The organism is Nitrosospira sp. Nsp13 (genome assembly GCF_900101945.1).
Classification (GTDB): domain Bacteria; phylum Pseudomonadota; class Gammaproteobacteria; order Burkholderiales; family Nitrosomonadaceae; genus Nitrosospira; species Nitrosospira multiformis_D.
This window is the reverse complement of record NZ_FMVD01000015.1, coordinates 1-57671: the sequence shown is the minus strand read 5'-3', so window position 1 is coordinate 57671 and position 57671 is coordinate 1. Positions and strand designations below refer to the sequence as shown.

General features: G+C 52.9%; 47 protein-coding genes. 21 read left to right on the top strand and 26 right to left on the bottom strand.

Annotated elements, in window-relative coordinates; all coding sequences use genetic code 11:
• Positions 1 to 245 precede the first annotated feature (245 nt).
• Positions 246 to 2207, bottom strand: coding sequence for an AsmA family protein (locus BLO43_RS14250; RefSeq protein ID WP_254773490.1), 1962 nt, complete (start codon positions 2205 to 2207; stop codon positions 246 to 248).
• Between the two features lie 474 nt (positions 2208 to 2681).
• Positions 2682 to 3407, bottom strand: a complete 726-nt coding sequence (locus BLO43_RS14245; protein ID WP_090907633.1) for a Crp/Fnr family transcriptional regulator — start codon at positions 3405 to 3407, stop codon at positions 2682 to 2684.
• Between the two features lie 684 nt (positions 3408 to 4091).
• On the opposite strand from BLO43_RS14245, the gene BLO43_RS14240 reads away from it, so the two are divergent.
• Positions 4092 to 12788 carry a glycoside hydrolase family 94 protein gene (locus BLO43_RS14240; RefSeq protein WP_090907632.1) on the top strand — a complete coding sequence of 2899 codons (8697 nt, stop codon included), beginning with the start codon at positions 4092 to 4094 and terminating at the stop codon, positions 12786 to 12788.
• Between the two features lie 124 nt (positions 12789 to 12912).
• Here BLO43_RS14240 and BLO43_RS14235 read toward each other — a convergent pair whose 3' ends face one another.
• Positions 12913 to 13491: a Crp/Fnr family transcriptional regulator gene (locus tag BLO43_RS14235; RefSeq protein WP_254773489.1), complete on the bottom strand. Its 579-nt coding sequence runs from the start codon at positions 13489 to 13491 to the stop codon at positions 12913 to 12915.
• A 260-nt stretch (positions 13492 to 13751) separates the two neighbouring features.
• Between BLO43_RS14235 and BLO43_RS14230 the strand changes: the two genes are divergently transcribed.
• The 3 genes from BLO43_RS14230 (at position 13752) to BLO43_RS14220 (ending at position 15628) form a co-directional block, all read left to right on the top strand.
• The gene (locus BLO43_RS14230) at positions 13752 to 14069 is read left to right on the top strand and encodes an ElaB/YgaM/YqjD family protein (protein ID WP_081346872.1); all 318 of its coding nucleotides are present in this window, start codon (positions 13752 to 13754) and stop codon (positions 14067 to 14069) included.
• 82 nt (positions 14070 to 14151) lie between these two features.
• Positions 14152 to 15204 carry an SGNH/GDSL hydrolase family protein gene (locus tag BLO43_RS14225; protein WP_090907631.1) on the top strand — a complete coding sequence of 351 codons (1053 nt, stop codon included), beginning with the start codon at positions 14152 to 14154 and terminating at the stop codon, positions 15202 to 15204.
• Positions 15205 to 15307: 103 nt separating this feature from the next.
• On the top strand, positions 15308 to 15628 hold the full coding sequence (locus BLO43_RS14220; RefSeq protein ID WP_090907630.1) for a DUF1840 domain-containing protein: 321 nt from the start codon (positions 15308 to 15310) through the stop codon (positions 15626 to 15628).
• 220 nt (positions 15629 to 15848) lie between these two features.
• Here BLO43_RS14220 and BLO43_RS14215 read toward each other — a convergent pair whose 3' ends face one another.
• The 5 genes from BLO43_RS14215 to BLO43_RS14195 all read right to left on the bottom strand — a co-directional run bounded on the left by BLO43_RS14215 (position 15849) and on the right by BLO43_RS14195 (position 23544).
• Positions 15849 to 17024 (bottom strand): hypothetical protein, encoded by a 1176-nt coding sequence (locus BLO43_RS14215; RefSeq protein ID WP_175443974.1) that lies wholly within the window; start codon positions 17022 to 17024, stop codon positions 15849 to 15851.
• A 218-nt stretch (positions 17025 to 17242) separates the two neighbouring features.
• Positions 17243 to 19312, bottom strand: a complete 2070-nt coding sequence (locus tag BLO43_RS14210) for a TonB-dependent receptor domain-containing protein (protein WP_139149284.1) — start codon at positions 19310 to 19312, stop codon at positions 17243 to 17245.
• 129 nt (positions 19313 to 19441) lie between these two features.
• Complete coding sequence (locus tag BLO43_RS14205; RefSeq protein ID WP_090907627.1) at positions 19442 to 20095, bottom strand: PEP-CTERM sorting domain-containing protein; 654 nt, start codon at positions 20093 to 20095, stop codon at positions 19442 to 19444.
• A gap of 84 nt (positions 20096 to 20179) precedes the next feature.
• Positions 20180 to 20977, bottom strand: a complete 798-nt coding sequence (locus BLO43_RS14200) for a PEP-CTERM sorting domain-containing protein (RefSeq protein ID WP_090907626.1) — start codon at positions 20975 to 20977, stop codon at positions 20180 to 20182.
• A gap of 497 nt (positions 20978 to 21474) precedes the next feature.
• Positions 21475 to 23544 (bottom strand): hybrid sensor histidine kinase/response regulator, encoded by a 2070-nt coding sequence (locus tag BLO43_RS14195; protein WP_090907642.1) that lies wholly within the window; start codon positions 23542 to 23544, stop codon positions 21475 to 21477.
• 246 nt (positions 23545 to 23790) lie between these two features.
• Here BLO43_RS14195 and BLO43_RS14190 point away from each other — a divergent pair, with 246 nt between their 5' ends.
• From BLO43_RS14190 to BLO43_RS16520, 5 genes are all read left to right on the top strand, one after another.
• A complete protein-coding gene (locus tag BLO43_RS14190) occupies positions 23791 to 24783 on the top strand; it encodes a sulfate ABC transporter substrate-binding protein (RefSeq protein WP_090907625.1) in 993 nt (330 codons plus the stop codon).
• Between the two features lie 680 nt (positions 24784 to 25463).
• Positions 25464 to 26051, top strand: a complete 588-nt coding sequence (locus BLO43_RS14185; RefSeq protein ID WP_090907624.1) for a BON domain-containing protein — start codon at positions 25464 to 25466, stop codon at positions 26049 to 26051.
• Between the two features lie 77 nt (positions 26052 to 26128).
• Positions 26129 to 26347, top strand: coding sequence for a CsbD family protein (locus tag BLO43_RS14180; protein WP_041513785.1), 219 nt, complete (start codon positions 26129 to 26131; stop codon positions 26345 to 26347).
• Positions 26348 to 26412: 65 nt separating this feature from the next.
• Positions 26413 to 26817, top strand: coding sequence for a hypothetical protein (locus tag BLO43_RS14175; RefSeq protein WP_090907623.1), 405 nt, complete (start codon positions 26413 to 26415; stop codon positions 26815 to 26817).
• 113 nt (positions 26818 to 26930) lie between these two features.
• Entirely contained in the window at positions 26931 to 27080 is a 150-nt protein-coding gene (locus tag BLO43_RS16520; RefSeq protein ID WP_107730849.1) for a lmo0937 family membrane protein, read from the top strand.
• A gap of 158 nt (positions 27081 to 27238) precedes the next feature.
• Here the strand turns inward: BLO43_RS16520 and BLO43_RS14170 are convergent, their stop codons facing one another.
• The 5 genes from BLO43_RS14170 to BLO43_RS14150 form a co-directional block, all read right to left on the bottom strand.
• Positions 27239 to 27817, bottom strand: coding sequence for an SRPBCC family protein (locus BLO43_RS14170; protein WP_175443973.1), 579 nt, complete (start codon positions 27815 to 27817; stop codon positions 27239 to 27241).
• 142 nt (positions 27818 to 27959) lie between these two features.
• A complete protein-coding gene (gene guaA, locus BLO43_RS14165; RefSeq protein WP_090907621.1) occupies positions 27960 to 29522 on the bottom strand; it encodes a glutamine-hydrolyzing GMP synthase in 1563 nt (520 codons plus the stop codon).
• 157 nt (positions 29523 to 29679) lie between these two features.
• Positions 29680 to 31140: an IMP dehydrogenase gene (gene guaB / locus BLO43_RS14160; RefSeq protein WP_090907620.1), complete on the bottom strand. Its 1461-nt coding sequence runs from the start codon at positions 31138 to 31140 to the stop codon at positions 29680 to 29682.
• Positions 31141 to 31398: 258 nt separating this feature from the next.
• Positions 31399 to 31746 (bottom strand): RnfH family protein, encoded by a 348-nt coding sequence (locus BLO43_RS14155; RefSeq protein ID WP_090907619.1) that lies wholly within the window; start codon positions 31744 to 31746, stop codon positions 31399 to 31401.
• Positions 31733 to 32170 carry a type II toxin-antitoxin system RatA family toxin gene (locus tag BLO43_RS14150; RefSeq protein ID WP_090907618.1) on the bottom strand — a complete coding sequence of 146 codons (438 nt, stop codon included), beginning with the start codon at positions 32168 to 32170 and terminating at the stop codon, positions 31733 to 31735. The genes BLO43_RS14155 and BLO43_RS14150 overlap by 14 nt, the downstream gene beginning before the upstream one ends.
• Positions 32171 to 32385: 215 nt before the next feature.
• Between BLO43_RS14150 and smpB the strand changes: the two genes are divergently transcribed.
• Together smpB and BLO43_RS14140 are read left to right on the top strand one after the other, a co-directional pair.
• Positions 32386 to 32829 carry an SsrA-binding protein SmpB gene (smpB, locus tag BLO43_RS14145; RefSeq protein ID WP_074633087.1) on the top strand — a complete coding sequence of 148 codons (444 nt, stop codon included), beginning with the start codon at positions 32386 to 32388 and terminating at the stop codon, positions 32827 to 32829.
• A gap of 84 nt (positions 32830 to 32913) precedes the next feature.
• Positions 32914 to 33924, top strand: coding sequence for a COX15/CtaA family protein (locus tag BLO43_RS14140; protein WP_090907617.1), 1011 nt, complete (start codon positions 32914 to 32916; stop codon positions 33922 to 33924).
• Positions 33925 to 34423: 499 nt separating this feature from the next.
• Here the strand turns inward: BLO43_RS14140 and ccmI are convergent, their stop codons facing one another.
• The 10 genes from ccmI to BLO43_RS14090 form a co-directional block, all read right to left on the bottom strand.
• The gene (gene ccmI / locus BLO43_RS14135; protein WP_090907616.1) at positions 34424 to 35749 is read right to left on the bottom strand and encodes a c-type cytochrome biogenesis protein CcmI; all 1326 of its coding nucleotides are present in this window, start codon (positions 35747 to 35749) and stop codon (positions 34424 to 34426) included.
• Positions 35746 to 36186 carry a cytochrome c-type biogenesis protein gene (locus tag BLO43_RS14130; RefSeq protein ID WP_074634298.1) on the bottom strand — a complete coding sequence of 147 codons (441 nt, stop codon included), beginning with the start codon at positions 36184 to 36186 and terminating at the stop codon, positions 35746 to 35748. Before BLO43_RS14130 ends, ccmI begins: the two co-directional genes overlap by 4 nt.
• A gap of 110 nt (positions 36187 to 36296) precedes the next feature.
• Entirely contained in the window at positions 36297 to 36821 is a 525-nt protein-coding gene (locus tag BLO43_RS14125; RefSeq protein ID WP_074633079.1) for a DsbE family thiol:disulfide interchange protein, read from the bottom strand.
• Positions 36818 to 38893, bottom strand: a complete 2076-nt coding sequence (locus tag BLO43_RS14120) for a heme lyase CcmF/NrfE family subunit (RefSeq protein ID WP_090907614.1) — start codon at positions 38891 to 38893, stop codon at positions 36818 to 36820. Before BLO43_RS14120 ends, BLO43_RS14125 begins: the two co-directional genes overlap by 4 nt.
• Positions 38894 to 38987: 94 nt before the next feature.
• Entirely contained in the window at positions 38988 to 39437 is a 450-nt protein-coding gene (ccmE, locus tag BLO43_RS14115; protein ID WP_074633075.1) for a cytochrome c maturation protein CcmE, read from the bottom strand.
• The gene (ccmD, locus tag BLO43_RS14110; protein WP_254773491.1) at positions 39421 to 39585 is read right to left on the bottom strand and encodes a heme exporter protein CcmD; all 165 of its coding nucleotides are present in this window, start codon (positions 39583 to 39585) and stop codon (positions 39421 to 39423) included. Before ccmD ends, ccmE begins: the two co-directional genes overlap by 17 nt.
• A 29-nt stretch (positions 39586 to 39614) precedes the next feature.
• Complete coding sequence (gene ccmC, locus BLO43_RS14105) at positions 39615 to 40355, bottom strand: heme ABC transporter permease CcmC (RefSeq protein WP_074633073.1); 741 nt, start codon at positions 40353 to 40355, stop codon at positions 39615 to 39617.
• A gap of 275 nt (positions 40356 to 40630) precedes the next feature.
• Positions 40631 to 41290: a heme exporter protein CcmB gene (ccmB, locus tag BLO43_RS14100; protein ID WP_074633072.1), complete on the bottom strand. Its 660-nt coding sequence runs from the start codon at positions 41288 to 41290 to the stop codon at positions 40631 to 40633.
• Between the two features lies 1 nt (position 41291).
• Positions 41292 to 41906 (bottom strand): cytochrome c biogenesis heme-transporting ATPase CcmA, encoded by a 615-nt coding sequence (ccmA, locus tag BLO43_RS14095; RefSeq protein WP_074633071.1) that lies wholly within the window; start codon positions 41904 to 41906, stop codon positions 41292 to 41294.
• A gap of 356 nt (positions 41907 to 42262) precedes the next feature.
• Positions 42263 to 43204 (bottom strand): DUF5996 family protein, encoded by a 942-nt coding sequence (locus BLO43_RS14090; RefSeq protein WP_090907641.1) that lies wholly within the window; start codon positions 43202 to 43204, stop codon positions 42263 to 42265.
• Positions 43205 to 43417: 213 nt separating this feature from the next.
• On the opposite strand from BLO43_RS14090, the gene tadA reads away from it, so the two are divergent.
• The 6 genes from tadA to BLO43_RS14055 all read left to right on the top strand — a co-directional run bounded on the left by tadA (position 43418) and on the right by BLO43_RS14055 (position 49579).
• Complete coding sequence (gene tadA / locus BLO43_RS14085) at positions 43418 to 43912, top strand: tRNA adenosine(34) deaminase TadA (protein ID WP_090907613.1); 495 nt, start codon at positions 43418 to 43420, stop codon at positions 43910 to 43912.
• On the top strand, positions 43912 to 44391 hold the full coding sequence (locus tag BLO43_RS14080) for a L,D-transpeptidase (protein ID WP_090907612.1): 480 nt from the start codon (positions 43912 to 43914) through the stop codon (positions 44389 to 44391). The genes tadA and BLO43_RS14080 overlap by 1 nt, the downstream gene beginning before the upstream one ends.
• Positions 44392 to 45086: 695 nt before the next feature.
• Entirely contained in the window at positions 45087 to 46766 is a 1680-nt protein-coding gene (locus BLO43_RS14070; protein ID WP_074633065.1) for a CTP synthase, read from the top strand.
• Between the two features lie 282 nt (positions 46767 to 47048).
• A complete protein-coding gene (gene eno, locus BLO43_RS14065; protein ID WP_074633062.1) occupies positions 47049 to 48332 on the top strand; it encodes a phosphopyruvate hydratase in 1284 nt (427 codons plus the stop codon).
• A 158-nt stretch (positions 48333 to 48490) separates the two neighbouring features.
• Positions 48491 to 48811, top strand: coding sequence for a cell division protein FtsB (gene ftsB / locus BLO43_RS14060; RefSeq protein ID WP_254773488.1), 321 nt, complete (start codon positions 48491 to 48493; stop codon positions 48809 to 48811).
• A gap of 381 nt (positions 48812 to 49192) precedes the next feature.
• Positions 49193 to 49579, top strand: a complete 387-nt coding sequence (locus BLO43_RS14055; RefSeq protein WP_090907610.1) for a LapA family protein — start codon at positions 49193 to 49195, stop codon at positions 49577 to 49579.
• Positions 49580 to 49900: 321 nt separating this feature from the next.
• Here the strand turns inward: BLO43_RS14055 and BLO43_RS14050 are convergent, their stop codons facing one another.
• Complete coding sequence (locus tag BLO43_RS14050; RefSeq protein ID WP_074633054.1) at positions 49901 to 50452, bottom strand: YaeQ family protein; 552 nt, start codon at positions 50450 to 50452, stop codon at positions 49901 to 49903.
• 562 nt (positions 50453 to 51014) lie between these two features.
• Between BLO43_RS14050 and nikR the strand changes: the two genes are divergently transcribed.
• The 4 genes from nikR to BLO43_RS14030 all read left to right on the top strand — a co-directional run bounded on the left by nikR (position 51015) and on the right by BLO43_RS14030 (position 56500).
• Complete coding sequence (gene nikR / locus BLO43_RS14045) at positions 51015 to 51476, top strand: nickel-responsive transcriptional regulator NikR (RefSeq protein WP_090907609.1); 462 nt, start codon at positions 51015 to 51017, stop codon at positions 51474 to 51476.
• Between the two features lie 400 nt (positions 51477 to 51876).
• A complete protein-coding gene (locus tag BLO43_RS14040) occupies positions 51877 to 52092 on the top strand; it encodes a hypothetical protein (RefSeq protein WP_090907608.1) in 216 nt (71 codons plus the stop codon).
• Between the two features lie 30 nt (positions 52093 to 52122).
• Positions 52123 to 55305, top strand: a complete 3183-nt coding sequence (locus tag BLO43_RS14035) for an efflux RND transporter permease subunit (protein WP_090907607.1) — start codon at positions 52123 to 52125, stop codon at positions 55303 to 55305.
• A complete protein-coding gene (locus BLO43_RS14030) occupies positions 55295 to 56500 on the top strand; it encodes an efflux RND transporter periplasmic adaptor subunit (RefSeq protein ID WP_090907606.1) in 1206 nt (401 codons plus the stop codon). Before BLO43_RS14035 ends, BLO43_RS14030 begins: the two co-directional genes overlap by 11 nt.
• Before the next feature lie 63 nt (positions 56501 to 56563).
• On the opposite strand, the gene BLO43_RS14025 is transcribed toward BLO43_RS14030, so the two are convergent.
• Positions 56564 to 57199, bottom strand: a complete 636-nt coding sequence (locus BLO43_RS14025) for a response regulator (RefSeq protein ID WP_090907605.1) — start codon at positions 57197 to 57199, stop codon at positions 56564 to 56566.
• Positions 57200 to 57360: 161 nt separating this feature from the next.
• Positions 57361 to 57671: sensor histidine kinase (locus tag BLO43_RS14020; RefSeq protein WP_254773487.1), on the bottom strand; the 311-nt coding region annotated here is incomplete at its 5' end.

Here is a 57671-nt window from a genome sequence, read left to right as displayed (position 1 = left end):
TCCATGGTGGCGGCAAAGCCGCTCACGATTAATTTCCATCAATTGCCGTTATCATTCCGTTCGCTGGCACACATACCAGCGAGCCAATGGATTCAGATAATCCATTAGGCGTCCAATAGGCGGCTCTTCAAGCCTATGCGAGCGCTGCGGTCAGGTTGCGGCCATTTTCGCCGTTTGCCCGGCGACTTCTCCCAACCGTCAAAGCTGTCTCGCCGTCATCTCGCGTCCTAATGGATTATCCGGGCTTATTTTTTCTTCTCAACCTGAGCATTTTGCTTCCCGGGAAGCGGTTTTTTCACCGAGAGAATCAATGCCCTGCAATTGTGATCCTCGCCGGGGCCTGTTTCGATCAACGGAATCAGTGAAGCAACCGGCGTAGCGAAAACACCCAGTAGTACCGCCGCGCCGACGCGTATAGCCAGCATTTTGTCCGGATAAATTGTGGGTTCCTTGAAGGTGCCGGAAATATGAATCGGGGTACGGAAACTTACGATACTGAAGTCTTTAGGCTCGGGAGACAGTTTCATTTTTATGGTTTCCTCGGCAAGACTGATCTGGCCTTCTCCCAGAATATTGGTATCAGTTGTATCAATGACAAAAGCCTCGCTCTTCATCATGCCCTTTTTTATGTCGAAATCGGCCACGGCACAACGCACTTTTACATTTTTATCGCCAATCACCAGGAATTTAAGAATCTCGGCCCCATCGAGTCCTACGATTTCCAGCATCATATTGCTGATTTGACCTCCAGACATTATCAGTCCAAAGCGGCCATCGGCCGACCCCAAAAGCGCGCCTACGGATTTCCCCTGGCTCTTAATACTCGCTCTGCCACCGATCAGGCCCAGACTGTCATGTGTGAGTTCCATCTTGGGAAGCAGTTTTGGCAACTGTAATCTTTTGACATCGACTCTGGCCTCTGCGACGGGGGGATCGTCGCGGGCATTCACTGTTACGTTAGCATTGATACTACCTTCCGCGACCGTGAAATCAGCGTTAAGCCTCATTAGGCCATTGTCGATCCGGGTGTGTGTTGTCAGATGTTTGACCGGCAAGTCTTTGTTGCGAATAGATTGCCCAGTGAACTTAATGTCAGCGTCCATTGCGCGCAGTCGCTCGACGCTGAACTCCTGATCGGGTAGCATACGGTGACGCTGGGCTGCCTTCGAGGCTTTTTTCTCCTGCTTCTCCGCCGGACTGTCTTGCGGTTGAGGACCTTTTCTTGCTCCGATAAATCCGCTCAGATCTTCCAGGTCGAGAAGTTGCGATACGACTTCTCCACGCAGCATCGGACGTTTGCCTCCGGTATCAAAAAGAATATGCCCGCCCAGATCGCTCGTGCCCACCTCTCCGGTGAACTCATTTAGAGACCACTCGGTTTTTTGGTGCTGAAGTCTTCCTGAAATTCGGTATGGGGGCGAAGGGAAAATCACAATTCCCGTTATCGGATAAAGCGCTGATAGATCGTCACCGCACACTTCCAATTTCAAATCCATTGCTGACAATGCTTGGAGTCCGGTAATCGTACCGTCGAACGTGGCATGCGTGGTTCCGATCTGGACATTTCCCTGGACAGGATAGGCGTGGCTCTTGTCCATGAGCGATATCACTTCCCCCCCGTGGACTTGGAAGGTAAATTTCAAACTCGTGAATTTGCCTTCAGCCACTATATTGATGGGTGTTTCCCGTGCATCGGTTGATGCTGAATCAGTCGCTATCCTTGCGGTGATGTCGGTATCGGTCTTCGGATCGCGAAAGATGAGCGTACCTTGATCAACGGTGAGCTTGCCGATTTTTGGCAATTCCGTCTCCTTTTCCTCCTCTTTCAGAACCCAGTTGCGCTTTCCATCCAGGTTTTTTTCCAGGAGGATTTTCGGTTGCGATATCGATAATTCCGGCAGAACGATCTCCCCCCAGAGCAGTTTCCATGGATTAATGCGGAATGAGAGTCTCTCAATATCGAACATTGGCTGCCCGGTGCCCCAATCGGCGTTGGCAAGCGAGAGTCCTTCAACGCTAATTTTCGGGTTGAAGAACAAATTGACGTCGAGATTACCCCTAATTACGAATTCGCGACCGGTTTTTTCGGAAACTTGTCGTTCGATATATGGCTTCAGCATGTTCCAGTCGAACAGGGAAATGGTTATCACAACGATTGCGAATATCGCGGCGAAGGTAACCAATATTTTTTTGGAACGAGTTCTCATGGCCGGCGGGATTTATGACTCAAAGAATGCCGAGGGAGTCATTTGACATATATGTAGAACGACTCCCTGCGAATTTCCTGATTGAATCTTAGTTTTTATCAGCTGGTGCGGTCGGTACGTCAGCGCACACATTCCATTTTTGATTGCAAGTGAATGGGCGCCGGAGGAAGATCAGGAGGCGAATGGAGCACTTCAGTGACAATGTGCCGCGAGAGGCGAAGGGAAGAAGAGATGAAATGGCGGCTTGCCTGGGTATTTCACCAGGCCGGCCGGGAAATTATCGCAAACATCATGAATAATGGCGTCGAGCAATAGCGTCAAGCCGAATTTTTGCCGTCAGCTGCGCAGGCGCTGATGGGTGGTTCAAGCATCTTTCCCTATCTCGTGCCGATAGGTTCAGCATTGGCGTGGTCCAGTAAACGTGAATCTACTTGTAACGAGTCTTCATTCCGCGATCTGGTAAAAATATGTGGGCTAGAATTTCCGCACATCCCAAAATAGACGGTCAAATTTTTTTTTTACCACGTGATAGCACTCGCAAACGTGTTTTTCCAGTCCAGCTCGGTCAAGTACCATGATATGGCCGCGACGATAGCGAATCATTCCGGCGTTTTGCAATTTACCGGCGGCTTCGGTAATTCCCTCGCGCCGCACACCGAGCATGCTGGCAATCAATTCCTGCGTCATGGTCAAATCCTGACACCCTAACCGGTCCAGCGTTAGTAACAACCAGCGGCACAACTGTTGCTCGATCGTATGATGGCGATTGCATACCGCGGTCTGGGAGATCTGCGTCATCAGCGCCTGGGTGTAACGCAGCAGCAAGCGCTGAATAGGCGTTGCCTGATTGAACTCCTGCAGCATTAACCCGGCTTTCATGCGGTAGCCATACCCGGCCGTTTGCACGGTGGCCCAACTAGGTGTGGTTTCGCCTCCCATGAAGAGTGAAACACCGAGCATACCCTCGTTACCCACACCCGCGATCTCGGAAGAGGCTCCGTTTTCCAGGATGTAGTGCAGGGAGACGATAGCCGAAGTTGGAAAGTACACATAATGAAGACGGCCGCCAGATTCACACAGAACGTCCCCAAGCGGCATATGAACCAGCTCCAGATGAGACGCCAAACGTTCGAGCTGAGTCGTCCGCAGCGCAGCGAGGAGCTGGTTCTGGATGGGCTGATGTTGGCAGGAACTGGGCATTTGCTAGCTTACAGTGGACTGTAAAAGTTAAGCGCGGCCGGGGCGGTCCAAAATGGAATCAAGGGATTCCGCATATGCCGATTCCTTATTTCTGCCGCTAGACCGCCTCCCGTGCGAATTATAATAGCACTTCCCCGGCATACTATCTCCTATCGAGTGTCCATTTTGTGCGATAGCGTACATACTATGGATGAGCTAAGCCCTATCATCGTTTTCGTGTTGTAACGGGCTGGGTATCGGGGCTGCGTTCGCAAAACGTGTCAGCGGCGTGAAATCGGTAAAGAATGAAATGCAGGTGAAATAAAAATCCATGGAGGTTAGGCGGTAATCCCCCTATGGAAGATTTGCGGCTTGCAAGAGAGGCCTTGGTAATTATTTCCAGAATAGTATTTTTCTTTTCATCCGCTCCCAGTCAACGACACCTCACACGCCGGCCAAGATTTTACAACCCCTGAATCAAAATAAGGCCGCGACATACGAAATACCCATAGCCATCGCGGCAACCTGGAGAAATTCAATTGAAAGCTGGCAGCCTGTCGAGTTTAAAGGAAATCGGCTGCAAAAATGTCTGGCCGATCCATATTTTGACACTTTTTCAGCTAATAGAATCGCTATTGGCCTTCAAAATCAATTCACATCCAGCCTCCTTGCTTCGGTTTCTTAAATCCGTGGATCAATAGAGACATGACGGTTTCCGAGCTTTTACTCTCCGTTACCGCCAGGTTTCGTAAAATCGGAAAACCAAGCGTGCGGCTTGGCGAGGAATTACCTCTGCGGTCCGAGCTATTCAGCGCCGATCAGATGGAATTGTATGGTGGAATTCTCGCGGCTTCTCACGAATTATCATCGGCGCGTGGTACGGATCAGCTCCTGGCGCGTCTGGATGAGAACGAGAGTACGCTGTTCAATATTTGTAATGTATTGACCGAAGCGGTTACCGCGGATAAGCCGCTTACACCGGCGGGCGAATGGCTTTTCGACAATTTCTATTTGATAGAAGAGCAGATTCGCATCGCCAAGCGTCACCTTCCCAAGAGTTACAGCCGTGAATTGCCTCTCGTCGCGCGCGGGCCATCGGCCAATCTTCCACGCGTATATGATATTGCTCTGCAGGCGATCTCGCATGGAGATGGCAGGGTCGATACGGAGAGCCTCAGGCGCTTTGTCATGGCGTACCAGGCTGTTGCCAATCTGCAATTGGGGGAATTATGGGCGATCCCAATCATGCTGCGGCTGTCACTCCTTGAAAACCTGCGTCGCGTGGGGGTTCATGTGGCGGCCGGGAGGATCGACCGGAATCTTGCGGGCGTCTGGGCTGACGAGATCACTAAGATCGCTGAAAAAGATCCCAAGAGTCTGGTTCTCGTCATTGCGGATATGGCTCGGTCCGATCCGCCAATGACCACGCCATTCATTTCGGAACTGGCGCGGCGGTTGCAGGGACAGGGGCCCGCGCTGGCGCTGCCCCTGAACTGGATTGAACAGCGGCTTGCCGAGTCGAATCAAACGATTGAGCAAATGGTGCACATTGGAAATCAGCAACAGGCGGCTGATCAGGTTTCGATCTCCAACAGCATTAATAGCCTGCGCATGCTGGGCGCTATTGATTGGCGCGAGTTTGTCGAAGCTATCAGTGTTGTCGAACAGACGTTGCGAGAAGATCCGAAGGGCGTCTATGGCGGAATGGATTTTGCCACCCGTGATCACTATCGGCATGCCGTGGAGCGCCTGGCCAAGGCAAGTTCCATTCCGGAAGTGGAAGTGGCGCGCCATGCGCTCCAGTTGGCACGAAACGGCGCGGCGAAGAATGATGGCGATGCCAGGTCGCACGTTGGTTTCTACCTGATTGACATAGGCCTGCCCGACCTCGAACAGGCGGCACAGGTACGCTTGTCAATCCCGGAAAAACTCTCGCGTGCCGGCCGCCGGCATCCGCTTTTCTTTTATGTTGGCGCGATCGTCTTGATAACGGCGAGTATAACGGGTGGGCTTTTGCTCGAGGCGTATGCCGGCGGCGCAAACAAATGGCTACTGGGGGCGGTGGGGGTACTGTCGCTTCTTGCGGCGAGCCAACTGGCCGTAGCGCTGGTAAATTGGGCGACTCAATTACTGGTAGCGCCCCATTCGCTGCCCCGTATGGATTTTTCCGCGAGAATACCCGCGGCGTTTCGTACCCTGGTAGTGGTCCCGACCCTGCTGACGAACAATTCCGACGTTCCGAATCTCGTGGAAGCGCTTGAAGTCAGATTTCTGGCCAATCGCGACGATAATCTTTTTTTTGGTTTATTGACTGATTTCCAGGATGCGGACCGGGAAACGCTGCCTGAAGACGAATCTTTATTGCAGCTTGCACGCGCAAGTATCGAAGAGTTGAATAAAAAATATCCCAGTGTGGCTGAGGATGACATGGCTGCCGCAGCCGGCTTGCCGACCGGCGGCACTAATGGCCCGTTTTTTCTGTTTCATCGCCCCCGCCGCTGGAATCCGCTGGAACGGATCTGGATGGGTCATGAGCGCAAACGCGGGAAACTCGCGGATTTGAATGCTTTGCTGCGTGGTGCGGGAAGCGATGCGTTCTCCCTGGTCGTCGGCAATATAGCCGAACTGTCCGAAGTGAAATATGTCATCACGCTCGATACCGATACCCAATTGCCACGAGAAGCGGCGTATCAGTTTGTCGGCTCAATGGCTCACCCGTTGAATCGCGCACGACTTGACACAACTTGCGCGGATGGAACCTGCAAGCTCGTGACCGAGGGCTATGGAATTCTGCAACCGCGGGTCGCGGTGAGTCTATCGAGTACAAACCGGTCGCGATATGCATGGCTTTTCGGTGGCGAAGCCGGGGTAGATCCGTATACGCGAATTGTCTCCGATGTTTATCAGGATTTATTCTATGAAGGCTCGTTCGTGGGCAAGGGTATCTATGATGTGGATGCATTCGAGCAAGCACTTTGCAATCGTCTTCCCGAGAACCGGATTCTAAGCCACGATCTTCTCGAGGGTTGTTATGCCCGCTCGGGTTTGTTGAGTGATGCCCTGTTGTATGAGGGATTTCCTTCGCGTTACAGCGCGGATGTGAGCCGCCGCCACCGATGGATTCGGGGAGACTGGCAACTCGCCACCTGGCTGTTGTGGCGTGTTCCGGGAATGGATGCGGACCACCATCCGAATCCACTATCGGCGTTGTCGCGGTGGAAGTTGCTGGATAACCTGCGGCGCAGTCTTGTTCCGGCGGCCTTGACACTGCTCCTTCTGCTGGGATGGGTGGCGCTTCCCCACGCATGGTTCTGGACGCTAGCGGTCATAGGCGTGCTCGCTATCCCTGCCGTGATAACCATTATTTCGGATCTGCTGCATAAGCCTTCGGAAATGCCGCTGCGGCAGCATATGATTACCACTGTACGAGCGGCGGGGCGGCATTTCGGGCAAATATTATTTGTACTGGTGTGCCTTCCCTATGAAGCCTATTTCAGCCTCGACGCGATTGTACGAACTCATATAAGGCTTTTGGTCACACACCGCCGGCTTCTCGAATGGAATCCCTCCCGCGAAGTTGAACGCGAATCCGATTCGGTGATCGTTGACAAGGGATCTGTCGGTCTCGGGATGTCTTTTCGAACAATGTGGGTGGGCCCGGCAACTGCCATTGCCGGGATGATTGGAATCGCGATGACGGAACCGCTTGCGTTAATCGTCGCATTGCCGGTGTTATTATTATGGGCAGGTTCTCCCGCCATTGCCTGGTGGATAAGTCAGCCGTTTCCCCCGCGAAGCGCGGAATTGACCATCGGGCAAATCCACTTTTTGCGTCAGGTTGCACGCCGGACATGGTTTTTCTTCGAGACTTTCGTTGGTCCAAAGGATCATTGGCTTCCGCCGGATAATTTCCAGGAGCATCCTGTCGCGACGATCGCGCATCGTACATCACCGACCAACATGGGCCTGGCGCTGCTGGCCAATATCGCCGCCCACGACTTTGGCTACATCGGAGTAGGGCAGCTCATTGATCGTACGGCAAATACGCTTCAGTCGATGGAAGCGCTGGAACGGCACGCCGGTCATTTTTACAACTGGTACGACACGGAAACACGGGCGCCGTTGACGCGCTACATCTCCACAGTGGATAGCGGTAACCTCGCGGGCCATCTGCTGACACTACGCGCAGGATTGCTGGAAGTTGCGGATGCCCCAATTATTGGCGAACAGATATTTCTGGGACTGAACGATACGCTCCGGATTCTGGAGAAAGCCGCCGGCGCTCCCGCGAGTTCGCTGACGCAGTTCAAACAGGCGCTCTTCGCAGCGGCCGGCACTCATCCTCTCACGATCGCAAGTGCAAGAGTCGAGCTTGACCAGTTGGTTGTATGCTCCAGGAGGGTGATCCATGAGATTGCCGAAGGGCAATCCGCTGCTGGCACTGGCGACGCTCATGAATGGGCACAGATTTTGAACAGGCAATGTGAAGATATACTTGCCGAATTTACCGGTCTCATATCGCAAGTCGTGTTGCCCGCTCCGAAGACCGACATGCCAGACGCGGCGCATACGGCGGAAATTCCTTCACTGAGGTTTCTTGCCGCGCAAGGGAATGAGCGTGCGCGCCATCAATTGGATACGCTCGAACATCTTGTGCTGTTAACAGGTGAAATGTCGCGGATGGAATATGGTTTCCTGTTCAACCATGCGCAACGGCAACTTGCCATTGGATACAATGCCGGCGAACGCCGGCTCGATGCAAGCTATTACGACCTGCTCGCCTCGGAGGCCAGACTGTGCAATTTCGTTGCGATCGCGCAGGAGGAGTTGCCCCAGGAAAGCTGGTTCGCTCTGGGTCGCATGCTGACAACCGTCGGAGGAGAGTCCGCTTTGTTGTCCTGGAGCGGTTCGATGTTTGAGTATCTCATGCCATTACTGGTGATGCCCACATTCGACAACACGCTTCTCGACCAAACCTACAAAGCGGCGGTTGACCGGCAAATCGCATATGGCGAGGAACGCGGGGTGCCCTGGGGCATCTCGGAATCGGGCTACAATGCTGTCGACGTCCAATTCAATTATCAATATCGTGCATTCGGCGTTCCCGGACTGGGACTCAAACGGGGTCTGGCTGAAGATCTGGTCATTGCACCCTATGCTTCCATGCTCGCCTTGATGATCGCTCCCGAGGTCGCGTGTAGCAATCTTCAGCAGCTTGCTTCAGAAGATCTTGTCGGGAAATTCGGCTTTTATGAAGCGGTTGACTACACACCGTCACGACTGCGACACGGCGAAGCACGTGCCGTGGTGCGCTCGTTCATGGCTCATCACCAAGGCATGAGCCTGCTTTCCCTCGCATATGTATTGCTGGATCGCCCCATGCAACGGCGATTCGAATCCGAGCCATCGTTTCAGGCAACGATGCTGTTGCTGCAGGAAAGGATCCCGAAGGCGTCGGCTCTCCGTTCACAGGCTGCCGAACTCCCCGATATCCGGGTAGCCAAGGAGCTTCCGGACATGCCAATGCGCATACTTTCGAGCGCGAACACGCCTATTCCCGAAGTGCAACTTCTGTCGAATGGCCGGTATCATGTCATGGTCACCAACAGCGGCGGTGGCAGCAGTCGCTGGAAGGATCTGGCTGTCACCCGTTGGCGGGAAGACAGCACATGCGACAACTGGGGTAACTTCTGTTACCTGCGCGACATGGCGAGTGGGGAGTTCTGGTCGAATACGCACCAGCCTACATCAAAAGAAGCCAAGCGTTATGGCGTGCTCTTTTCTGAAGGACGTGTCGAGTTCCGCCGCCGTGACCTCGATTTCGACACTCACACCGAGATTACGGTATCGCCGGAAGATGATATCGAGTTGCGCCGGGTTCGTGTCACCAATCGTGCCTGGACACACCGGACCATTGAGGTCACTTCCTATGCCGAGGTGGTGCTGTCGACGCCAGCAGCCGACGCTCAGGCGCCGGCATTTGGCAATCTCTTCGTACAGACGGAAATACTGCCCGAGCGGTATGCGATTCTCTGCAGCCGGCGGCCTCGCTCCCAGAGCGACCCGGTACCCTGGATGTTTCATCTAATGACGCTACATGGAATCGGTAGCGAGGCAGTTTCCTATGAGACGGACCGGATGACGTTCATTGGACGCGGGAATAATGTATCCAATCCGCAGGCGATGACAAAAGCGGGACCGCTTTCCGGGAGCGCCGGCTCGGTTCTGGACCCGATCGTAGCCATCCGGCGGCGCGTCACCATAAAACCGGGAGAATCCGTGACGATCGATATCGTTACCGGAGCGGGCGACTCTCGTCATGCCGTCATGAATCTGGTGGACAAGTATCAGGATCCGCGTTTGTCGGACCGTGTCTTTGATCTCGCATGGACCCACAGTCTGGTTGTATTACGGCAGCTCAACGCGACCGAGACCGATGCTCAATTATTTGGCCGCCTGGCAGGTTCGGTGCTCTATGCCAATGCTTGTCTTCGCGCCGATGGCGCCATATTGAGCAAGAATCAGCGCAATCAATCAGGGCTATGGGGGTATGCCATTTCGGGCGATCTGCCGATTGTGCTGCTCCAGATCAGCGATGTGGCCAACATTGATCTGGTGCGGCAGTTGGTGCAGGCGCATGCCTACTGGCGCTTGAAAGGGCTCACTGTCGATTTGATAATCTGGAACGAGGACCATTCGAGTTATCGGCAGCTTCTACACGATCACATCATGGGATTGGTCGCTGGCAGTACCGAAGCCCACGTGCTTGATCGGCCGGGCGGTATTTTCATCCGTCGTGCCGAGCAGATCGCCGCCGAGGATCGTATCCTGCTGCAAACCGTTGCACGCGTGATTATTCTCGACAGTCAAGGCAATTTGTCGGAGCAGATAACGCGCCGGATTCCCGGGGAGTTGCCGATTCCACCCATGAGGTGGGAGCCGGATCGCCAGTCCGATATGGTGCAAAACGCTACACTCCCTCACCGCGAGCTTCTCTTCGACAACGGGTATGGAGGATTCACCGCCGATGGACGCGAATACATCATAACGACCGGACGGGATCAGACGACACCCGTCCCCTGGTCAAATATTCTGGCAAATTCACAATTCGGCACCGTTATCACCGAGAGCGGCCAAGGCTACACTTGGGGCGAGAACGCCCATGAGTTCCGCTTGACGCCATGGAGCAACGATCCGGTTTGCGACGCTGGGGGGGAGGTTTATTACTTGCGCGATGAAGAAAGCGGCTATTTCTGGTCGCCGGCGCCATTACCCAAGCGTGGAGCGACGCCTTATGTTTCGCGCCACGGGTTCGGTTACAGCGTTTTCGAGCATACTGAACGCGGCATTACTTCCGAACTCTGGGTTTATGTGGCGCTCGATGCCCCGGTAAAATTTGCCGTATTGAAAGTTCGCAACGAATCCGGCAGGTTGCGCAAGCTTTCGGCAACCGGATGCGTCGAATGGGTATTGGGTGATTTGCCGGAGAAAAGCAGGATGCATATCGTTACCGAGATCGACGTCGGAAGCGGCGTCTTGCTCGCACGCAATCCCTACAGCAACGAGTTCTCGGGGCGCGTTGCTTTTTTTGATGCCGATGACACGGTACGCAGTGTGACCGGCGATCGAACCGAATTCATTGGCCGCAATGGCGGTTTCAGAAATCCGGCGGCGATGATGTCCACGGACTTACTTTCCGGGCGCGTAGGCCCGGCGCTTGATCCCTGTGGCGCTATCCGGATTCCATTCGATCTGCTGGATGGCCAGTCGCGGGAGATATGCTTTCGTTTGGGCGCCGGATCTGATACCGATGATGCCGTCAAGCTCGCGCAGCGCTTCCGTGGAACAACCGCAGCGCATGACGTTCTGGGAAGCGTGCATCGGTATTGGGGGCATACGCTCGGCGCTATACAGGTGGAAACACCTGATCCCTCGGTCAATGTAATGATCAATGGCTGGCTCGTATATCAGGTTCTTGCGTGCCGCTTGTGGGGCCGTAGCGGTTACTATCAATCCGGGGGAGCCTTCGGATTCCGTGATCAGTTGCAGGACGTGATGTCGCTTGTTCATACCGAGCCCGCGCTTATGCGCGAACACCTGCTCCGGTCAGCGGCGCGCCAGTTTATTGAAGGTGATGTTCAGCACTGGTGGCATCCGCCAGGAGGACGTGGCGTGCGGACCCGCTGTTCGGATGACTATCTCTGGCTACCCTTGGCGGCATGCCGTTATATTGCCACCACTGGCGATATCAATGTGCTGGAGGAGTCCATCCCCTTTCTTGAGGGCCGGCAGGTCGGTGCCGATGAGGAGTCATACTATGACTTGCCGGTTCGCTCTGAACAGGTTGCGAACCTGTATGAACATTGCGTACGTGCCATCGTGCACGGCTTGCGATTCGGAGAGCATGGCCTTCCGTTGATGGGCAGCGGGGATTGGAACGACGGCATGAACCTGGTGGGATTCCACGGGCGTGGCGAGAGTGTCTGGCTGGCTTTTTTTCTGTATGACGTGCTCATACAATTTTCCAGTCTTGCCGAGCAGCGTGGCGATACGGTTTTTACGGCGCGCTGCAAGAAGGAAGCGAATCTGCTGCGCAAGAATATCGAACGCCACGGTTGGGATGGCGATTGGTATCTCCGCGCCTTCTTCGATGACGGCTCCCCGCTGGGCTCATCCAGCAATCCTGAATGCAGGATCGACTCAATTGCGCAGAGTTGGTCGGTATTGACTGGCGCTGGTGCCGGCGAGCGCCAGCGCCAGGCAATGGAGGCGGTGGATCAGCATCTGGTCCGGCGGGACGCGGGATTGATTCAACTGCTCGATCCACCCTTTGATCAATCAGCCCTGAATCCGGGTTATATAAAAGGTTATGTCCCCGGTGTGCGCGAGAATGGCGGCCAATATACGCATGCCGCAATCTGGGCAACGATGGCCTTCGCCGGGTTGGGAGATCACAGACGAGCGTGGGAATTGCTGGCGATGATTAATCCCGTGAATCATGCGCGGACGCCGGAGGCGGCGGCAATCTATAAAACCGAACCATATGTGGTTTCAGCCGACGTTTATGCCGTATCTCCTCATACCGGACGGGGTGGATGGTCGTGGTATACAGGTTCCGCCGGCTGGCTGTATCGCCTGATGCTGGAAACACTGCTGGGTCTTACTCTGGAGGGAAACAAGCTGTATTTCAAGCCCTGCCTGCCCACGGATTGGGAGGCGTTCACGGTGAGCTATCGCTATCGGGAAACAGTCTATCGCATCACTGTCGTACAGATAGCCGACGGGGAGGGGGAGGAGAGCCTCACGATTGATGGGGTGACGCAACATGACCTGGTCGTCGCTCTGGTCGACGACCGCTTGCAGCACACTGCCCAAGTCCGGCTCACAGCCTGTCGGACTTAAAGGAAGTCAGCTGCAAAAAGGCTGGCTAGGCCTATTTCATCACCGCTTCTTTAGCCAATAGAATAATTATTGGCCTTCCTACCCAGTCTCTTTTTCGCTTCGATTCTTCAGGTCAGAAAGGCTGCTAGGCTGCTCGCTGAGGTGAGCGCAGGTTCATGCCTGAACGTGTTGATTCAATCCACTTCGAGGGTTGTAGCGCTTGCGTAACCAGGGTATCCATGTGAGAAGGGGATGGGCCGGTTATGGAAATACCGGTCCCGGAAGCCGAATGCATGGGATGCACTGTGGTTCGTGCAATTCTTGCGGTCAGATTTTGCGTATAACGTTGTAGCAAATAGCGTAACGGACTGCCAAGCTCGAACTCTTTTCTCAGATTAGCTGCCTTAAGGCGGTAACCATAACCACTGTTTTGTACCACTGCACGGTTTGGCGCCGTTTTTCTCCCCATAAGGAGGGCAATGCCGAATACGCCTTCATTACCGATAACGGCAATCTTCTCTGATTCCCCCTCATCCGTTATTGCAAACAGTGAAATAATACTGGTGGTGGGGAAATAAACAAGGTCAATTTCCCCGCCATCCTCGTAGACTGCCCATCCCTGCGGCAGGGAAACAAGTTCAAGACATGATTTCAGACGCTCGTAAACCTCCTCGGGGAGAGCGGCCAGGAAAAGGTTTTGCTTGGGGGTATGCAGGTATGACATTGGCTCCTCGCTGTTTTTGGTTCCAACCGATTTCTATAGATGGTTGACAGAAGTGGGGAATGAACTCGATGATGCAGGCTACACCGAAATTCAGGTGCCGTATGTGCGGTGCCAGACAGACCGGATTTGCGGAAACAAAGAGAGTATGAGACTCTTGGGTGGCGGCTCCGATCTTGTCCGGCTGTATGACAATGGCGCCTGGCCGGGCGTTGGTGGGAAGTTTCGCTGATGCTATACTGTTTTTTTTTATGGAGGATGCAATGGGAAAATATACCGCCAGAGAAAGCAAAGAAAAGCTTATTGAAGATTTTCATTCGGTAATTAACGATACCGAGGAATTGATGAGATCCGTAAGCAGCGAGAGCGGAGGCAAAGCTCAGGTTTTGCGTGACAAAATCGAAGAGAACTTGACCCATGCCAAGGAATATCTGCAGGATTTTGAAGATTCCGTCGTTGATAAATCACGGACTGCGGCACGGATAACCGATGAATACGTACATGAAAATGCCTGGCGGACGGTTGGACTGGCAATCGGACTGGGTGTCTTGATAGGTTTGTTGATCAAAAACCGTGACTAATCGAGTTCCCTATTAGCATGAATCAATAACTGCCATCAGCGGAGCGGGATTTCTGCTATCAAATTAACGAGGGAGATTGATCATGAGCGTAAAAGGGTCTTTTGCCGCGTTTTTTGCCTTGCTATTGGCGGGGGGCAACGCTGGCGCGGCGCCTTTCAGCGGTTTGTATGCATTCGGCGACAGCCTCTCGGACGCGGGAAATAGTCAGTATGCCGAGCTGAGCCTCTATAAAAGATTATTGGACAATTGTTTTTTCCCCTGTCCTCCTTATGCTGACGGACGCGTTTCCAATGGAAAAGTTGCCACGGAGTATCTGGCGGATGCTCTCTTTCCGGGAGCGGTAAGTAGTGGTGCTGCGAATTTTCACAGCTATGCCATCGCAGGGGCCACCTCGGGTATCGGAAACTACGGCGATGGAGGCACTGCAATCGAGAAGGGAAGCTTGCTTCCAGGTCCTATTCCTATTCCTGTTCCAGGCATACTTCCGCTGCCGGGGATGAACCACGAAGTGGGGCAATATATAAGTGATTCGAATCGCAGTGCCGATCCCGACGCGTTGTATTTCTTGTGGGGAGGAGCAAATGACTATCTGTCGCACAAAGGTTTGACCACAGTTGCAGCGTCCCAGCTTGCCGCCCAGAATATTGCGGGATATGTAAGCGTGCTCGCAGAGGCGGGTGCGAGAAATTTTCTAATTCCCAATCTTCCGGACTTGAGCGCCACGCCCTCAGTCGTCGCCGATGGGAACGCGGCAAAGGCGGATGCGCACATGTTTTCCATTGTGTTCAATAATGAACTGGCTAGCCAACTGGGGAACGTAAGCTCGCAATTTCCCGATGCCCATATATTTCAATTCGATACTTATACTTTCGTGAACGGCGTTATCGCGAATCCGTCCAATTACGGCCTCACCGATGTACAAAATGCCTGCTTGACGGATTCCTCGCTTTGTGTCAATCCGGACAGTTTCCTTTATTGGGATACTTTCCATCCTACCACCCGGGCCCATTCTATCCTCGCAGCGACTTTTGCCAGCGCCGTGCCGGAACCTGAAATGATGGCCATGTTCGTGGCTGGCCTGTTTGTTCTGGGTATTGCATGCAACAGGCGACGCAGGCTTGAGTATGCGGTGTGAAAGCCGGGAGGCTGATGCTTTTGTATACCGCGGGCAACATGGCACTTTTCCCATGTAATCTTGATCGCTAGTTCATTTGCCACAATTTTTACCGGGACGTTCTATGCTGACAACATTCAAATGCGACGCCTACGCCGACATCACCCTGTTTGGCGATGTCGCACAGCGCCTGCTGAAGATGATGGGGCACAGTGGGACAGTGCCCGGCGCAATACTGGCCGAGGATATCCCGGTCGCGCTTGATCGCTTGAAAGGCGCAATTGAGGCAGAAAAATCGACGCCCGCCGCTACGCCAGAATCGGCTGACAATGTTCAAGGCGAGGAACGGGACGATCAGGCTGTGCGTTTCGAATACCGGGCGTTGCCTCTGATCGAATTGCTCACCGCGGCGGCAAAGAAAAACTGCAATGTGATGTGGGAATAATAAGCTTATTGCTTATTTGTTTTATTCTATGTGGGACAGCGAACAGAGATTTTTCCGGAATAGAGGAGAATACCTATGGGTATCCCTTCTTGCCCTCCCCTGAAGGATACCCCTGGTCCGGTAGCGATTTATTTCGCACCGGACTTTTTCCTTTGTCCACACGTTTCCGCGTATTTCTGTAGTGTAGCGGCGCGTCTGGGCGGAGGGCGATAAGGGAGAATCAACGGCGCAAAGGAACTGAGCCAGCCGAGCCATCTGGAATAAATGTTGTCTCAATGCCGTGATCTGGCGCTGCCCCCGTCCAGGCCATGACGAAACCCTGCCCGTACGCAGCGAGTTGCGGGACGCCGGTGTCCCGTCCGCCACTGATTGCCCCGAGATGCTGGATCGGATCCGCCGAGCCGTCGGTATGCAGTTTGCGTAGTGCCAGGCCGGGTTTTCTGGTACCTGCGTTCGCCGCAGTGATCCATGAAACGACCGCGGTGCGATCATCGCTCCATGCGACACCCACACGTCCGAATGGATCTGTCTTATCCACCTCAACGGGCTGGCTAAAACTCTGTCCGCCATCCGTGGAGAATGCGGCGCGTATGCGCGGATGATCGTCCGCAGCGGTAAACCAGACCGCCGCGACTTGCATTCCGCGTGCTGCCAGCATCGGGCCATTGACTGGGCACCCGGCAATTTCCCAGCCGTCTCCATGCAGTGGTACCGGTTTTGTCCATTTGCCATGGTGCAAATGCGCTACCCGATGATCGCGGATCTCGTTCTCGGTGCGGCCGCGCCAGGCGGCCACTGGGCCTGCCGGTGTCACAGCCACAGTCGGCCAACAGCAGGTGCAGGTGCTATTATCAATTACCTGTTCCTTATCCATGCCACCATCACGATGAATGCGCGTATAGCGCAAGGCAAAATTACCGGATTTTCCCTTATGCTTGCCGCCATCTTGCTTCGCAAGGCGATCACGTCCGTCCAGCCAGATAATACCGGCATCGCCATGCACCGGAAAAATGACGGCAAAACCATGCTCAGCGGCAGATCCATCGCGATGCGGTGACTTGGGAGTGCTCCAGGTTACGCCGGAATCATTGGAAATGGATGTTGCGATATCGTAGTCGTAAGTACGGCCGCCTTTGTGTTTGACCAGCCAATGCGCTACCCAGAATGACTTGTCGATGGCTACGACAGATGGGAAATCGCTCCAATTGATAAACCAGTCTCCGCCACGCGCGACCTCGCCCTGGCGTATCCATTTTCCATCGCGCAACAAGCCATATTTGAGAATATGATCCTTGCCAGCCGGCTCCACCCAGCTCATCAATATCCCACCATCGGGAAGCGACGCGAGACGAGGAAACTGCGCACCGGTCGCGGCAGGGTTTTCAATGACACGCATTTTGGCAACGGGGGGTTGCGCTGCCTCACACGAAACGGTTGCTATCGCTAACCCGATTAGTGCGGCTGTGACATGCATGCTGTAGATCAACGGTTTCGATCCGGCAAAAATTAGAACGGTGACAGTGATATGGAGTGTAAGGAGGAAAAATCTGTTTGGGAATGTGACATATTGTCGCGCGACAATTTGTCGCACCTCCCAGACGTTATGTTGCTAGCTTACATATTGAAGACTATCCTGAACCACGCCGCGCGTCCCGGTTCATAGACCCGTCCAAGATTCACAAATCCCGGTGGTATGTCCCCCATTCTGCGGCTGAGGTGTTCAAAATAGGTGCGGTTGAAGATATTTTCGACACCCATGCTTAACTGAACGTATTTTTGCGGTTTCCAGGACATCGAGACGTTGGCTGTTTCAAACCCCGGTGTGGTGGTCGGATTGTCAATACCGAGCGAATTTCCGAAACCCGGATCGATACGATCCTGTTTCATTACGACACGTCCTCCTAATGTGAGGGAGAATGTTCCTTGCTGGAATATTGCACCGAATCTGCTATCCAGCGGCGGCGTCTGGGCCAGCGGAACGGACCCGTGGCCGTGACCCGTAAGATTTTCCGCCCTGATCCAGGCAAGATTGCCGAATAATCTCCAGTTAGGTGTAATCTGCTTGACCAGATCGACTTCAGTGCCAACGCGATCAACGTCCACATTTTCTGATATAATACCTTGATTAATAAGAATATAATCATTGATGCGGCTGCCGAACATGGTAACCGACCCTTGCCAGGTAGGGCGATTTACGGTCAAGCCAATATTTAATTCGCGGTTCTTTTCCTTTTTAAGATTAAATCCATTGAAGCTAGCACGTTCGAGATTACTGGCCGGGCGCTCGCCGTTAGCCAACGCGATAAATGCGACCGTAGCGGGCAGCACCTCTTTTTCAAGACGGATGAAAGTGCTGGTAGGCGTATCATCACGTTGGCCATTCGAGGTATCGAGGGGGGCCCCCAGAAAAGTAAACAAGTCTCCCGCCCGCGTATGAAAATACTCCCGGCGCACGCCAAATTTAAGCGTGGTCGTAGCATTAACGAGGTGCGTGGCCTCGGAGAACATCGAATTACTGATCGTATGCAGATCATAAAAAGGAGAAAAAATGTCGTTGGTGGTGCAGGTCGTGATGATGCAGAGGGTTCCGACTGTTTGGTTGTTGCCGGCGTATTTGTTGTCCCTGTGTTCATAACCGATAACAACCTCGGTTGCGGCACTCAAATCAAACGTAGCCGCAACCCTCGCTGAGCGTCCTCGAAACTTCTGCCTCAGGGTTCTGCGATTGGTATTGGTGATTAATGGGCCTGGCGGATCCGGATTAAGTACTTGGACCGTTACCGGCCTGAGAGTGAAATTGTCCATCAGGTGATCGAGGTCCCTGTCGAAGAACTGCACCTCCAGTTTTCGGAATTTATTGGTGATATTTGCTACCGTGAAGCGGCTTCCCAGGATTTGTCGCTTGAAGTGAATACCGTCCCCCATCAGGGAAAAAGCCGGGAATGCGATCTGGGCATCGCCTTGTTCCGCGCTGAGTTCAGCGGTAACGTTTGAAGTCGGCGTGAACGTGGCGATCAGCTTGTTGGAGTCTCGTTTGAAAAAGGAGAAAACTTCCCTGCCTGAACCATCTTTGTAATTGTCGCCCCGGGTAAAGTTGACAACGCCCCGTAACTGAACCAGGGGAGCCCCCACCGTGGCATCCATTGTCAAATCGCGGCGGCCAAAGCTGCCCATCCCCCCAACCGCCCGGACACGTACGCCAGGTTTGTCGAATTTCTTGGGCGTTTCGTTGAATATCACCAAGCCTCCCATGCTGGAGCCATAGAGCACGCTATTCGGTCCCTTCACCACGGTTATGTGATCGTGGGCATCGGGCTGGATATAGGAAGTACCGGGGTCCGTACCGTGATTGGCCCCAGCTTCTTCCAAACTATCATTCATGACAATTCCCAAACGGGGGCCACCGAGGCCACGCAGGAATACGGTCCCCGCCGTGCCGCCGATCCTGGTGGAGGAGAATTCAGGTTTTTGTTGCAGATACTCGCCCGCATCGCTGCTTGGACGCTTGATCCATTTAAGGGATTCGCTCTCTACCAGGGGCTCCTTTATCGCCCGATTGGAGGTTACATTGATTTCGCGCAGGACTTCTTGTCCCGTCGCCTCGCTCGCCAGAATGGCAAGAAACGGCCAGACAAAAGCAAGCGCGTGCCATCTGGGGAATAAATGTGTAAAGAAGTTCGTCAATGGGATGCAGTAACTTGCGGTCAGGCTAACGAGATACAAACAGGCGCATAAAAGTGACAGTACGGCATGACAAACAAAGGCCGCCCGGTTGGGAGCGGCCCCTTGCTGTCAACGATGGTTTATGCCGGTTTATTTGCAGTGACTATCAGAGCTGCGTTGGCGTCTCCTGACGATGGTGCCCATCAGACCCAGGCCTGCCAACAACATGGCATAAGTTTCCGGTTCAGGGATGGGGGGTGCCGATTGAAAGTTCACAGACAATGCGATGTGATCACGTAAGGGATCACCCATACTGGCCATGGGGGCCGCATGCCACATGGAGTTGTTCAGGTTGACATAAATATTATTTGCGTCAAATGTTACATGGGCTTGGTCAAATCCTTCCACCAAGTTGCCATAGGTTGAAGGCGTATAAGTCGTATTCGTGACTGAAGCACCCAGGAAATCGGCTAGGTGGTTGCCGGTATCGGTGATCTTGAAGCCAATAAAGGCGGGGCTGCCGGAATTCATGAATTCGGCAGTCTTGTTCCAGGTGAGCGATAAGGTATTACCCATGGTATCTACGGTCCAGCCAGACGCATTGGCAACCTCAACGGAGCTCGCGCTGCCTGTGGCATCGGCTTGAAAAATCGGAAAGAAGGGATTGCTTCCCCCGTTTGAAACACCGTAAGCCACTCCGAATGTGTTGCCGTCAAAAGTATTGGGTGCCGCGTGAGCCACAGGTGCAAGGGCGAGCAGGGAACCTGCCACTGCCAGCCCGAGGCGTTTCTTGAATCTATTCATGATTAGTTTCTCCTTGGAATGACTCGTAACATCGGGATAGATAGACGAGAGAGGCGGAAATTATTTAGGCACTATGGGCATTGCCTAGGCATTTCCGCCTGATTTACGCCGGCGCACCATAGTGCCCATCAACCCCAGTCCGGCCAGCAGCATGGCGTAGATTTCTGGTTCAGGCACCACACCGGCCACCAAGGTGCCGGTAACACCATATTTATTCAGAAGATTTGGGTTGGAGATATCCTGGGACAGATAGTCCGCTCCCCCCAGGAATACCGAGTAATCACCAGGCGCCAGGTTCATGAAAGTATGCGACACCATGCCGTCCGCCGTGCCATCCGAGCCAAAGCCTGTACCGTCATAGGCATGACCGATATATTTAAAGAAACTCAGGGCGGCGGGTATGCCATTGACGGTATCCGGGGCATTACCGATTTTCCAGTCGTTCAGTGCTCTGAATGAGCCTTCAGAATAATCAGGCCGGTTGGCCTTGGATATGTCGGAGGAATCATAATCCGCCCCCATCGGGGCAACATGTGCAAGTCCCTGAAAGAGTGAAAAACCGGGTATCAGTCCGAGTTGAGAAGTGGAGACGTTGCCGCTATGGTCCGTGACTTGAGAAGTTGCCTGCTGGAATGAGAGGGTTACGTCGGTGGGGTTAAGCAATGTAAACCGGTACGCGAGCGTTTTATGCGCGTCGCCGTAGTCGGCATCTGTTCCATCGATCCAGCCGTAATTGCCGGTCACCGCCTGGTCCGAGCGGGTGGACATGGCATAGGTATCGTCAAAGGTGCCAAAATTGCGGCCGGTATAGCCGATGTGAGCCATCGCGGGCAGGGAAGTCATCCCAGCCACGAAAAGTACGTATTTGAGTGATTTTTTCATACAGAGTCTCTCGATTGATATTGTTGGATAATGGGAAGGCAAACAGCATATCGGGTAGGCTAATTAGCCAAACCGATGTGGCTAAGTATTTATTATTCATATCAATAAATCAATGTGGCATATTGTCACGTGTGTCAAATTGCCGCATGTGACAAATTGACGCATGCGACACTATGTCGCAGAGTCAATACCAGCAAGCTTGTAACGCGAATGGAAAAGAAAAAAGTAAAGATTGCCTACATGTCATAATATGACATAAACTTAATTGATGCAGGAGCTGCGATAGAAATTAGATCTGTATTTATGGTGAAGGCGGGGGCTTGAAATGACTATCAAGCCGGTCTTGGGAGATGTCTCGATAAAGCTTCAGAGAGACTTCCAGCAGGTTACATCCCTATTATTTGTTCAGCATAATTATAAAGCAGGGAATACGCTATGGCGGGGATCAATGGGTTATCGATGAGCCATATTTACGGAATATAAACGGCGGCGGTTTTTCATTGCCGTTCAACCAGGCCGCTTATTGCGGCGACGAGTTCCCGCGGCTCCACCGGTTTGGTGAGGTGGCCTTGATAACCGGCATTTATCGCGCTGATTTTGTCTTCCGGACGGGCGAATGCCGTAAGCGCGATAGCCGGTGTCTCGCCACCGTTTTCACCGGAAAGATTTCTCACGTCTCGAATGAACTGATATCCATTTTTCTCCGGCATGCCAATGTCGCTAATAATCACATCGGGTTTGCCGGTCTGTAAAAGCATGAGTCCTTGTGCTGCGGTCGCGGCGGTGGTCACACTGGCCTGATAGTGAGTGAGTATTCCCTTGATAAGCTCACGTGCGTCCAGTTCATCGTCAATCACCAGCACTTTTACTCCAGAGAGCACGGAATGATCGCCTTCGAAGGAATCCCGTGTCAGCGGCGATGGCTCGTTTTTCCGCTTATCACTAGTCGTTGCCAGCGGCAGGTTTGTGATAAATGATGCTCCTTTACCCATTCCGGCGCTTTCCGCTCGAACCGTTCCACCATGAAGCTCCACCAGTTGCTTGACGATGGCAAGACCCAGACCGAGACCGCCATACTGCCGGGTCAGTGAAGCATCGGCTTGCCGGAAGCGGTCGAACACATAAGGCATAAAATCGGGTGAAATGCCCAGACCTGAATCGTTGATCCTGATTTCGAGATAAGAGCCTATCTGTTCAACCACAACTTCAATCCTTCCTCCCTTAGGCGTAAATTTTATCGCATTGGAAAGAAGGTTCCAGAAGATCTGCTGAAGCCGGTTGGAATCACCCGAGACTGGGCCGATGTGCCGGTCGATGTTTTTTTGAAGAATGATTCCCTTGGCCTGCACCGTCGGATTTACCGACTCGACCGCCGCCTCAACCAGTGCTACGACATCCAATTGCTGCATGTCGAGCCTGACCTTTCCAGAAATTATGCTACTCATTTCGAGGAGGTCCTCGATGAGCTTGTTTTGTGCGCGAGCGTTTCGCTCTATGGTTTCCAAGCCCCGATGAATATCCTCTTTTTTCATGTTTCCGCTCAAAATGAGCTGGGACCATCCTAGAATCGCATTGAGCGGGGTTCTAAGTTCATGGGAGAGCGTTGCCAGAAATTCGTCCTTCAGTTGACTGGCCCGCTCGGCTTCATTCCTGGCTAACCGTTCATTCTCAAGCAGTTGTCTCTTCTCCGCATCCGCCAGAACCAATGCCTCGCCAAGAGCCGCCACCTCATTGCTTGCACTTCCGCCATGACGGCTGGGGCGAATGCCACGTGTGATCCCGGCCACCTGACGGCCGAGCTCAGCCAATGGCTGCAATATCCCGAGGCGGGTATAAAAAATGATCGCCGCCGTAGCAAGCAGCGTAATGAAAATGAGCACCATTTCAAACATGATCTGGCGCTCGAGCCGGGCGGAGCCGACGTTCGATTCAGTCTGCATGCGTTCATTGAACAAATCCAGGAATTTCTGGATCGGCGCCATAATAGCGGCCTTTTTGTCGACATAGCGCTCACCAAACAACAAATTCATGGCGAATTCCCGATCGGGCGCACGATGTAACGTAAAATTACCCTGTCCATCGTCATACAGGCCTTTCATGGCCGCGAATGCCTCTTTTTCGAGAAGAGCCAGGTCGTCCGAGTTTTCCTTGGATTTCCGCAACAGGGTGAATTCCTCGTCGCTGAAACCCTCCCGGTGCATGAGCTCAAGCAATGGAATCTTGTCACCCTCCTCGATAACAGATATTTCGCCCGCAATCAGCAGGTGCGAATAGGGAGCGGAATAATTCAGAGGGCGTGGTCGCCTGCCCTCGCGGATATCGAGGATCTGGAAAAAAAATTGTTCATACTTGGGGTCCCCGGTTACCACGTAATAGCGCGCCATATTAGTGAGATCTTCCGAGCTTTGAAGGAGCTCATCGGCAAGCAGAACCGCGCGGAATCGATGCCGCTCGTTACTATAAATTTCTTGTTGAATGCTCAGCGAATGAAATACCAGCGCCCCGGTTCCAATAAGCAGCAAGGCGAGGGCAACATTGGAAAATTTGGTAAAGCTTTTTATGTTCACCGGGATTCTGCTCCATTCGCTGGTTTCATCAACGCAAAATTCTATACGTAGAGGCATGTGGATTGCCATCTATTTCCAAATTCAATTTCCCGGTGCGTTCCTGGATTGGATTGGGGGACTGCAGGCAGCCGAGTAAAGGGTGACCGATGGGCGACCGATTACTCAATTTCTTCATCTTTATGCAACACCCGTGAAATAAACAAATGCTAGATTTTCTTTCTGGTAATTACTCTGGAGGAAATGAAAATGAGTTTATATCGCTCCCATTTTATTTTTGCGCTCCTCGTAATTCTGCTTAGTTTAGGAGTTGCCGCCGCCGCCCTGCATTCCTATAGCAGCAAGGCTGATCCCGCGTGGGAAATGTACGAGGATTTCAACGAGGCATTTGTCAGGCACTGGAAAGCGCGGTCCGGTGTCGCTGTTACGGTCAAACAGGCACACGGTGGATCCGGCGTGCCCGTACGTGCCGTCATGAATGGGCTTGGTGTCGTTACACTTGCCTTATCTTATGATGCTGAGGCACTCAAAAAGAATACCCGATTCACTTTGCCCGATTGGCAGGGATCTTCGCCGCAAAGCTCGCCCTATACTTCGACCATTGTGTTCCTGGTGCGTAAAGGCAACCCCAAGCAACTAAAAGATTGGGACGATCTCGTACAGCAGGGGATCGAAGTGATTACCCCCAATCCAAAAACTTCAAGCGACGCTCGCTGGAATTATCTGGCGGCATGGGGTTATGCGCTCCAGCAACCCGGTGGCAATGAAGCAAGCGCACTTGAATTTGTCAGGAAATTGTTTGCCAATGTCAAAGCAGAGGACGCCGGGACCCGTAACGCGATGACAAACTTTGTTGAGCGTGGCATCGGCGACGTGCTGCTGGTGTGGGAAAACGAAGCTCATCGGGTTGTCAGGGACCATGGTGGCGACAAGTTTGAGGTAGTCGCTCCGTCCATGTCGATCATGGCCGAACCCACAGTCAGTATTGTGGACAATGCGGCCACCGATGGTGAGCGCGACGTGGCTCGAGCGTATATCGATTATCTCTATACCGCCAAAGCTCAGGATATCGCGGGTAAACACCACTATCGCCCAAGTGATGAAAGGATAGCTGCAAAATACGCGACGCAACTCCCCTCAATAGATCTATTTACCGTTGACGAGGTTTTTGGCGGTTGGAATCTGGCGGAAAGCAGGCATTTTGCCCATGGCGGCGTTTTTGATCAGATACAAGCCAAATAAGGCGGACTTGGGCGGCGTGCCATCATGGAACCGGGTCGAGCGAATAATGAATTCGGCAAAGGCATGGTGACGTGCGCTGATAGCTGGGCGATCCGGAATTCATTTCCATTCCCCTTTAGGCCTTCCAGGCTACCTGCCCCATGAAAAATCCAGCCTGATATTCCAGCAGCTAAGTCTTGCTTTCGCAGAGTCACACATAACACACGCCGGGAAGAGGCATCAGTGCTTCAGACCGGCATCTTCACTTTGTATGTGATTTATCAACCGAATTAATTCCCAACCAATCTAGAGCCCCAAGTCTCGACTCTCAAGTCGCACCATTCCCGTCGTCCTGTGTGCCGTTCTGGCAGTCGTTCCATTGCCCGTTAAGCTCCATTTTTAGTATTTTACTGATTGTGTGTGTCACCGCACTGATCAGTTAGAGTCAAAAAGGGATGATTGCACCCGTGGAGCAGAGTATGCCTGTGGCAGCCTGCCGGACTTGAATGAGATCGGCTGCAAAAAAGTAACTGGCCGGTTCGTATTTCGTCGCTTTTTTGGCTAATAGAATTAACTATCAGCCCGCGGAATCATCAGAATCTGTTTCCATCCGGGCGCTTTCTCGCTTCGATTCCTTAAGTCCGGCAGGCTGAGAGTACTTTTAACAGTTCCAATTTCAATCAACTTTGGAGAAAAAAAGCATGAATACCAAGAATAGATTACTCGTTCTGACCATCACACTCATCGGCGCGCTATCTATTGCCGGATGTGGAAAAAGTGGGGAGAAAGCGGCGCCGCCTGAGGCGCCTAAGCCCGAGGCTAAAACCACAGTAGGGACGGAAATCGATGACAGCACCATCACTACCAAGGTGAAATCGGCGCTACTGGCCAATGAGGATGTCAAGAGTTTTGATATCAAGGTCGAGACACGCAAAGGCGAGGTTCAACTTAGTGGTTTTGTGGATAACCAGACTCAGATGGATCGCGCCATTGCGGTCGCCCGTGGAGTCGAGGGTGTCAAAAACGTGGACAATAAGATGAACTTAAAGACTAGCACGCCGACGATAGGCGACAAAATAGATGATGCCGTCATTACTACCAAGGTAAAAGCCGCGCTGCTTGCCGATGAGAGCATCAAGAGCTTTGATATTGCCACAGTGACGCGCGACGGTGAGGTCCAGCTTAGCGGTTTTGTGGACAATCAGACTCAGATCGATCAGGCAACGGCGATTGCGCGTGGAGTCGAGGGCGTGAAGAATGTGATTAATGAACTGAGCATCAAGAAGTAAACAAGCAGCTGGAAATGAGCATCAAAGAAACTGCAATGAAATTGCATGTCCTATTATCCATATGAAAGGAGTTAAAAATGAACTGGGATCAAGTAGAAGGCAACTGGAAACAATTCAAGGGTAAAGTCAAGGAGCAGTGGGGCAAGCTGACCGACGACCATCTCGACGTGATTGCCGGTAAACGGGATCAGCTCTCGGGGAAGATTCAGGAATCGTATGGGATTACAAAGGAGGAGGCGGAAAAGCAAATTTCCACTTGGGAAAAAAACCAGAAGGACGTTTATCCCCCTAAATAAAGCAGTGCGGCATGTGGCGAAATGCGACATGCCGCATAAGCCCATCAATTTTATTTGAGGAAATAATGAGCAAACTCAATGTCATTGCAATAGCAGCGGGCCTTTTATTCAGTTCCGGCACGATGGCGGGGCAGCATATGTCCAAGGATGTATACAAAAGTGAAAAGGATCGCATAGAACTTGAATATAAGGCTCAAAAGGCGCGTTGCGATTCGCTCGCCGGAAATGCCAAGGATATTTGCCTGGTTGAAGTGAAGGGCGAGGAGAAAACCGCGGAAGCCGATCTTGACGCGCAGTATGAACCTTCCAGGGAAAATCGTTATAAAGCGCGCATCGCCAGGACGGAGGCTGATTATGCGGTAGCTAAAGAACGGTGTGACGATCAGGCCGGCAACGCGAAAGAGGTTTGTCTCAAAGAAGCAAAAGCCGCGGAAGCTGCTGCAAAGGCTAATGCCGAGCGAGAAAAATAAAACTTGGCAGCATTTTCCGCCGGTAAATCATTTTTGAATGGCCAGTACGTCCTTGCAATCCAGATGAGCGCCAGGAACGTTGATAAACAGGTTAAACATGAAAGGAGAATATCATGCTCTATACCATCGCTGTCGTTCTGATCATTTTATGGCTGCTTGGGTTGGTAAGTTCTTACACCATGGGTGGTTTCATCCATATTCTGTTGGTGATCGCCATTGTGGTGGTGTTACTTAGAGTCATTAGTGGACGCAGACCCCTATGAAGGATTAGAGATTACCGCTCTCTCTGGCATGTTCCACTTTTTCGGGGTGAGTCTTGCGACGCTGACTCATAAATTGAGTTAGTGCGTCGACAGATTTATGGTGTGGCTTCATGAGGCAGAGTTTTGGGGTGATCTGAGCGACTTTGCTTAATGGAGCACTATCCGGTAGTGACTGCCAGCTGTTTTCTTCTGATTATCTCGTTGGATATTTCCTGGAATTGCTTTCGCGCTTCGTTCTCGATGAAGTGGGGTCCTATAAACCGCAGAATCCAGACATCAGGAATAATCTCCGCATGATAAACAATACGCGTGTGATTTCCCTCTGGCAATAGTTGTGTCGTTTCTTCCATTTTGCGCATGCTGCCGCTAATCATGCGTTCATGGATTTTCTTGAAAGGGGTTAAATTAATTTTTCGTACTGATTCAAGCGAAATCGTTAGAAAGGCATATTTTTCTATCGCGTGCTGGGAGACATGTATATCATCGCCCGATCTTCCGACCACTTTACTGGACTGGATGCTGGAAATAAAGCTGGATATGTTATCGAAGTCGGTCAGCACCGCCCAGACTTGCTGAGGCGCAGCCGGAACAATAAAAGTTGCCTTCACAATGATTTGTTCACCATCATTCTCAACTTTAACCCTAATGTCAGAATTGTGAGGCTGGACAATCTGCGCGGCTGAATTCACGGTTGCCGCGTTTAACTTCTCTGACTGCTTTCCTCCTTCCGCCAGCACTGGTTCGCCGAGAAGCAGGAGAGGCAGAAAAGCGACAGATGTAGCAATTATCTTCATTGATAGAACCGGTTTACATAAGGTTAAACCATGGGCCTAATATTTTTATCGATAAGCTTGCCGAGAAACCGTGAATGATGCAAATTTATTCCCATTCAATCGTCGCAGGTGGTTTGCCGGAGATATCGTATACGACGCGATTGATGCCGCGAACCTCGTTGACTATACGATTAGAAATCCTGGCCAGCAGGGTATAGGGAAGCTCCACCCAGTGGGCCGTCATAAAGTCTTCTGTTTTGACCGCTCTTAATGCCACCACGTAATCATAGGTGCGTCCATCGCCCATCACCCCGACTGATTTTACCGGCAGGAAGACGGCAAAGGCTTGCGAGGCTTTTTCATACCAGCCCGAAGCACGTAATTCTTCGATAAAAATCGCGTCGGCACGCCGCAGCAACTCGGCATATTCGTACTTGACCTCGCCAAGAATGCGAACGCCCAGGCCAGGGCCCGGAAAAGGGTGACGGTACACCATATCGTGCGGGAGTCCCAGCGCCAAACCAAGTTCACGTACTTCATCCTTAAACAGTTCACGCAGAGGTTCCAGCAACTTCAAATGCAATGTATCGGGCAGGCCGCCGACGTTATGATGGGATTTGATGGTATGAGCTTTTTTTGTCTTACCGCCAGCGGATTCAATCACATCCGGGTAAATTGTTCCTTGGGCAAGCCAGCGGGCGTTGGCGATCCTGGCGGCTTCGCGCTGAAACACTTCGACAAACTCCCGCCCGATAATACGGCGTTTTTGTTCGGGATCGGCAACGCCTTGCAAGTGACCGAGAAATTCTTTGCCGGCGTCGACGTGAATGACTTTGACACCCAGGTTCCTGCTAAAGGTGTCCATTACCTGCTTCGCCTCGTTTAATCGCAGCAAACCATTGTCCACAAATACGCAGGTAAGCTGTTCTCCGATTGCGCGATGAATAAGCGCCGCCGCGACTGATGAATCCACACCGCCGGATAGACCCAGAATCACTTCATCCGTGCCCACTTCCGAGCGAATCCTGCCGATCGCTTCTTCCATGAAATCAGGCATATTCCAGTCGTAACCGGCTCCGCAAATTTCATGTACAAACCGATCGATAATGGCCTTGCCTTGCAGGGTGTGGGTGACCTCGGGATGAAATTGCATGCCATAGAACTTGCGTGCCTCATCCGCTATGGCGGCATTCGGCGTGGCGGCATTGCTGATCATCACCTTGAAACCGGGAGGAAGCGCTGTTACCTTGTCGCCATGACTCATCCACACATCCAGAACCGGTTTGCCTTCCGCATCGGTACGATCGTGAATATCACGCATCAGTGCGGTTTGATTCTCCGCACGTACCTCAGCATAGCCAAATTCCCGTACTTTTGAAGTTTCAACCGCGCCGCCCAGTTGCGCAGCCATCACCTGCATGCCGTAGCAAATTCCCAGTACCGGGATACCCAAGTCGAAGACAGCTTGCGGGGCGCGCGGTGTTTCATCCTCCGCAACGGAATTCGGACCACCGGAAAGAATAATGCCTTGCGCTGCAAAGTCATGGATGAATTGCGAGCTGACGTCGCAGGGATGAACTTCGCAATAAACGTTGGTTTCCCGGACGCGGCGGGCGATCAACTGGGTATATTGGGAACCAAAGTCGAGGATGAGTATTTTTTGATGCATCGGGGTGCGTCAGAAATCCTTAAATCGTAGCTTCAAACAGGCAAAACCACGAGGAAAACGTTAAAAATGACTAAATTGGCGTCAGGCAAGGCGAAGGACGCACGTAGCGATTCCTATGCGATCAACGACTCAGCAACGCGGCATGGCGGTTTTTTAACTATTCCACGTGATAATTTGGCGCCTCCTTGGTGATCTGGACGTTATGAACATGGGATTCGCGGATACCGGCGGAGGTGATTTCAATGAACTCGGCTTTGGCGTGCATTTCGTCAATGGTTCCACAGCCGAGATAACCCATGCCCGAGCGTATACCGCCCATGAGCTGATGGATCACGGCGATTACGCTGCCCTTGAAAGGTACACGGCCTTCCACGCCTTCGGGCACCAGTTTCTCAGTGTCTTGCCCGGCTTCCTGGAAATAGCGGTCACTGGAACCTTGCTGCATGGCGGAAAGCGAGCCCATACCGCGATAGGTTTTATAAGATCGCCCCTGGAAGAGTTCAATTTCTCCGGGAGACTCTTCGGTGCCGGCAAACAATCCACCCAGCATTACGGAACTGGCACCGGCGGCGATGGCCTTAGCGATATCGCCGGAATAGCGGATGCCTCCATCGGCAATCAGCGGCACGCCGGTGTTGTTCAATGCGTCCGATACGTTCTTGATCGCGGTGATTTGCGGTACGCCCACACCGGCGACAATGCGCGTGGTACAAATCGAGCCGGGGCCTATTCCGACTTTTACGCCGTCGGCTCCGTAATCGACCAGCGCCCTGGCCGCGGCGGCGGTGGCAATATTGCCGCCGATAACCTGAATTTGAGGAAAGCGTTTCTTGACCCACTGTACCCGCTCAAGTACGCTCTGGGAATGACCGTGAGCCGTATCCACCACGATCACATCCACGCCTGCTTCAGCCAACGCTTCTGCGCGTTCGTCGCTGCCTTCGCCGACTCCGACCGCAGCCCCCACGCGTAAACGGCCCAGATCATCCTTGCACGCGCTGGGATGTTCCGAAGTTTTGATAATGTCCTTCACGGTAATTAATCCGCACAACTCGAAATCGCCATTCACCACCAGTACTCTCTCCAGCCGGTGTTTATGCAGCAACGCCATTGCTTCTTCACGGGTCGTCCCTTCTTTGACCGTTACCAACCGCTCTTTCAGCGTCATGATGTTCTTGATGGGCTGATCCAGGTTGGTTTCGAAGCGCAGATCCCGGTTGGTGACGATACCCACGACTTTCGAGCCTTCCACTACCGGCAAACCGGATATCTTGTACCGGTGGATGAGATTGAGCACTTCGCGGACGGTCATGTCCGGGGGAATGGTGATCGGTTCCTTCACCACGCCGCTTTCGAAGCGTTTGACTTTGGCTACATGGGCTGCCTGATCTTCCGCAGGCATATTCTTGTGGATGATGCCGATGCCACCTTCCTGAGCGAGGGCAATGGCAAGCCGCGAGTCGGTTACCGTATCCATGGCGGCGGAAACCAGTGGAATGTTGAGGGAAATTGCGCGGGTGAGCCGGGTGGTTAAATTAACATTGCGCGGCAAAACCCCGGAGTGGGCGGGAAGCAGCAAAACATCATCAAAAGTCAGAGCTTTTTCAACCAATCGCATGATATTGATCCTTCACAAAGCGGCATTATAGCGAAACACGGAGGCTGCGGGGACCCTGATCTTGATGGCTCGTGATCGGATTCCTCCTGCAGGAAACTCATCATTGTGGTGAAGTCGAAGAACAGGAAAATTTTTTCGGATCATAGCGCTGAGCTGGAGAATGAATGGTCAACTACTGGATTCAGGATTGTGGAAAGCCATGAGACAGGATAACGCGCTGGAATCGGATGGTTTGCATTGTCTCTGTCTATCCGCCATTCACAGGGGGACGTTCCTGGGCGCGTCTACGCCGGTATCTCTATTTTTCTTCGTTGCCTTGAAATCTTCCTTACGTTTCCTGCGCGCCTCTCCGGGATCGACAGCCAACGGCCGGTAGATTTCCACACGATCGCAATCACGCAGAATTGTATCGGGTTTGACCAATTTGCCAAATACGCCCAGCTTGTTTTGTGAAAGATCAATTTCAGGACACAGGTTGATGATGCCGGAAAGCTCCACCGCCTGCTGCGCGGTAATTCCAACCGGTGGATTCAACCGCCGTACAAATTGATTGTCCGGCAACGCATAAACGACTTCAATCTCTATTGTGCGTTCATGAATGCCCATAAACCACTTCCGCCCGTGCGATGAATGCTTCCACAAAGCTGTTGGCGATAATGAAGAATACCGGTCCTACCAGCTTTTCCAGAAATATGTGCGAGAACGTGTAGTGTAGGCGAAACTCTATCTTGCAAGCATCTTCCGACAGGGGAATGAAACGCCAGTGGCCATCCAGGTTTTGAAAGGGTCCGTCCAGCAGTGTTATGTTAATCAATTCGGGTGGGTACCGGGTATTCTCGGTGGTGAAGCTGTGCTTGATATGGTGATAATTGATCATGATCGTCGCATGGGTAACGGTTTCACTCTGATGCCTCACGGATGAACCGCCGCACCACGGTAGAAAATCGGGATACGCTTCAACCCCGTCCACCAGCGCGAACATCTGGCTCGCGGAATAACCGACCAGAACTGATTTTTCTATGTCAGCCATGGGATAGACCTGAATTCGGCGTTTGACCGCTCATTTCACACTCATTTTTCATCTCGGCGCTATGTCCACAAAGATCGGTTGCATACTTGACCTTCGCCTTTACGGCGAATCCGGCCCGGGATTCAGGATAAACAAACTGCCATGATCCACCGAGACCGCGTTGAAACTGTTAAAATACACGAAACCCGCGTGGAACTCACCCTTTTTCTTGCCACATGAGTATTGTTCAGAATAAGAAAGCTTTTCACGATTATTTTATCGAGGAAAAATATGAAACCGGCGTGGTTTTTGAAGGTTGGGAGGTCAAAGCAATCCGTGCGGGACGGGTGCAGATAAAGGAAGCGTACGTCATAATCCGCAACAGCGAATTGTTTCTCATTGGCTGCCATATCAGTCCTTTACCGACCGCATCTACCCATATCAACCCGGACCCGGTCCGCACTCGCAAGTTGCTGCTGCATGCGGATGAAATCAAGCGGCTCATTGGCAAGGCGGAGCGCGCTGGCTACACTCTGGTGCCGCTGGATATGCACTATAAGGCCGGAAAAATCAAACTCGAAATAGGGTTGGCCAAAGGCAAGAAACAGCATGACAAGCGCGAATCCGAGAAACAGAAAGAATGGATGCGTGACAAACAGCGTCTGATGCGCGCGAAATAATCCTCTCGTAAAGCCGCGATCTGATTTGTTTCAAGTCTGCCATAAATCATCAACCCCCGCTTATAGCGAATTATTTATTTTATCATGCAAAAATCCATTGGCATCTGGCTGTTGACTTGCTGCGCGCTGGTGTTTGCCATGGTGGTTGTCGGCGGTGTGACACGGCTTACCCATTCGGGACTTTCCATTGTTGAATGGCAACCCATCGTCGGTACGATTCCTCCACTCAGCCAAAGTGATTGGGAGGTGCTTTTCGAGAAATATCATCAGACACCTCAGTACAAAAAAATTAATCTCGGCATGAGCCTGGAAGAATTCAAGGGCATTTTCTGGTGGGAGTATTTTCACCGGTTGCTTGGGCGCGTCATCGGACTGGCCTTCTTTATTCCATTCGTATACTTTCTCGCCCGGAAAGGCATTGATCGGCCCTTGGGCCTGAAACTGACGGGAATTTTCGTGCTGGGTGGTCTGCAGGGTGCGATGGGCTGGTATATGGTAAAAAGCGGTCTGGTGGATAACCCGCATGTCAGCCAATACCGGCTGACCGCTCATCTAGGGCTTGCATTCATTATTTATGCCGCGATGTTCCGGGTGGCGTTAGGGCTACTGCTTCCTGCTGATATATCGCATGGAAATATCAGATTGCGAGGTTTACACCGTTTTTCCCTGGGGCTTACCACACTCATCTTCGTCATGGTTTTATCAGGAGGATTCGTTGCGGGCATCCATGCGGGGCGAGCTTACAATACCTTTCCGTTGATGAACGGTCACATCATTCCGCCGGAGATATTCATGCTGGAGCCATGGTATCGCAATTTTTTCGATAACATGGCGACGGTACAATTCGATCATCGCCTGATCGCATGGACGTTGGCGACTCTGATTCCCATTTTCTGGTTTAAATCGAAAAATCTGCCACTTCCCGGTTCGGCCCATCTTGCCTGCAATCTGTTATTGATCATGCTGATAGTGCAGATAAGCCTCGGCATTGCCACTTTGCTGCTGGTTGTTCCGCTACCGCTGGCGGCAGCTCACCAAGCAGGTGCGCTGCTGCTGTTTACCGCCGCCCTCTGGGTCAATCACCAGCTTCGCTAATTAAAAATGACGAGATAGCCGCCATGCGGCGTTGCTCGTCGTTGCATAGGAGACTATGCGCCTCCTCGTGCCTTGCCTGACGGCTATCTCGTCATTTTTAAGAGCTCGTTAGACACAGGCACGCCGAGTTGCTTGTCGTTGCATAGGAAAAACTATGCGCCTCTTCGCGCCTTGCCTGACGGCTATCCCGTCATTTTTAACGACTCATAGGCATGCATACGGCGCAATGCGCTTTGCTTATTGGCGCCTTCCACTTTATGCAGCCTGATGATTTCGTATGGATAGTTTCTCAGTGGATCGCCGCTGAGAAACTCGGGGCTTATTCAACCTAGATAATCTAGTAGAATGCGAGATGATGGCGAAGTGGGTTGCAAAACAGCGTTGCCGGTCGGGAGAAATTCATAGCCGGGTCTATGGATGCCGGGCAAGCGACGGAAATAGCCGCAAACTGACCATCAGCACTCGCGTGCTCGAAGAACCGCTAATGGATTATCCGGGTTTAAGGTAACGTTTGATCGATTACCACATTAATCCCCTTGTCGCCCACCCTGGCGGCTTGGCTGAGGCCTTGCAGATCACCACTTTGCGGCATGGGAGATCCGGATTTTGAGATTCTGGCGCCTACCACCACTTCATCGGCAAAGGTGGATAGCTGCACACCGGATCTGGCCATCGAGTCGTTCAGCGAGAAAGTTGCCGGTAAATCCTTGACCTGCAGGCGCAGCGTCGCCAGCGGCGCTCTCGGGCCCACTTTGGCGCGAGCAAAAATATACAGGCTGTCATTGGGAGACGCTTTGCCGGCCATGGCGGGACTCAATGTCACGTTACCGGAAAGTGTGCCGCCACCCGCTGTGGTAGCCCCCGCAGCCGCGGCTGACTCCGGCCTGTTCCCGGCGGGAGGAGGATTCTGCCCACCCGGCGCCTGATCCTGCGCTCTTGCCATGATGCTGCCTTTCCCTGAAGCCAGCGATTTCGCTTCGGCAATGCTGTTGCTTACAGACCGCGCCAAATCAGACTCCGGTGGAACGAGCGCCAGTAATTGCTCCCAGTATACGGCCGCTTGCTTGAATCTTTTTTGCTCAAATTCGGCGGTGCCCGCCAATGCCAGCGCCTTGGGATTCTTGGGATCGAGACGCAATGCCTTATTGATCAGTTCCTGAGGTTGCCCCATCAGACTGCCATTATTCGTCATCGCGACAATATCGGCATAATCGGTTAATAGTTCCGCATCATCCGGGACCATGGCAAGCGCCTTCTCATAAGCACTTTTCGCTTCAGGGAAGCGCTGCATCATTGCGTAGGTTCTTCCCAGCATGACCCAGCCTTCCATATCATTCGGCTGCTCCTTGAGACGCGCTGTCAGATTATCCAGCACCGCCGAAAAGTTTTGATGACCTCCTTCATCCGTCATTCCCTGCATGGGCATCTGCTCGACAGCGGGCTGCGGAGTAAGCGCCCGCGTATTGCCCAGCCAGAGATAAAGTGAGACTGCCAGCAGGGGTATCGCCAGTACCACCAATGCAATGGTTGCAACATTACGGTTGCCGCCGCCCACTAATGTAGCGGTTGTCACGGATCCTCCTTGGGGAACGTCTTCCAGCATTCGCTGCTGCAGTTCCCGCTTGCTTTGCTCGTATTGCTCACGTGTCAGGATGTCGCTGCGTAAATCGTTATCGAGATCGGCTAACTGATCGCGATAGATACTGATATTGGTGGAGTCGCGCCCTCCGCCAGCTTGATAATCTTTTTTTCTCAGCAACGTAGGAAGTACGAACAGCAGAGCACCGACAATAAAAATGCCGGCTACAACCCAAAATGATGTCATGCGTTGTTACCCTTGCCTTCCTTTAGCAATGCTTCAGCCTGCTCGCGCTGATGTTCGGATAGCACCGCGTCCCCAACCTGCCTGCCGCGGCGTTTAAGATAAATAACCAGTAGTACCGCCCCTATTAACAGAAAAACAAAGGGACCGAACCATAAGAATAGTGTTGTGGATTTAACCGGCGGGCGATAAAGCACAAAATCACCATAACGGGCGACCAGGAAATCGATAATCTCCTTGTCGCTCTTGTTTGCTTTCATCTGTTCCCGGATTTCACGCCGCAGGTCGTTGGCAAAATCCGCCCGTGAACCCGCCAGTGATTCGTTCTGACAGACGAGGCAACGCAGATCTTCAGATAAATGAATCATGCGCCGCTCGATCTCCGGATCCTCTGCTACGGGTGCAGCTTCTTTTGCCCAGCTCGAAGGTAGCAGGAGCATCAGGACGAGCAGAAGGAAAATTTTGCTGTTTACGTTGAAGTGTTTCTCGTGGATACCGGCGCGCGCAGGGCGGCCGTCCAAACCCGATGGGCCGGATAAAAATGCCAGACTCATCCTTGCAGTTCCCTTACCAGCGGCAGAATTTTTGTTTCCAGCGCTTCCACCGTGACCGGACCAATCTGTTTGTAACGAATGACCCCATTCTTGTCGATGACATAAGTTTCGGGAACGCCATAGACACCGTAGTCGATACCTGTCCTGCCTTCCGGGTCCCGGATACTGACCGTATAAGGATCACCGAATTGTCTTAGCCACTGTAAAGCCAGGTCGCGCTCGTCCTTGTAGTTGAGGCCATAGACGGGAACTATTCCGGATTTGGCTAGTTCAACCAGCAACGGGTGTTCCTCGCGGCACGAAACGCACCATGAAGCCCATACATTCAATAGCCATACCTTGCCAAGATTATCTTTGGACGTAAGCGTCTTTTCCGATTCATGCAATTGCTCCAACTGGAATTCAGGAGCGGGCTTTCCAATCAATGGCGAAGGCACCTGACGCGGATTGAGGTTCAGGCCAACCAGCAGAAACGCAACCAGTACGATAAATGCTACCAGCGGCAGCAGGAAACGGGTCATGCCTTCCTGCCCCCCGGAATCAGGGGCCCAGCCGATGCCTTCCTGGCCCCCGGAATCAGAGGCCCGGCGGGTGCCTTCCTGCCGGTAGAGACTTCCCTGCCGGCAACCTTCTTGTCATCAAGGGTCTCACGTTGCTTGCGTACCGCCAGGCGATAGCGCCGATCGGTCACAGCCAGCGCGCCCCCGAAGGCCATCAGCAGGCATCCGAACCAGATCCAGTCCACAAATGGCTTGTGGTAAACCCGTACGACCCATGCTCCGTTTTCCAGCGGTTCACCCAAAGCAACATAGAGATCGCGCAATATACCCGTATCTATCGCGGCTTCCGTCATGGCCATTCCCGATGCGGCGTAAACCCGTTTTTCCGGCTCCATGGTGCGCACTTTTTCACCGTTACGCAGCACATCTATATTACCCATATCCGACATGTAATTGGGCCCGGGAACCTTTTTCGAACCGTTGAAACGGAACGTGTAGCCGCCGACTTCCACCGTATCGCCGATTTCCATACGTACGTCTTTTTCGGTCTCATAACCCCCGACTATCGTTACGCCGATAATGAATACGGCTATGCCCAGATGCGCGAAATGCATGCCGTAATAACTGCGCGATTGCGCGGCAAGCTTCGCGAACAGACCTTGCTTGCCGCTGTTTTGCATGCGCTGAAGCAGGCTCACCACGATGCTGGCAATGACCCAGAAAGCCAGCAGCAAACCGAAACTCACCCATGGCTTCCATTCACCCATCACGAACGGCATTAAGAGCGCGGTGACAAGACTCACAGCAAAAGCCCAGCGCAAACGCACCGCGAGTTCGGGCAGACTTGCCTGTTTCCAGCGCGCAAGCGGGCCCACTCCTATCAGGAAAACTGCCGGCGCCATCAGTGGCACGAATACCGCTTCGAAGTAGGGGGGGCCAACCGATATCTTGCCGAGTTCAAGCGCATCCATCAGCAACGGATAAAGCGTGCCCAGAAGAATGCTGCCCGCCGCCACCATCATCAACAGGTTATTGCCAAGCAGCAATGATTCTCTCGATAGCAGTTCAAATTTTCCGCCCAAACCAATCTTGGGCGCCCGCCATGCAAATAACAGCAACGAGGCCCCGATGACGATAACCAGGAACGCCAGGATGAATATACCGCGCTTGGGATCGGTGGCAAATGCGTGAACGGATGTCAACACGCCCGAGCGAACCAGGAATGTACCCAGCAGACTCAGGGAAAACGCGCATATTGCCAGCAACACGGTCCAGCTCTTGAAGCTGCCGCGTTTTTCAGTGACCGCCAGTGAGTGAACCAGCGCGGTTCCCACCAGCCATGGCATGAAGGATGCGTTTTCCACCGGGTCCCAGAACCACCAGCCGCCCCAGCCGAGCTCATAATAGGCCCACCAGCTACCCAGCATGATGCCGATGGTGAGGAATAGCCATGCGACGGTAGTCCACGGGCGCGACCAGCGTGCCCAGGTTGCGTCCATCTGTCCGCTGAGCAACGCGGAGATGGCAAAAGCAAATGCGACGGAGAATCCTACATAACCCATATAGAGCATGGGCGGATGAAACACCATGCCAGGGTCTTGCAGCAGGGGGTTAAGATCGCTTCCCTCCGGGGCGCCGGGCAACAGGCGGTCGAAAGGGTTGGAGGTAAACAGCATGAACAGCAGAAAACCCACACTCACCAGTCCCATTACACCCAACACTCGCGCCACCATTTCGTCCGGCAGGCGGCGGCTGAATACACTGACGGCAATCGACCAGGCTGCCAGCATGAAAACCCACAGCAGCAGCGAACCCTCGTGCGAACCCCAGGTCGCCGCGAAACGATACTCCAGCGGCAATTTGGAGTTGGAATTCTGAGCCACATTCATCACCGAGAAATCGTTATTGACGAACGAGTAGGCCAGGCAAAAGAATGCGATGGCGATAAACACAAACTGCCCCTGGACCACAGGCCGGGCCAGCGCAATCCAGGAAGGAATGCCACGGGCCGCGCCAATAATGGGCAAAGTACCTTGTATGAGCGCTAGCAGCAATGCGAGTATCAGAGCGAAATTACCGAGTTCTGGGATCATGGTGTAGAGGATGTGAGTGATGGGTTATAAGTTATAAGCCATGGTCAGGCCTGTTTGAATCAGGAAAAAATTTTCTCGCCTCGCGAGCCGGCGGTTATTGCACCAATACTGTTTTCCGTGCCTTGTCAGCTTGTTCCAAGGCGCTTGCCGCTTCCGGCGGCATGTAGTTTTCATCGTGTTTGGCTAGTACTTCGTCCGCGCGGAAAACACCGTTTTCAGCCAGCTTACCTTGAGCCACCACGCCTTTGCCTTCCTTGAACAGATCGGGAAGAATCCCTGTATAAACAACGGGAATCACTTTTGCGGTGTCGGTCACGACGAAGTTTACCGTCACGCCATCGGGCTGACGCTTGACGCTGCCTTCTTCCACCAGGCCGCCGATGCGAAAGCTTTTGCCCAGAGGGGCTTCATTGGCCGCCACCTGGGTGGGGCTGAAGAAAAACACCAGATTACTCTGAAACGCATTCAACACCAATATGGAAGCAACACCCAGCGCGGTTACGCCGGACGCGATTATTGCCAGTTTTTTATGACGCGGTTTCATTTCTCTTCTCTTGTTTAGTTGACTGATGAATCAGACTGAGATGCCGGAGCAAAGTTCGCTTGCGGTTAAAAACAAGAATAATTTCCCCGGCTATGCAAACAAGCGCCACCAGATAGGATCCCCACACGTAAAATCCATATCCGCCCATATCCAGAAAATCCGACATACTGGCCCAGATCACCGCGCCGCTCCTTGTAATTCACCTACCCACGCCGTGTGACGTTCGCGCTCCAGAATGACGGCCCGTGTGCGTATCAGAACGACCGCGATTGCATACATCCAGCACGCGAGCGACATGATCAGCATGCCGGTGAGCATGGTCGTGGCCATCTTTGGAGACTGGGTAATGCTGACGGACGCTCCCTGATGCAGCGTATTCCACCATTTCACCGAAAAATAGATGATGGGTATGTTAACCACGCCCACCAGAGCAATCATGGCCCCCGCTTTGTCGGCACGGCGGGGGTCGTCGATTGCCGCCTGCAGTGACATGAAGCCGATGTAGAGAAATAACAGGATCAGTTCGGATGTGAGTCGCGCATCCCATACCCACCATGTTCCCCACATGGGTTTGCCCCACAGGGCACCGGTCCATAAGGCCAGAAAGGTGAACATCGCTCCTGTTGGCGCAATGGCTGTGGCAATCATCGAAGAAAGCCGCGTATTGAAGGCAAGGCCGATGCCGGCCCACATCGCCATGATCACGTAAAGGAACATGGACATCCAGGCGGCGGGAACATGGATGAAAATAATGCGATAGGCCTCACCCTGTTGAAAATCGGTGGGGGCTACAAAGAAGCCGATATAAAGTCCCACCGCACACAATACAATCGCGGCGATGGAAAATAGCGGGATCATTTTACCGGCAAGAAAATAGAAACTTGCCGGGGAAGAATATTTGAACCAGTTTATCGCCATGTTAAAAAATACTCATTCCGTATCCCAAGTTTACGCTTCAGGTGTGTAACTCATAATTTTAAACTAAAAACCTTGAATTCAGAATTGGTTTCTTCAGGAACGTGTGAATAAGTTCTTGCGGATCTCCACGGGCTACTGGCAGGGACGGGCCTCGCCGCGCTGCACTCCTGACATCATCGGCTGGCTACGACCTTTCCAAGACCTTTGTAGCGCGCCTCGTGACTATCCCGATTTTGCTGCCAATCCGCCCGTAAATGACTTGTTCGGAAGCTCCTTTACTCCATTGAAATTCGTAGTGAAAGAGCAGCCGTCCATGGCGCCAGTACCAGAGACGCCAGCAGAAAAGCACCCAGCAGCGACATGTGTGCGCCGGCTCCCAAGCCGGCGGCACTGGCCTCGACCGCGCCCGCACCAAAGATCAATACCGGAATATACAGCGGCAATACCAGCAACGAAACCAGTACGCCGCCGCCTCGCAACCCCAAGGTGAGCGCCGCGCCGATCGCACCAATCAGGCTTAGTACGGGCGTTCCCAGCAGCAACGAGGCAGTCAGCACCAGCAACGCATCTCCCGGCAGATCATACTGGATGCCCAGCACGGGCGCCATCAGCACCAGCGGCACGCCCGTTACCAGCCAGTGAGCCAGTGCCTTGCCCATTACCAGAAGAGAAAGTGACTGAGGCGAGATCAGCATCTGTTCCAGTGTGCCATCCAGATGGTCGCTGGCGAACATTCGCCCCAGTGACAACATCGAGGCCAGCAGCGCAGCCACCCACACCACACCGGGCGCCATGGTCCGGAGTATGTTCATCTCCGGCCCCACGCCAAGGGGAAAGAGGCTCACGACGATGACGAAAAAAAATAGTGTCGTCAGGACATCTGACCGCCGCCGCATCGCGAGCAGAAGGTCGCGCTGAATTATCCAAAGAAACATGTCAGGCGAGCTGCAACCGCTGGGTTGCAACGGCGGTTATCTCGATCTCCTGATGGGTTGTCATCACGATCATGCCGCCATGTTCCAGATGCTGCTCCATCAAGCCTTGCATCAGCTTCACAGCGGCGGTGTCGAGCGCTGTCAATGGCTCATCCAGTATCCATAACACGGTTCCGCATACCAACAGGCGTGCCAGCGTTACCCTGCGCCGCTGTCCCTGTGACAATACCTTGGCCGGCAATAACTCGCGTCCTCCCAACCCCATGTGCTGCAAGGCATCATGGGCTTTGCGCTCATCAATTTCGACACCTCCCAGCGCGCTGGAAATGCGCAGGTTCTCAATAGCGGTCAAATCGTCCTTGACGCCGCCCAAGTGTCCGAGATAGGTCATCGCAGCGTAATAACCATCTCCCAGGGCGCGAATTTCAGCGCCATTCCAGCGGATCTCGCCGTGGGCGGGCGTCGCCAGCCCGCACAGCATACGCAGAAGACTGGTTTTACCGCTGCCATTGGGCCCCTGAACCTGCATCAGTCCACCGGCTTCGAGGGAGAAATTGACGTCACGGAATAATCGGCGGTCGCCGCGCACGCATTCCAGATTGTTTCCTTCCAGCATGGGTATCTGTCGAGGCCGAAAAAACCGGCATTATAGCGTATCGGGGGCAGGGAGGCGTAGTCTGACAGGTTGCCGGAATTAAAGGAGATCGACCGCAAAGCGTTTGACCCGTCCAAATTTAGCACTACCTTGCCGCTACAGCAGATTGGTTGGACAGATTTGACAGTTAAGAGGTATGTGCACCCGGATGCCAGGCGCGACAACAATCAGGCGTGAAACGTTTGCAAGAATTCGCATGCGGCACAATGCCGCTGTACTTATTAGCGATCTGTATTTTATGCGTTGCTTGCATTGCCTCGCGCGCCGCTGATTTTATCCAGGGAGAAATCGTCCCTATGGATCATCCCTTGTTATGGTTATGTTTGGGTAATTTTTCGTTCCAGCGCGGGACGATCCCAATTCGCCAGCGTAGCGGCAGCGTCGTAAGTAGTCTGGAGAAACAGGAGGAGCGCTTGCGCCGGATTTTCAGCTGTTCGTACAGCTTCGTACGGAAGAATAAAAAAACGGAGCTGGTCATGGAAATAGGCTGCCGCTGGTTGAACGGGATATTTATCGAAACCGGCGGGAAAGGGATAAGCATAAGCGTAGAAAGCAGCCTCGCCTAAACCCATCCCGGGCCAAAACCCCGCGCTCGACACTTCATGCGAATACGCATCTTGCGTTACCCGGATAGCGACGTTGGGCGCGCCCCCGGGATGCTTCGGCGCGGTTCGCCCGGAAAACCGGGTGACAGCCAGATCAATTCCTCCCCAGAAGAATTGCACCGGGCTCACCTTGCCGATGAAGCGGGCGCGGAAATCCTTAAAGATACAATCGGCATGCACGAGCACATGCCAGAAGCGAGCAACGGTATCTGCATCGTAGCTTGCATGCTGATCATCCTGCTCAAACGGGATTGCCACTTCGACCTCAACCGGCCGGGCGAGGATCTTGACTTCGATCCCCAGTTCGCTGAGTGTCTGCATCGTCTTGCGGTAGAAACTGGCGACCGACATAGGCTCGAGAGCAAATGCCTGATCGGCGCCTGATGAGGTAGTGATCCGCAGCACGTGGGCGATAAAATCGAAGTCGATCGCAAACGTAAGCGTCCCGTAGGGGATGGGCGAGGTGGTAAGGCCACGCGTGGTGACATAGAACGTTGACCCCCAGCAGTGGTTGATGTCTGGCGAAAGCGCTAACCGGATTTTGCCGATGACTTGTGTCCACATGTGGAAGGTGGTGCAGGTGTCCTGCCAATCCTCCAGCAGGGGCAGCTTGGGCCAAGCGCTGCGGGCGTTAACTGCATAACGGGTTGTCATGGTCATTTTTCTCAGGTTGCCTTCGCGTAGTGCGGATATCGCATGTACCGTCGTTACTCCATTTAAGATTCCGGCTCCTAAATGGTATAACCTCCGTTATTATTTTTAGGCTACATTGTTATAAATAGCAAAGCACGTAATAAAATCGCGCTGGACTTACACACCTGCTACGGGTACAAACCCCAATAATGAGCATTTCATCGTGATCGATACATGAATCAATACCAACCATCGGATATTGACTTCATGCGTTCGGCCCTCGAACTTGCGAAACAGGGGCAAGACGCGGGCGAGGTGCCGGTGGGCGCCGTGGTGGTGAAGAATGGGACAATTATTGGGCGTGGTTACAATCGTCCCATTACAACAGCCGATCCGACCGCCCATGCGGAGGTAATGGCGATGCGCGATGCGGCCCAGTATCTGGGTAATTACCGATTAGCGGATTGCACGCTTTACGTGACGCTGGAACCCTGCGTCATGTGCGTGGGAGCGATTTTTCATGCGCGTATCGCGCGGTTGGTCTATGGTGCGGCGGACCCGAAAACGGGTGCATGCGGGAGCGTAATCGATTTACCGGCGGAGAATCGGCTTAATCATCATATGCAGGTGACCGGCAATGTGCTGGCGGAAGAGGGGGGCGACAGATTGAAACAGTTTTTCGCGGAACGGCGCAAGGTAGCGGCAAATGGCGGCGATACAGGGCACTGATGAGAATCATCATCAATATTCCCTCTCAGGAACTGGATTTATATGACGATAACGAGAATATTATCCGGCACTACCGTATTTCCTCAGCAAAAAATGGTGTAGGACAGGTAAACGGCAGTTTCTGCACGCCCTTGGGAAAACACATCGTTCGCGCCAAGATCGGCGCGGGTCAGCCGGTCAATACCGTGTTCGTCAGGCGCCGGCCCACTGGTGAAATTTACACGCCGGAACTGGGCGCCAGCTTTCCGGGTCGTGACTGGATTTTAACGCGCATTCTATGGCTTTCCGGCTGTGAGCCGGGTTTCAACCGCCTGGGGCCAGTGGATACCATGCGCCGTTATATCTATATCCATGGCAGCCCGGATAGCGTGGAAATGGGCAAGCCCGGCTCCATCGGCTGCATCCGCATGCGCAACCAGGATTTGCTGGAATTGTTCGATCTCGTGAGCGCCGGAACCGAAGTCGATATTAAGGCCTGATCGTTATGGCTGCCGCAAAATCCGAATTCTTGAGAGGCTTGAGACATGAACAGAGCCCGGTCTATAAGGGTGATCGCGAGCCAAAGAATTTCACCATATTAGGGCCTGTTAACACTTATTTCGTACCTGCGTTTTTTGTGTAGCAACCCGAAGGGACGGGACGGATTTCATCCAGCCCTTCGTTACTCGCCGCTTACGGAAGCCTGCTCCGCCGCGCGGCTCAAGCCTCGTGCTGGATGAAATCCGTCGCCGTCGCGGGTACAAAATAAGTGTTAACAGGCCCTAAGCACATGTAATCCAGGATGTTGATGGGTTACGCTATCTCACTCATCCTACCTAACCTGGCCGGCTAGCACAGGTCTTGGCAATATTGCTTATATAGCCAAATGTTTCTGCATCATCCCCTCTGTTTGATGAGCACGGGTCTTGTCGCGGTGATCTCGGCGTCTAGCCGGAAAAAACGATAGCGATGAACAAAATCCTGCTATCCCATCATTCCCTCACTATCATTTTTACCCAAAACAGCCGGCAAACCTTTCACTCGCCAATGTACTTTCTGTAATAAATGACGGGTATAAAGGATAGGTTTAAGTAACGAACAGGCGTCGTCGGACGATTTTTTCGTGAGCGAGAAACCCGCTTTACTATTCCGGTTGATTTGTTCGGGCAGGCCTTTTCGGGTATCATTAGCAGCCATGACAAAGTATGTATTTGTAACCGGTGGCGTAGTGTCTTCTCTCGGGAAAGGTATCGCGGGCGCCTCTCTTGCCGCTATCCTCGAAACCCGGGGCATCAAGGTTACCCTGCTCAAGCTGGACCCCTATATCAACGTGGATCCCGGCACCATGAGCCCATTTCAGCATGGTGAGGTATTTGTCACCGAGGATGGAGCGGAAACCGATCTCGACCTGGGACACTATGAGCGCTTTATCAGCGCCAGGATGAGCCGGCGCAACAATTTCACGACCGGCCAGATTTATGAAAGCGTAATCAAGAAAGAGCGGCGCGGCGATTATCTCGGCGGCACCGTGCAGGTCATTCCGCACATCACGGATGAGATCAAGCTGCATATCAGGGCCGGCGCGGGAGATGCGCAGGTGGCCATCGTCGAGATCGGCGGCACCGTCGGTGATATCGAATCGCTACCCTTCCTGGAAGCCATCCGGCAGATGGCGGTGCAACTTCCCCGGGAAGATACCTGTTTCATCCACCTTACATTGCTGCCCTATATCAGTTCGGCAGGAGAGCTAAAAACCAAGCCGACCCAGCATTCGGTGAAGGAATTGCGCGAGATCGGTATCCAGCCGGATGTGCTTCTGTGCCGTGCCGACCGTGAATTACCGCCGGATGAGCGCCGGAAAATCGCGTTGTTCACCAATGTGCGGGAAGAAGCGGTGATTTCAGCGGTGGATGCGAACAGTATTTACAAAATTCCCACGCTGCTGCATGAGCAGATGCTGGATGAAATCGTTTGCCATAAGCTGAGTATTCTCGCAAAAGCGGCTGATTTGAGTGTCTGGAAGAAACTGGTGCATGCGCTGGAACATCCGGAACGCACGATAGAGATCGCGCTGGTAGGAAAATATGTGGATTTGACCGAGTCGTATAAATCCCTCTCGGAAGCTTTGATTCATGCCGGGATTCATACCCGCAGCAAAATCAATATTCACTATACGGATTCCGAGAATATCGAGAAACGAGGAATTGATTGCCTCGCCGGTATGGATGCGATACTGGTTCCCGGTGGATTCGGCAAACGCGGGGTGGAGGGCAAGATCATGGCCATCCGTTACGCGCGTGAAAACCGTATCCCTTATCTCGGCATCTGCCTGGGCATGCAACTGGCGGTGATCGAATACGCCCGCGACAAGGCCGGCATGGAAGGCGCGCACAGTACCGAATTTAATCCGGATACTTGCTATCCGGTCATTGCCCTGACCACTGAATGGCATACCCGGGAGGGACAGTTGGAAGTTCGCGATGCCAAGTCGGATCTTGGCGGCAGCATGCGGCTCGGCGGACAGGAATGCTTGCTGATAGACGGGTCGCTGGTACGGAAAATTTATGGAGCGGATAAAATCGTAGAACGCCATCGCCATCGTTATGAAGTCAACAATGAATACATTCCCCGGTTGGAGCAGGCGGGGCTGCGCATAAGTGGTGTGTCGGCGGGAGAAGCCTTATGCGAGATGGTCGAGTTGCCGCAAACCGAGCATCCCTGGTTCGTCGCCTGTCAGTTCCATCCTGAATTTACCTCCGCGCCCAAATCGGGCCATCCATTGTTCACGGCATTTATCAAAGCAGCCATTGATTTTGCTGAGAAGCGTGTTACATCCGAGGCGATAGCTTCCGGTAAATTGAAGAACATCGCTTAATAAAATTTATATATTGTTTATGAGCCACTCCCGGTTTGGTGCCCACGCAGAATGGGTAAGCATGGCCGTAACCCATCAAACCCCGCGCTCCCCTACCGATTGGCCACCTTGTATGTTTTATTCCGTTGAAACCGGTTTGCCCTCAAGGTTTGAGCTGGAAGGGATGAGGTAAGCAGTGAGCCGGGTAAGGAGTGAAACAGGCTGAATGATGGGTTGCGCTTTGCTCCACCCATCCTACGAAAATTTAATAAAATTTAGATAAATGACCCAGGGAAAAATAGTATGAGTGCAATTGTAGATGTCATCGCGCGCGAAATTCTTGATTCACGCGGCAACCCCACTGTTGAGGCGGATGTATTGCTCGAATCCGGCGTACTGGGTCGGGCGGCCGTGCCTTCCGGCGCGTCTGTTGGTACCAGGGAAGCGGTTGAATTGCGCGACGGGGATGCGCAGCGCTATTTTGGCAAAGGCGTATTGAAAGCCGTGGAAAACGTCAATACCGAGATTGCCGAAGCTATCATGGGGCTGGATGCCATGGAGCAGACTTTTATCGACCGGACGCTGATTGATCTCGATGGCAGCAGCAATAAATCAAGACTCGGTGCCAACGCGGTTCTTGCGGTTTCGCTGGCGGTGGCGAAAGCGGCAGCGGAGGAATCGGGTTTGCCTTTATATCGCTATCTGGGGGGTGCCGGGTCGATGTCCATGCCCGTACCCATGATGAATATCATCAATGGCGGTGCTCACGCCAATAACAGGCTCGATATGCAGGAGTTTGTGATTATTCCGCTGGGGGCGCAAAGTTTTCGCGAAGCGCTGCGTTGCGGCGCCGAAATATTTCATACGTTGAAGGGGCTGCTGGACGGCAGGGGGATTAACACGGCAGTGGGCGACGAAGGCGGATTCGCTCCAAGCCTGGCTAATAACGAGGCAGCATTGCAGTTGATCGTGGAGGCCATCGAGAAGGCGGGTTATTTGCCTGGTCCGGATGTTGCCATCGGGCTGGATTGCGCCAGCTCGGAGTTCTTCCGTGACGGGAAATACCATTTGACATCGGACGGATTGAGCCTGAGTTCCGGACAATTTGTCGATTATCTCGCCACCTGGGTCGACAAGTATCCGATTATCAGCATCGAGGACGGCATGAGTGAGCATGACTGGGATGGCTGGAAACTGCTCACCAGCCGGCTTGGAAAATCGGTGCAACTGGTCGGTGACGACATTTTCGTGACCAATAGCGGTATCCTCAAAGAAGGCATAGCGCAAGGCATAGCAAATTCCATCCTTATCAAAGTCAACCAGATCGGCACGCTTACCGAAACTTTTGCCGCCATAGAGACCGCCAAGCGCGCGGGCTATACTTCGGTGATTTCGCACCGTTCCGGTGAAACCGAGGATACCACCATCGCTGATATCGCCGTCGCCACCAACGCACTGCAAATCAAGACCGGTTCGTTGTCCCGCTCTGATCGCCTGGCCAAATACAACCAGTTGCTACGCATCGAGGAAGATCTGGGGGACGCAGCAAGCTACCCTGGACGGGGCGCCTATTACCAGTTGCGATAAGGGTACTCCCATCATTTCATAAGGTCAGCGCTAATTCCTTAAAGAAGAAGTGGGGGCGTTTGAAAGTGGCGTGTATGCAGGCAAGTAAGGCGAGTCCCCAATGAGAGCGGGGCAGGCAGGGATTGCTTATGTAAATGGTGATCTGCAGGGATATTCAAGTGAAAGTACTACTGAGTCTTATACTCATTGCTCTGATTGCCCTGCTGCAGTATCCGCTATGGCTGGGCAAGGGGAGCTGGCTGAAAGTATGGGAATTCGATCAGCAAGTGTTGGCACAACATGAAATCAACCAGAAGCTGCAAATCCGGAATACCACCCTGGACGCGGAAGTGCGCGATCTCAAGCAGGGTTCCGATGCCATTGAAGAGCGTGCCCGCAGCGAACTGGGCATGATCAGGAAGGATGAAATCTTTTTCCACCTGCTGGAAGATAAAAAAAATACTTCGCAAGCGAGCCAGGTTGAAGAAGGAAAACCGTGAAGCGGTAACAAGAAGTAAAATACACCGATTTTCACAGGGTAAAAACGGTACAACGGTACAAATGTCCTATCAGCGGAAGCCGGTATCCAGTGGTTTCCAAAGCATTTTATTGCCGGTTTGAATCGAATTTTCCCGGTTACACCCGGAACGACCCAATTCATCGTATTTTCTCCTCCGCCTCAAGTTCTGTCCTCCTCCCAGCTGTTTTTTGGCTTCGATCTTCAAGCCTGCCGACTGATTGCCAGCATGGAAGAGTCATCGTATTCTTGCTATTCTTGCTATTCTTGCTTCATGGACAATCTGCCCTATATTCTTTTCACCAGGAAAGCCGGGATAGCTGAAGCCCGTCCAATGATGCCAATCAAATAGCGGAATAAAACCATGCATCTGCTTCTAATAGTGGGTATCGTCCTCGCCATAGGCGTTGTGGGGTTCTCTTTACAGAACAACGTGCCGGTAACGGTATCCGTTGCCTTGTGGAGTTTTGATGGCTCCTTGGCTCTGGTGCTGCTGCTTGCAATGGGCTTGGGGGTACTTATTGCCGGGTTGTTGTCCTCGCCGAGTATGATAAAAAGCCGGTGGACGCGTTCGCGGCTTCGGAGTCAGGTTTCGCGCCTGGAACAAGACAAAATAGCGCTGGAGCGGCGTATTGTTGAACTGGAAGCTGAACTTGAGAGGCTGGCGCCAAGACCGGTTCAGGAGGAGCCACAACGTTTCCCCGGATTAAGGGCCTTGTTTATAGAAGGCCCTGGAAAATCTAAAGAATGAATAATTTTATGACATGGGAATGATCGCTCCGCGGTTCCCATGAGAGTGGGCCGCTTGGGCCGGTGCTGTGAGCGTGGTGCGGGACCTAAGGGTGAAGGGCGCAAAATTGCCCGGATGTGGCGGAAAGATGACGGATGGCTAGGGCCTGTTAACACTTATTTCGCACCCGTCCCTTCGGGTTGCGCACAAAAAAACGCGGATGCCGCGTTACGAAGCTTGGCCATAGGCCTACTATGGCCTGCGCTTCGCGCCTTGCCTTCGCGTTTTTTTGTAGCAACGCGGGTGCGAAATAAGTGTTAACAGGCCCCAGGGTAGTCCATCTCAGGCCGGTAGTGGGCTCTTTAGTGTTACCAGTTCAATCAGTACTGACTCAGTCCCATCGGCAAGCCAAATTTGCTCATCCTGAATAGTACAGTTCAAGCACATGCTGCGTTGTGCCCGTTTTGCAATGGCGCGACTGGCTTCCAAAGGCAGATTGGTCACCGTCAGGTTCTTGATCTGTTCGAGTTTGCCGCGGCATTGACTCCACCACATATCGGCGACACGCCCGCCATAAGTGTAAACGAAGACCCGGCCGGCACGACCACAGGCTTTGCGGATCAGTTTTTCATCCGGGAGACCTACATCTATCCAGAACTCGATAGCGCCCGTTAAATCTTTTTGCCAGAGATCGGGTTCATCATGGGTACTCAGTCCGTTGCCAAACGATAATGCTTCATGGGCGTGGAGCGCGAAGGCCAGTAATCGCACCATCATGCGTTCATCGGTTTCCGATGGATGGCGGGCGAGAGTGAGCGCATGATCCCGATAATAATTGCGGTCCAGATCCGCGATTTGCAGATCGGCTTTAAAAATAGTTGCTCCAAGCGCCATATAGAATGTACGTTGTTATGTGGCGGTTGACTATCCGACACCTTACCAGCAGGCAATCAAGCCTTGTGCGTCAAGTGCCGCGGCTCAACAAGTTTTTGTTATGCCTGGTAAAAGGATACTTCACACAAACGGAAACAAGCTCATGAGGACGATGTCAGCTGTTGACATGCCCTGAGGTGTTAACAAGATTGATTATCACATAAGCCGGCTTACCGTCCGATAGCTTTTATGGGAATCAATCGTCAGGTCTGTGCACAAGCTTTCGATTGTCAACGGGGTAATTCCCATAATAAGACTGTGGATATCGCCAACTAATCCAATGGTACTGGTGTAGGGAATCCCTGACAAGAGGCTCATTTATCTTACAACATGTTCCAGCTCATCCTTACAGACATCTCGGCTGTGTGTGGTATTTTTATTTACCTGCAGATCCAGGTGTCAGATATAAAGGGAAAGCAGTAAAAAAACACCATGATTAGAGTGTTGTCACATTAATGACGAAATGAATCCCCATAAATAAAAGAAATTATTGCAGGAACAAATAATCTGGGAGAAAGTAAATATGGAACGTCTAACTATATCGCTTAATGATCAACTTGCCGAGCAGTTCGATGTTGTTATGCATAATCGCGGCTATTTCAATCGCTCGGAAGCCGTCCGTGACCTGATACGAGATTTGCTCGATACCGTCCACTCGGAGGAACATGTGGAAGGTCACTGTATTGCCACACTCAGTTATATATACAGTCATCACGAAAGTGAGCTGGCCAGCTCGCTTACCGCGGTGCAACACGACCATCATGATCTAACACTATCTACTATGCATGTACATATGGATCATGATAACTGCCTGGAAGTGGCCGTCCTGAGCGGGACTATCAAGAATGTAAAAAAATTTGCCAATCATATTATCGCTACACGCGGGGTCCGGCATGGCAAACTGCATCTCCTGCCAGTCGATATCATGCAAAAACAATGTATTCCTGAACCCTTACCGCATGTTCATAGTGTCGCGCTTGCATGATTATGAAGCCGGCCATATGGGCGCGCCCACAAGCACCTAATATTGGCCGGATTACGGATATCAGCAGATCGCGATGGGATTGTTCTTGGTGAGATAGGCGGATGCACCTGCACGTATTGTCCTGATGGCGTATTCATCCTCATGATACGTGCTTAACATCAGTATTTGATGCTTCGCATCATCGTTCATTATTGGTTTTTAGTACTTCCAGACCATTCATGCCTGGCATGCTGACATCCAGCAATGCCCTGTCCTATCCGCCAACGACGACGATATCGGTTGTTTCGCCAAGAATCCGTTTCAGCCCGTCCCGAAAAAGCCTATGTTCATTAGGTAGAAAGACTATTATTATCACGCCCAGTACTCCACAGAGGACGCCTTTTCTTCTCGCAGGAGGAAAATGGCTCCTCTGGGGCGCCGTGTGGCAGGCAACCCCGGACTATACCGATTGGCAGCCACTGCCCGGTGGATATCCCAATCTCGACAAATCGAGTCAGGTCTTGTCAGACGTCTGAATATTCCACTAGTTACAGTTCTCGGAAACCTGGATCTCGACAAGGTATGGATTCAGGCGATGACATCCATTACTCTGGGAGGCCTGATGACCCATTTTTAACGCAACGCACTAATTTTCTCACTATTTCTTATGATTGAGATCGTTCGCGTTGCCCTGCGGCGCCCGTATACATTTGTTGTATTAGCGCTTCTGCTCCTCATCATCGGTCCGCTTGCAGCGCTTCGCACGCCCACCGATATCTTCCCGGATATTCGCATTCCGGTGATTGCGGTTGTCTGGCAATATACCGGGCTGCCGCCGGATGAAATGGCGGGACGAATTACAACCCTGTTCCAGCGCTCGTTGACAACGACCGTCAACGACATCGAGCACATCGAAGCGAATTCGTACGCCGGTTCTGGAATCATCAAGGTTTTTTTTCAGCCGGGCGTAGACATAGCGGTTGCGAACGCGCAAGTCACGGCAATTTCGCAGACCGTTGTAAGGCAAATGCCGCTGGGTACGACGCCCCCGCTGATCCTCAACTACAACGCGTCGACGGTACCGATTCTTCAGCTCGCACTTTCCGGCAAGGGCATGTCCGAGCAAACCCTGGCTGATCTCGCGCTCAACTCGGTCCGTACGCAGTTGATTACCGTGGCGGGTGCAGCGATTCCTTTTCCGTATGGCGGCAAGACGCGCCAGATACAGATCGACCTCGATCCGGCAGCACTGCGGGCGCGCGGATTAACTGCGCAGGATGTCGGCAATGCACTTGCCGCACAGAACCTGATCACGCCGATTGGCACGCAGAAGATAGACGCATTTGAATACACGCTGCAGTTGAACAGTGCAGCGTCCGTAATCCAGGACCTCGGTGACCTGCCGATCAAGGTGGTTAATGGCTCAACGATATATATCCGGGATGTAGCACAGATACGCGATGGTAATGCGCCGCAGACCAACATCGTACATGTTGACGGTACACGCTCCGTGGTGATGACGGTACTGAAGAATGGCGTGACTTCAACGCTCGCCATCGTCGCTGGTATCCGGTCGAAACTGGCCCAGATCAAACCAGCGTTACCGGACAATCTCCAGGTTGTACCCATCAACGACCAGGCCTTGTTCGTGCGTGCAGCAATCAAGGGTGTCGCATTGGAAGGCGCTATTGCCGCGGTGCTGACAAGTATCATGATATTGTTATTTCTTGGCAGCTGGCGCTCTACCGTAATTGTCGCGGTGTCGATCCCGCTGTCTATCCTCGGTGCGATCATCTGCCTGGCGGCACTTGGCGAAACCCTCAATATCATGACTCTTGGGGGGCTTGCGCTAGCCGTTGGCATCCTTGTCGATGACGCTACAGTGACCATAGAGAGCATCAACCTGCATTTAGAAGAGGGGAAGGATGTCGAGACCGCCATCATGGACGGCGCCACGCAGATCGCAACTCCGGCGTTCGTCTCGTTGCTATGCATTTGCGTCGTTTTTATACCCATGTTCTTCCTGGAAGGTGTTGCGCGCTTCCTTTTTGTACCCATGGCAGTGGCAGTGATGTTATCGATAGCATGGTCTTTCCTCCTTTCGCGTACCCTGGTGCCGACCATGGCGAAATATCTGCTCCATCCGCACGCGCATCACGACGAGCAGGAACAGTCGCCGCGCAATTCGCTGGTGCTTTTTCAACGTCGCTTCGAAGCAAGTTTCGAGCACGGCCGTACTCGCTACCGTGAATACCTGACCCTCGCAATGGCGCACCGCCGCATATTCGTCATTTGCTTTCTCGCATTCGTGCTTGCCTCATTTTTGTTGTTACCATTTCTCGGCCGCAATTTCTTCCCAGCGGTCGATAGCGGCCAGATCCTGATGCACGCACGTACTCAGGTTGGTACACGGGTGGAAGAAACAGCGAATCAGTTCGCCGAGATCCAGAAAGCAATTCGCAAAATCATTCCACCGCATGAAATTGAAGTAATAGTCGACAATATAGGTCTACCGCCCAGCAGCATCAACCTGAGCTATAACAACACGGGAGTTATGGGTACGCAGGATGGCGACATTCAGGTCGCGCTGAAGCAAGGCCACCAGCCCACTGGCGGCTATGTGCGCAGGTTGCGTGAAGAGCTCCCGCGCCAGTTTCCCGGGATCACATTTTCGTTCCCGCCAGCCGATATCGTCAGCCAAATCCTGAATTTCGGTTCGCCAGCGCCAATCGAGCTGCAGATCCGCGGCAACGATCTGGATGCGAGCTTTGATTATGCCAACTCGCTGCTGCCGAAAATACGCGCGATCCCCGGCATCGCCGACGTGCGTATCCAGCAGTCGCGAAGGAGACCGGTCTTTGATATTGACGTCGACCGTACGCGTGCGCAACAGGTCGGTATTACCATGCGCGACATTACCACCAGCCTGGTTGCCAACCTTGCTGGCAGCAGCCAGGTAGCTCCGACCTTCTGGTTGAATCCGCGGAATGGCGTGCAATATCCAATCGTAATACAGACACCGCAATACCGCCTGGATACACTTGCCGCGCTTGCCAATCTGCCGGTCGGTGGCAGCGATGGCAACTCTCAGGTGCTCGGCGCTCTCGCCGACTTCACGCGTACCAGCAGCAATGCGTTGGTCAGCCAGTACGACCTCCTGCCAATGGTGCAAATCCATGCAACGACGCAAGAGCGTGATCTCGGAGCAGTAGCTGTCGACCTGCGTCGCATTCTCACCGATACTGCGAGTAAAGTGCCAAAAGGATCGACCGTCTCATTGCTCGGCCAGGTACGCACGATGGAGAGCGCATTTTCGGGCTTGTTGTTCGGACTACTTGGCGCAATTGTGCTTATCTACCTGTTGATTGTCGTAAACTTCCAATCGTGGACCGACCCGTTCGTCATCATTACCGCATTGCCGGCAGCGCTTGCCGGCATCGTCTGGATGTTGTTCGTGACACATACACCAATCTCGGTGCCGGCACTAACCGGCGCCATCATGTGCATGGGGGTCGCAACCGCGAATAGCGTACTTATGATCAGCTTTGCGCGCGAACGTCTTGATGCGATCGGCGACGCGACCGCCGCCGCACTCGATGCCGGATTCGTGCGTTCGCGGCCGGTTTTGATGACAGCTCTGGCGATGATCATCGGCATGGTGCCGATGGCGCTGGGCCTCGGTGAAGGCGGCGAGCAGAACGCACCGCTCGGCCGCGCGGTCATCGGCGGCCTGGTCTTCGCAACAGTCACAACACTGATATTTGTCCCCATTGTTTTCAGTATCGTGCACGACAGGCCCGGCGAGAAGCCAGCCCCGGATTCCGTTGCCGGAGAAATCCATGCCGCCTGACACTTCAGCTCCTGATATGGCGCTGCGCAAACTGCGCCTCGCAGGTATTGTTGCCGCGGTCATCGTTTTAATCATCGTCATCACCGGTCTTACCTTGCGAGCCTTTGATCACGAGCGAATGCGCGAGTGGACCGATGAGCAGGCTATCCCGTCCGTAACTATTCTCAAACCCGGCAAGCAGGGCGATACCCCAACTCTTGAGCTACCCGGCCGACTGGAAGCCTATTCGCGTGCATTGCTATATGCTCGTGTCAGCGGTTATCTGAAAAGCTGGAAAGTCGATATTGGTGCTCCGGTCAAAGCGGGGCAATTGCTCGCCGAAATCGAGACTCCAGACCTTGACCAGCAACTGTTGCAGGGGAAGGCCGATCTTGCCAGCACACGGGCGAACGCTTCGCTTGCTGAAGTCACCGCCAAACGCTGGCAGCTACTGGTGGACTCGAATTATGTGTCGAAACAGGCAGCCGATGAGAAGATTGGCGACTTCATGGCGAAGAAAGCATTGGCAGACTCTGCACAGGCGAATCTCGATCGTTTGCAAGCACAGAAAAATTTTACCCGCATCGTTGCACCGTTCGATGGCCTCGTCACCGCGCGGGGAACTGACATCGGCGCGCTGATCAATGCCGGCGACGGCGTGGGGCAGGAACTCTTCGAAGTATCCAAGACGAGCACGTTGCGCGCCTACGTAAACGTGCCGCAGACTTACGTACCAAGCATCCCGCCGGGGACCAAGGTGAGAATCACGGTGCCGGAGCGTCCGGGCAGGATTTATTCTGCAGCCGTTGCCTCGTCGGCGCAGGCGGTCAATATCGCGTCAGGCACAACATTGATGCAGATTCTGGTCGATAACGCGGACGGAGAGCTGATGCCCGGTGCGTTCGCCAACGTAAGTTTCGATCTGCCTCGCAATATTGTCGTGCTGAGCGTGCCGGCAAGTGCACTGATGTTCGACAAAGCAGGTCTCCGCATTGCCACGGTTGGGCCTGGCAACAAGGTTATACTGAGGACGGTCACGATCATGCGCGATCTGGGCAAGGTCATCGAATTAAGCTCGGGTCTTGCCGCCGACGATCGCGTCATTGAAAATCCGCCCGATGGTATTGCTGAGGGTGATCTCGTGCGCATCGCCGACATCGCTAAAAAGGCGGGTGGCGCGGAGGGTGCATCCGGCAGTAGCAAAGGCCTCTACTGAGATTTAGGAACTCATATAGTGGTATAGTGGTCAGGAAAGATCAACATGGGTTGGCATAACCGGCTATTCCATTAATTTGTGTTCGGTTACGTAGCGGACTAATTGAGCATTGTTCTGCATATTCATTTTTTCCAGAATACGGGTACGATAAGTACTCACGGTTTTGGCACTTAATGCCAACTTTTGCGAGATTTCCGTTAAGGATATTCCAACGGCGATAAGCTTGAGGACATCGAGTTCCCGATCGGAGAGTATGGAATGTAGCGGTATTGAAGCTGCTGGACCGAGGTCGAACAGTAATTTCTCCGCCAATTCCGGATCTATATATTTTCCTCCGTTTGCCAAGCGACGGATAACAGAAATCAGCAGATCGATTGGACTGTTCTTGGTGAGATAAGCGGATGCGCCTGCGCGTATTGTCCTGATAGCATATTCATCCTCATGATACGTACTTAGCATCAGCACCTGATGTTTTGCATCATCGGTCATTATCCGTTTTAATACTTCCAGCCCATTCATACCCGGCATGCTGACATCCAGCAATGCCACGTCCCATCCGCCGTGGCGCATTTTCTTTAAGGCTTCGAGTCCGTCGGTCGCCTCGCCGACGACGACGATATCCGATGTTTCGGCAAGAATCCGTTTCAATCCGTCCCGGAAAAGCCTATGGTCATCAGCCAGAAAGACTCTAATTATCATGCCTGTTACTCCATCGGGGGCAAGTTGACGCGAGGGGACTCTGGTCGATTTGCCAGTGTCGGGTAAAATATATCCAGTAGAATGTCAAAAGTGTGCCGTCAGATTAGAAGGTCGCTTGTTCGGCTTCGATTCGTCAGGTCGGGCTGCCAGCGTGAGATCATTCACGAAACCCCTTTGCATATCTTTACCGGCAGGCGCACCTTGACCACGGTTCCTTGCTGCGGCGTACTGGAAATATCGATGCGCCCCCCCAGCACCGCTGCCCGCTCGCGCATCCCAACCAGGCCAAATGATTTTTTTCCTGCGACGCCTGTCGCATCAAACCCCTTGCCGTTGTCGCGCACCTCAATCAAGAGGTCACCCGCCTCCTGCGACAAGATGATCTCGACATGGCTTGCCCCGGCATGACGGGTCACATTGGTCAGGGATTCCTGCACAATCCTGAATATCGCCACGGTCTGATCTTCATCCA

Bases quoted from the DNA above. Each gene is read 5' to 3' on its own strand.
- BLO43_RS14250 (WP_254773490.1), bottom strand. From the start codon at position 2,207: ATGAGAACTCGTTCCAAAAAAATATTGGTTACCTTCGCCGCGATATTC.
- BLO43_RS14245 (WP_090907633.1), bottom strand. From the start codon at position 3,407: ATGCCCAGTTCCTGCCAACATCAGCCCATCCAGAACCAGCTCCTCGCT.
- BLO43_RS14240 (WP_090907632.1), top strand. From the start codon at position 4,092: ATGACGGTTTCCGAGCTTTTACTCTCCGTTACCGCCAGGTTTCGTAAA.
- BLO43_RS14235 (WP_254773489.1), bottom strand. From the start codon at position 13,491: ATGTCATACCTGCATACCCCCAAGCAAAACCTTTTCCTGGCCGCTCTC.
- BLO43_RS14230 (WP_081346872.1), top strand. From the start codon at position 13,752: ATGGGAAAATATACCGCCAGAGAAAGCAAAGAAAAGCTTATTGAAGAT.
- BLO43_RS14225 (WP_090907631.1), top strand. From the start codon at position 14,152: ATGAGCGTAAAAGGGTCTTTTGCCGCGTTTTTTGCCTTGCTATTGGCG.
- BLO43_RS14220 (WP_090907630.1), top strand. From the start codon at position 15,308: ATGCTGACAACATTCAAATGCGACGCCTACGCCGACATCACCCTGTTT.
- BLO43_RS14215 (WP_175443974.1), bottom strand. From the start codon at position 17,024: ATGCGTGTCATTGAAAACCCTGCCGCGACCGGTGCGCAGTTTCCTCGT.
- BLO43_RS14205 (WP_090907627.1), bottom strand. From the start codon at position 20,095: ATGAATAGATTCAAGAAACGCCTCGGGCTGGCAGTGGCAGGTTCCCTG.
- BLO43_RS14200 (WP_090907626.1), bottom strand. From the start codon at position 20,977: ATGAAAAAATCACTCAAATACGTACTTTTCGTGGCTGGGATGACTTCC.
- BLO43_RS14190 (WP_090907625.1), top strand. From the start codon at position 23,791: ATGAGTTTATATCGCTCCCATTTTATTTTTGCGCTCCTCGTAATTCTG.
- BLO43_RS14185 (WP_090907624.1), top strand. From the start codon at position 25,464: ATGAATACCAAGAATAGATTACTCGTTCTGACCATCACACTCATCGGC.
- BLO43_RS14180 (WP_041513785.1), top strand. From the start codon at position 26,129: ATGAACTGGGATCAAGTAGAAGGCAACTGGAAACAATTCAAGGGTAAA.
- BLO43_RS14175 (WP_090907623.1), top strand. From the start codon at position 26,413: ATGAGCAAACTCAATGTCATTGCAATAGCAGCGGGCCTTTTATTCAGT.
- BLO43_RS16520 (WP_107730849.1), top strand. From the start codon at position 26,931: ATGCTCTATACCATCGCTGTCGTTCTGATCATTTTATGGCTGCTTGGG.
- guaA (WP_090907621.1), bottom strand. From the start codon at position 29,522: ATGCATCAAAAAATACTCATCCTCGACTTTGGTTCCCAATATACCCAG.
- guaB (WP_090907620.1), bottom strand. From the start codon at position 31,140: ATGCGATTGGTTGAAAAAGCTCTGACTTTTGATGATGTTTTGCTGCTT.
- BLO43_RS14155 (WP_090907619.1), bottom strand. From the start codon at position 31,746: ATGGGCATTCATGAACGCACAATAGAGATTGAAGTCGTTTATGCGTTG.
- BLO43_RS14150 (WP_090907618.1), bottom strand. From the start codon at position 32,170: ATGGCTGACATAGAAAAATCAGTTCTGGTCGGTTATTCCGCGAGCCAG.
- smpB (WP_074633087.1), top strand. From the start codon at position 32,386: ATGAGTATTGTTCAGAATAAGAAAGCTTTTCACGATTATTTTATCGAG.
- BLO43_RS14140 (WP_090907617.1), top strand. From the start codon at position 32,914: ATGCAAAAATCCATTGGCATCTGGCTGTTGACTTGCTGCGCGCTGGTG.
- ccmI (WP_090907616.1), bottom strand. From the start codon at position 35,749: ATGACATCATTTTGGGTTGTAGCCGGCATTTTTATTGTCGGTGCTCTG.
- BLO43_RS14130 (WP_074634298.1), bottom strand. From the start codon at position 36,186: ATGCTCCTGCTACCTTCGAGCTGGGCAAAAGAAGCTGCACCCGTAGCA.
- BLO43_RS14125 (WP_074633079.1), bottom strand. From the start codon at position 36,821: ATGACCCGTTTCCTGCTGCCGCTGGTAGCATTTATCGTACTGGTTGCG.
- BLO43_RS14120 (WP_090907614.1), bottom strand. From the start codon at position 38,893: ATGATCCCAGAACTCGGTAATTTCGCTCTGATACTCGCATTGCTGCTA.
- ccmE (WP_074633075.1), bottom strand. From the start codon at position 39,437: ATGAAACCGCGTCATAAAAAACTGGCAATAATCGCGTCCGGCGTAACC.
- ccmD (WP_254773491.1), bottom strand. From the start codon at position 39,585: ATGGGCGGATATGGATTTTACGTGTGGGGATCCTATCTGGTGGCGCTT.
- ccmC (WP_074633073.1), bottom strand. From the start codon at position 40,355: ATGGCGATAAACTGGTTCAAATATTCTTCCCCGGCAAGTTTCTATTTT.
- ccmB (WP_074633072.1), bottom strand. From the start codon at position 41,290: ATGTTTCTTTGGATAATTCAGCGCGACCTTCTGCTCGCGATGCGGCGG.
- ccmA (WP_074633071.1), bottom strand. From the start codon at position 41,906: ATGCTGGAAGGAAACAATCTGGAATGCGTGCGCGGCGACCGCCGATTA.
- BLO43_RS14090 (WP_090907641.1), bottom strand. From the start codon at position 43,204: ATGACAACCCGTTATGCAGTTAACGCCCGCAGCGCTTGGCCCAAGCTG.
- tadA (WP_090907613.1), top strand. From the start codon at position 43,418: ATGAATCAATACCAACCATCGGATATTGACTTCATGCGTTCGGCCCTC.
- BLO43_RS14080 (WP_090907612.1), top strand. From the start codon at position 43,912: ATGAGAATCATCATCAATATTCCCTCTCAGGAACTGGATTTATATGAC.
- BLO43_RS14070 (WP_074633065.1), top strand. From the start codon at position 45,087: ATGACAAAGTATGTATTTGTAACCGGTGGCGTAGTGTCTTCTCTCGGG.
- eno (WP_074633062.1), top strand. From the start codon at position 47,049: ATGAGTGCAATTGTAGATGTCATCGCGCGCGAAATTCTTGATTCACGC.
- BLO43_RS14055 (WP_090907610.1), top strand. From the start codon at position 49,193: ATGCATCTGCTTCTAATAGTGGGTATCGTCCTCGCCATAGGCGTTGTG.
- BLO43_RS14050 (WP_074633054.1), bottom strand. From the start codon at position 50,452: ATGGCGCTTGGAGCAACTATTTTTAAAGCCGATCTGCAAATCGCGGAT.
- nikR (WP_090907609.1), top strand. From the start codon at position 51,015: ATGGAACGTCTAACTATATCGCTTAATGATCAACTTGCCGAGCAGTTC.
- BLO43_RS14040 (WP_090907608.1), top strand. From the start codon at position 51,877: ATGGCTCCTCTGGGGCGCCGTGTGGCAGGCAACCCCGGACTATACCGA.
- BLO43_RS14035 (WP_090907607.1), top strand. From the start codon at position 52,123: ATGATTGAGATCGTTCGCGTTGCCCTGCGGCGCCCGTATACATTTGTT.
- BLO43_RS14030 (WP_090907606.1), top strand. From the start codon at position 55,295: ATGCCGCCTGACACTTCAGCTCCTGATATGGCGCTGCGCAAACTGCGC.
- BLO43_RS14025 (WP_090907605.1), bottom strand. From the start codon at position 57,199: ATGATAATTAGAGTCTTTCTGGCTGATGACCATAGGCTTTTCCGGGAC.